At 42.6% G+C, this 57,671-nt stretch carries 56 protein-coding genes (2 of these 56 running past the window's edge); 35 read left to right on the forward strand and 21 right to left on the reverse strand.

What is annotated here, in order from left to right; translation table 11 throughout:
- On the reverse strand, nt 1–1,893 hold the 5' portion of the coding sequence (locus tag HZA77_00570) for an SLBB domain-containing protein (protein ID MBI5373897.1). The gene continues 684 nt to the left of window position 1, outside the view; 1,893 of the gene's 2,577 nt are visible here — the first part of the coding sequence; the start codon lies at nt 1,891–1,893; the stop codon falls past the left edge of the window.
- Nucleotides 1,894–2,058: 165 nt separating this feature from the next.
- Here HZA77_00570 and HZA77_00575 point away from each other — a divergent pair, with 165 nt between their 5' ends.
- From HZA77_00575 to HZA77_00635, 13 genes are all read left to right on the forward strand, one after another.
- A complete protein-coding gene (locus tag HZA77_00575; protein MBI5373898.1) occupies nt 2,059–2,928 on the forward strand; it encodes an ATP phosphoribosyltransferase in 870 nt (289 codons plus the stop codon).
- A gap of 287 nt (nt 2,929–3,215) precedes the next feature.
- Nucleotides 3,216–3,989, forward strand: a complete 774-nt coding sequence (locus HZA77_00580; GenBank protein ID MBI5373899.1) for an ABC transporter permease — start codon at nt 3,216–3,218, stop codon at nt 3,987–3,989.
- Nucleotides 3,986–4,693, forward strand: coding sequence for a hypothetical protein (locus tag HZA77_00585; protein MBI5373900.1), 708 nt, complete (start codon nt 3,986–3,988; stop codon nt 4,691–4,693). The genes HZA77_00580 and HZA77_00585 overlap by 4 nt, the downstream gene beginning before the upstream one ends.
- A 3-nt stretch (nt 4,694–4,696) precedes the next feature.
- Nucleotides 4,697–5,449: an ATP-binding protein gene (locus HZA77_00590; GenBank protein ID MBI5373901.1), complete on the forward strand. Its 753-nt coding sequence runs from the start codon at nt 4,697–4,699 to the stop codon at nt 5,447–5,449.
- A 7-nt stretch (nt 5,450–5,456) separates the two neighbouring features.
- Nucleotides 5,457–6,203: an ABC transporter ATP-binding protein gene (locus HZA77_00595; protein ID MBI5373902.1), complete on the forward strand. Its 747-nt coding sequence runs from the start codon at nt 5,457–5,459 to the stop codon at nt 6,201–6,203.
- 33 nt (nt 6,204–6,236) lie between these two features.
- Nucleotides 6,237–7,220, forward strand: coding sequence for an MCE family protein (locus HZA77_00600; protein MBI5373903.1), 984 nt, complete (start codon nt 6,237–6,239; stop codon nt 7,218–7,220).
- Nucleotides 7,221–7,237: 17 nt separating this feature from the next.
- On the forward strand, nt 7,238–8,554 hold the full coding sequence (locus HZA77_00605; GenBank protein MBI5373904.1) for a hypothetical protein: 1,317 nt from the start codon (nt 7,238–7,240) through the stop codon (nt 8,552–8,554).
- Between the two features lie 28 nt (nt 8,555–8,582).
- Nucleotides 8,583–10,589: an NAD-dependent DNA ligase LigA gene (gene ligA / locus HZA77_00610; protein MBI5373905.1), complete on the forward strand. Its 2,007-nt coding sequence runs from the start codon at nt 8,583–8,585 to the stop codon at nt 10,587–10,589.
- A 1-nt stretch (nt 10,590) separates the two neighbouring features.
- Entirely contained in the window at nt 10,591–11,355 is a 765-nt protein-coding gene (locus HZA77_00615) for an MBL fold metallo-hydrolase (GenBank protein ID MBI5373906.1), read from the forward strand.
- Between the two features lie 456 nt (nt 11,356–11,811).
- Complete coding sequence (locus tag HZA77_00620) at nt 11,812–12,561, forward strand: phosphoadenylyl-sulfate reductase (GenBank protein ID MBI5373907.1); 750 nt, start codon at nt 11,812–11,814, stop codon at nt 12,559–12,561.
- A gap of 58 nt (nt 12,562–12,619) precedes the next feature.
- A complete protein-coding gene (locus HZA77_00625) occupies nt 12,620–14,050 on the forward strand; it encodes a DASS family sodium-coupled anion symporter (GenBank protein MBI5373908.1) in 1,431 nt (476 codons plus the stop codon).
- A 10-nt stretch (nt 14,051–14,060) separates the two neighbouring features.
- Entirely contained in the window at nt 14,061–14,528 is a 468-nt protein-coding gene (locus tag HZA77_00630) for a universal stress protein (GenBank protein ID MBI5373909.1), read from the forward strand.
- Nucleotides 14,529–14,666: 138 nt separating this feature from the next.
- Nucleotides 14,667–14,939 (forward strand): HU family DNA-binding protein, encoded by a 273-nt coding sequence (locus HZA77_00635; protein MBI5373910.1) that lies wholly within the window; start codon nt 14,667–14,669, stop codon nt 14,937–14,939.
- 79 nt (nt 14,940–15,018) lie between these two features.
- On the opposite strand, the gene HZA77_00640 is transcribed toward HZA77_00635, so the two are convergent.
- From HZA77_00640 to HZA77_00675, 8 genes are all read right to left on the reverse strand, one after another.
- Entirely contained in the window at nt 15,019–16,386 is a 1,368-nt protein-coding gene (locus tag HZA77_00640) for a YchF/TatD family DNA exonuclease (protein ID MBI5373911.1), read from the reverse strand.
- 9 nt (nt 16,387–16,395) lie between these two features.
- Nucleotides 16,396–18,321 (reverse strand): methionine--tRNA ligase, encoded by a 1,926-nt coding sequence (gene metG / locus HZA77_00645; protein MBI5373912.1) that lies wholly within the window; start codon nt 18,319–18,321, stop codon nt 16,396–16,398.
- On the reverse strand, nt 18,311–19,579 hold the full coding sequence (locus HZA77_00650; protein ID MBI5373913.1) for a PQQ-binding-like beta-propeller repeat protein: 1,269 nt from the start codon (nt 19,577–19,579) through the stop codon (nt 18,311–18,313). Before HZA77_00650 ends, metG begins: the two co-directional genes overlap by 11 nt.
- Nucleotides 19,557–20,918, reverse strand: coding sequence for a DNA repair protein RadA (gene radA, locus HZA77_00655; protein ID MBI5373914.1), 1,362 nt, complete (start codon nt 20,916–20,918; stop codon nt 19,557–19,559). The genes HZA77_00650 and radA overlap by 23 nt, the downstream gene beginning before the upstream one ends.
- 268 nt (nt 20,919–21,186) lie before the next feature.
- Complete coding sequence (locus HZA77_00660; protein ID MBI5373915.1) at nt 21,187–21,423, reverse strand: type II toxin-antitoxin system HicA family toxin; 237 nt, start codon at nt 21,421–21,423, stop codon at nt 21,187–21,189.
- The gene (locus tag HZA77_00665; protein MBI5373916.1) at nt 21,420–21,653 is read right to left on the reverse strand and encodes a type II toxin-antitoxin system HicB family antitoxin; all 234 of its coding nucleotides are present in this window, start codon (nt 21,651–21,653) and stop codon (nt 21,420–21,422) included. The genes HZA77_00660 and HZA77_00665 overlap by 4 nt, the downstream gene beginning before the upstream one ends.
- A 63-nt stretch (nt 21,654–21,716) precedes the next feature.
- Entirely contained in the window at nt 21,717–22,118 is a 402-nt protein-coding gene (locus HZA77_00670; protein MBI5373917.1) for a type II toxin-antitoxin system VapC family toxin, read from the reverse strand.
- On the reverse strand, nt 22,115–22,345 hold the full coding sequence (locus tag HZA77_00675; protein MBI5373918.1) for an AbrB/MazE/SpoVT family DNA-binding domain-containing protein: 231 nt from the start codon (nt 22,343–22,345) through the stop codon (nt 22,115–22,117). The genes HZA77_00670 and HZA77_00675 overlap by 4 nt, the downstream gene beginning before the upstream one ends.
- Before the next feature lie 189 nt (nt 22,346–22,534).
- On the opposite strand from HZA77_00675, the gene gspE reads away from it, so the two are divergent.
- From gspE to HZA77_00720, 9 genes are all read left to right on the forward strand, one after another.
- The gene (gene gspE, locus HZA77_00680) at nt 22,535–24,253 is read left to right on the forward strand and encodes a type II secretion system ATPase GspE (GenBank protein ID MBI5373919.1); all 1,719 of its coding nucleotides are present in this window, start codon (nt 22,535–22,537) and stop codon (nt 24,251–24,253) included.
- Between the two features lie 5 nt (nt 24,254–24,258).
- Nucleotides 24,259–25,488, forward strand: a complete 1,230-nt coding sequence (gspF, locus tag HZA77_00685) for a type II secretion system inner membrane protein GspF (protein ID MBI5373920.1) — start codon at nt 24,259–24,261, stop codon at nt 25,486–25,488.
- Between the two features lie 146 nt (nt 25,489–25,634).
- Nucleotides 25,635–26,093: a type II secretion system major pseudopilin GspG gene (gene gspG, locus HZA77_00690; GenBank protein ID MBI5373921.1), complete on the forward strand. Its 459-nt coding sequence runs from the start codon at nt 25,635–25,637 to the stop codon at nt 26,091–26,093.
- Nucleotides 26,093–26,590, forward strand: a complete 498-nt coding sequence (locus HZA77_00695; protein ID MBI5373922.1) for a prepilin-type N-terminal cleavage/methylation domain-containing protein — start codon at nt 26,093–26,095, stop codon at nt 26,588–26,590. Before gspG ends, HZA77_00695 begins: the two co-directional genes overlap by 1 nt.
- Nucleotides 26,587–27,003 carry a prepilin-type N-terminal cleavage/methylation domain-containing protein gene (locus HZA77_00700; GenBank protein ID MBI5373923.1) on the forward strand — a complete coding sequence of 139 codons (417 nt, stop codon included), beginning with the start codon at nt 26,587–26,589 and terminating at the stop codon, nt 27,001–27,003. The genes HZA77_00695 and HZA77_00700 overlap by 4 nt, the downstream gene beginning before the upstream one ends.
- Nucleotides 27,000–27,671: a prepilin-type N-terminal cleavage/methylation domain-containing protein gene (locus HZA77_00705; protein MBI5373924.1), complete on the forward strand. Its 672-nt coding sequence runs from the start codon at nt 27,000–27,002 to the stop codon at nt 27,669–27,671. Before HZA77_00700 ends, HZA77_00705 begins: the two co-directional genes overlap by 4 nt.
- The gene (locus HZA77_00710; protein ID MBI5373925.1) at nt 27,659–28,813 is read left to right on the forward strand and encodes a general secretion pathway protein GspK; all 1,155 of its coding nucleotides are present in this window, start codon (nt 27,659–27,661) and stop codon (nt 28,811–28,813) included. Before HZA77_00705 ends, HZA77_00710 begins: the two co-directional genes overlap by 13 nt.
- 226 nt (nt 28,814–29,039) lie before the next feature.
- Nucleotides 29,040–31,460 (forward strand): response regulator, encoded by a 2,421-nt coding sequence (locus HZA77_00715; GenBank protein ID MBI5373926.1) that lies wholly within the window; start codon nt 29,040–29,042, stop codon nt 31,458–31,460.
- A gap of 41 nt (nt 31,461–31,501) precedes the next feature.
- A complete protein-coding gene (locus HZA77_00720) occupies nt 31,502–32,560 on the forward strand; it encodes a response regulator (protein MBI5373927.1) in 1,059 nt (352 codons plus the stop codon).
- Between the two features lie 22 nt (nt 32,561–32,582).
- On the opposite strand, the gene HZA77_00725 is transcribed toward HZA77_00720, so the two are convergent.
- The 6 genes from HZA77_00725 to HZA77_00750 form a co-directional block, all read right to left on the reverse strand.
- The gene (locus tag HZA77_00725) at nt 32,583–35,006 is read right to left on the reverse strand and encodes a response regulator (protein MBI5373928.1); all 2,424 of its coding nucleotides are present in this window, start codon (nt 35,004–35,006) and stop codon (nt 32,583–32,585) included.
- An 11-nt stretch (nt 35,007–35,017) separates the two neighbouring features.
- Complete coding sequence (locus HZA77_00730; GenBank protein MBI5373929.1) at nt 35,018–35,968, reverse strand: ABC transporter substrate-binding protein; 951 nt, start codon at nt 35,966–35,968, stop codon at nt 35,018–35,020.
- A gap of 12 nt (nt 35,969–35,980) precedes the next feature.
- Complete coding sequence (locus HZA77_00735) at nt 35,981–38,029, reverse strand: TonB-dependent receptor (GenBank protein ID MBI5373930.1); 2,049 nt, start codon at nt 38,027–38,029, stop codon at nt 35,981–35,983.
- 103 nt (nt 38,030–38,132) lie between these two features.
- Entirely contained in the window at nt 38,133–38,861 is a 729-nt protein-coding gene (gene bioD / locus HZA77_00740) for a dethiobiotin synthase (GenBank protein MBI5373931.1), read from the reverse strand.
- A complete protein-coding gene (gene larB / locus HZA77_00745) occupies nt 38,854–39,606 on the reverse strand; it encodes a nickel pincer cofactor biosynthesis protein LarB (protein MBI5373932.1) in 753 nt (250 codons plus the stop codon). Before larB ends, bioD begins: the two co-directional genes overlap by 8 nt.
- Nucleotides 39,607–39,623: 17 nt before the next feature.
- Nucleotides 39,624–40,640, reverse strand: a complete 1,017-nt coding sequence (locus tag HZA77_00750) for an NAD(P)-dependent glycerol-3-phosphate dehydrogenase (protein MBI5373933.1) — start codon at nt 40,638–40,640, stop codon at nt 39,624–39,626.
- A gap of 122 nt (nt 40,641–40,762) precedes the next feature.
- On the opposite strand from HZA77_00750, the gene miaB reads away from it, so the two are divergent.
- Nucleotides 40,763–42,067: a tRNA (N6-isopentenyl adenosine(37)-C2)-methylthiotransferase MiaB gene (miaB, locus tag HZA77_00755; protein MBI5373934.1), complete on the forward strand. Its 1,305-nt coding sequence runs from the start codon at nt 40,763–40,765 to the stop codon at nt 42,065–42,067.
- Between the two features lie 15 nt (nt 42,068–42,082).
- On the opposite strand, the gene HZA77_00760 is transcribed toward miaB, so the two are convergent.
- Nucleotides 42,083–42,841, reverse strand: coding sequence for a fumarylacetoacetate hydrolase family protein (locus HZA77_00760; GenBank protein MBI5373935.1), 759 nt, complete (start codon nt 42,839–42,841; stop codon nt 42,083–42,085).
- A 58-nt stretch (nt 42,842–42,899) separates the two neighbouring features.
- Here HZA77_00760 and HZA77_00765 point away from each other — a divergent pair, with 58 nt between their 5' ends.
- On the forward strand, nt 42,900–43,955 hold the full coding sequence (locus HZA77_00765) for a type III polyketide synthase (protein ID MBI5373936.1): 1,056 nt from the start codon (nt 42,900–42,902) through the stop codon (nt 43,953–43,955).
- A gap of 294 nt (nt 43,956–44,249) precedes the next feature.
- The gene (locus HZA77_00770) at nt 44,250–44,849 is read left to right on the forward strand and encodes a hypothetical protein (protein ID MBI5373937.1); all 600 of its coding nucleotides are present in this window, start codon (nt 44,250–44,252) and stop codon (nt 44,847–44,849) included.
- A gap of 135 nt (nt 44,850–44,984) precedes the next feature.
- On the opposite strand, the gene HZA77_00775 is transcribed toward HZA77_00770, so the two are convergent.
- Complete coding sequence (locus HZA77_00775) at nt 44,985–45,284, reverse strand: DUF2442 domain-containing protein (protein ID MBI5373938.1); 300 nt, start codon at nt 45,282–45,284, stop codon at nt 44,985–44,987.
- A gap of 189 nt (nt 45,285–45,473) precedes the next feature.
- On the opposite strand from HZA77_00775, the gene HZA77_00780 reads away from it, so the two are divergent.
- From HZA77_00780 to HZA77_00790, 3 genes are read left to right on the forward strand one after another with little or no spacing between them, the layout of a single operon-like run.
- Complete coding sequence (locus HZA77_00780) at nt 45,474–45,719, forward strand: transposase (protein MBI5373939.1); 246 nt, start codon at nt 45,474–45,476, stop codon at nt 45,717–45,719.
- Nucleotides 45,720–45,743: 24 nt separating this feature from the next.
- Nucleotides 45,744–45,998, forward strand: a complete 255-nt coding sequence (locus HZA77_00785; GenBank protein MBI5373940.1) for a ribbon-helix-helix protein, CopG family — start codon at nt 45,744–45,746, stop codon at nt 45,996–45,998.
- The gene (locus HZA77_00790) at nt 45,998–46,309 is read left to right on the forward strand and encodes a type II toxin-antitoxin system PemK/MazF family toxin (protein MBI5373941.1); all 312 of its coding nucleotides are present in this window, start codon (nt 45,998–46,000) and stop codon (nt 46,307–46,309) included. The genes HZA77_00785 and HZA77_00790 overlap by 1 nt, the downstream gene beginning before the upstream one ends.
- Nucleotides 46,310–46,356: 47 nt before the next feature.
- On the opposite strand, the gene HZA77_00795 is transcribed toward HZA77_00790, so the two are convergent.
- Complete coding sequence (locus tag HZA77_00795) at nt 46,357–48,651, reverse strand: DNA translocase FtsK (protein MBI5373942.1); 2,295 nt, start codon at nt 48,649–48,651, stop codon at nt 46,357–46,359.
- A gap of 223 nt (nt 48,652–48,874) precedes the next feature.
- Between HZA77_00795 and HZA77_00800 the strand changes: the two genes are divergently transcribed.
- From HZA77_00800 to pgsA, 7 genes are all read left to right on the forward strand, one after another.
- On the forward strand, nt 48,875–50,698 hold the full coding sequence (locus tag HZA77_00800; protein MBI5373943.1) for an ATP-dependent metallopeptidase FtsH/Yme1/Tma family protein: 1,824 nt from the start codon (nt 48,875–48,877) through the stop codon (nt 50,696–50,698).
- 65 nt (nt 50,699–50,763) lie between these two features.
- Nucleotides 50,764–51,612 (forward strand): dihydropteroate synthase, encoded by an 849-nt coding sequence (gene folP, locus HZA77_00805; GenBank protein MBI5373944.1) that lies wholly within the window; start codon nt 50,764–50,766, stop codon nt 51,610–51,612.
- Nucleotides 51,613–51,619: 7 nt separating this feature from the next.
- On the forward strand, nt 51,620–52,402 hold the full coding sequence (locus HZA77_00810; GenBank protein ID MBI5373945.1) for a TIGR00159 family protein: 783 nt from the start codon (nt 51,620–51,622) through the stop codon (nt 52,400–52,402).
- Complete coding sequence (locus tag HZA77_00815) at nt 52,399–53,337, forward strand: hypothetical protein (GenBank protein ID MBI5373946.1); 939 nt, start codon at nt 52,399–52,401, stop codon at nt 53,335–53,337. Before HZA77_00810 ends, HZA77_00815 begins: the two co-directional genes overlap by 4 nt.
- Before the next feature lie 6 nt (nt 53,338–53,343).
- Nucleotides 53,344–54,060, forward strand: a complete 717-nt coding sequence (locus HZA77_00820; protein MBI5373947.1) for a pyridoxine 5'-phosphate synthase — start codon at nt 53,344–53,346, stop codon at nt 54,058–54,060.
- A 22-nt stretch (nt 54,061–54,082) separates the two neighbouring features.
- Complete coding sequence (locus tag HZA77_00825; protein ID MBI5373948.1) at nt 54,083–55,090, forward strand: aspartate-semialdehyde dehydrogenase; 1,008 nt, start codon at nt 54,083–54,085, stop codon at nt 55,088–55,090.
- A gap of 102 nt (nt 55,091–55,192) precedes the next feature.
- Nucleotides 55,193–55,735 (forward strand): CDP-diacylglycerol--glycerol-3-phosphate 3-phosphatidyltransferase, encoded by a 543-nt coding sequence (gene pgsA, locus HZA77_00830; GenBank protein ID MBI5373949.1) that lies wholly within the window; start codon nt 55,193–55,195, stop codon nt 55,733–55,735.
- Here the strand turns inward: pgsA and der are convergent.
- The 3 genes from der to HZA77_00845 form a co-directional block, all read right to left on the reverse strand.
- Nucleotides 55,722–57,056 carry a ribosome biogenesis GTPase Der gene (gene der, locus HZA77_00835; protein ID MBI5373950.1) on the reverse strand — a complete coding sequence of 445 codons (1,335 nt, stop codon included), beginning with the start codon at nt 57,054–57,056 and terminating at the stop codon, nt 55,722–55,724. The genes pgsA and der overlap by 14 nt on opposite strands.
- Nucleotides 57,057–57,117: 61 nt before the next feature.
- Nucleotides 57,118–57,426: an integration host factor subunit beta gene (locus HZA77_00840; protein MBI5373951.1), complete on the reverse strand. Its 309-nt coding sequence runs from the start codon at nt 57,424–57,426 to the stop codon at nt 57,118–57,120.
- A gap of 18 nt (nt 57,427–57,444) precedes the next feature.
- Nucleotides 57,445–57,671, reverse strand: the final stretch of a protein-coding gene (locus tag HZA77_00845) for a 30S ribosomal protein S1 (protein MBI5373952.1). It continues 1,504 nt past the right edge of the window; 227 of the gene's 1,731 nt are visible here — the last part of the coding sequence; its start codon lies beyond the right edge, outside the window; the stop codon is at nt 57,445–57,447.

The following is a 57,671-nucleotide window of genomic DNA, read 5'->3' on the forward strand; positions in this document are numbered from 1 at the left end:
GCTGTCAGTGTATCCTCCTGCTCTTTTTATCACAGAGCTGATCTTTTCACCCTTTAAGAAAGCATAAGTTCCGGGGAATTTTACCTCTCCTCCGAGAGTAATGGTCATGCCTGTATTGTCCCAGTCAGGGATGCCGCGGATAAATAACAGGTCATCTGGCTCAAGCGGAATGTTTTGTTCCGGGTTGTTGTTTAAAGCCTCGACAAGATTTATCTGGATGCTTTTCTGAACAATACCTTCCTCGCTTCTTTCAATCCTTACAAGCTCTGCATTAGTTTTATATGCCTTTCGCAGGATATTCCCTGAAAGATACACAAGGTCTGCAATTTTCATATTTTCCACATACTTATACATGCCGGGTTTTTTTACTTCCCCGAAGATCGTGACTTTGAACTTCTCTTTCATATCATTTTTTGAATAGATTGTTATTCTGTCAAGCGGTGAAAGCTCAAGGTTGTCCTCTTCACTCCCGTTTAAAAGTTTCTCGAGATTGAACGAATGCTGCTCTTCATGGTTATCCGGAGGCGCAAGACGTATGAGCCTTCCAAAACTGAAATAAGTTTCAGCGAGCAGGTCACCATAAGATGAAATCAGGTCTTTAAGATGCATGCCGGGCTTAAACTCATAGCCCCCCGGTCTTTTTACATTCCCCTCAAGGTAGACGATGTTTTCTATCTTGCCGAATACCGGATAGATTTTAACAAGGTCTCCGTCGTTTATATTTATGTTCCACTGGCTGTTTTGCAGGAGCTCCCCGGTGTCAGTAATATTAATATCAAGTACTATCCTGTGTTCGTGGGCAACGATTCTTTCCACCTGAATTCTTTTAGTGAAAGAGTAAGGGGTTATCCCTCCTCCGTAATTTAAAAGTTCATAAAGGTCTATCTGGTCTGAGAATTCGTATATAGCAGGGCGTTTTACGATTCCGGCTGTTGCCGCAGTCTTGTTGATAAGAGGAACAAATATAGTGTCCCCTGACTGCAAGGTTTTATCCTGAGTTTTGTCCCCCTTCAGGAGAAAATTATAGAGGTCAACTTTAAATGTCTCATTGTTTCTTATGAGCTTTATATCGCGCATAGAGCCGTTCTTGGTAGGTCCTCCAGCGGCATAAAGCGAATTAAGCACTGTTGAAAGGGATGAGACTGTATATGTGCCGGGTCTTCCTACTTCACCTACGATAAAAACCTTTATGACTCTTATCCTATCCATGACAATATTCATTTCAAAGCCAGTGTAATACTTTGAAAATGTCTCATTGAGGAATTTGCGCATTCCCTCCATTGTCATACCCCAGACCTTGATTGTGCCTATCTTAGGGATGGATATCTCTCCGTTCCTGTCAACAGTGACGGAATACTTTGCCTCGAACCTTCCCCATAAATTGATGGTAAAACTGTCATCAGGACCTATGACATAGTCAGGACCTACAGGGACATCTGTCACAGGTGCAAAGCTTGATGCAGGCTGGCTGAAGAAATCATAACCGAACTGCCTGACCTGTCTGGATATTTCAGTGGGTAACTGTTCGGAATATACTTTTTCAATAATGGAGAGTTCCTTTGTTGTTATAGGTGCTTCTGGGGAAAATGTCTCATTAGCGGGAATCCCTTTTTTCTCAGGGGATATTTCTAATGTTCCTTCCATCTCCTTCTGCTTAAACATTTCCTCAAATGTTTCCTTTTGCTGGCTTGAGAGCTTATCTAAATCTTCTGTTGTGACATCCTTTGTTTTTATTTTATCCTCAATTGCCGTTTTCTGGTCAGCCGGCAGTTTATAGAGGTTGTCAATGGTATCTTGCTGGAATTGTCCGGAAAAAGCGGGGATGCAGATAGTGAGAGATGCGAATAGTGCCGCTATATAAATGATATAAACGATTGGACTCTTTTTTAACATTTTACTCCCTCTCATATTACCTTTTGATTTAATTGGTGAATATACATGCCATCTTTTTGATTTGTCAATTATTTTCGGATGGAGAAAATCATATTGACTTTGCTCATATTTTAAACTTATTAATAGCACAAAATTAAGGGTATATAAAACATTGAGGTAAATGGAATGAAATTAAAACTTGGTCTCCCAAAGGGGAGTTTGCAGGAATCTACATTCAGTATCTTCAAAAAAGCGGGATTTAATATCTCTGTATCTTCACGGTCTTATGTTCCTTATATCGATGACCCTGAGATTGAATGCCTGTTAATCCGTGCGCAGGAGATGGCGCGCTATGTTGAGGACGGTGTCCTTGATGCCGGTATTACGGGGAAAGACTGGATCCTTGAACAGGGGGCAAAGGTCGTTGATGTTGCAGACCTCTATTATGCCAAGGGGGGACTGCGCCCGGTCAGATGGGTTGTGGCTGTGCCCAATGATTCTCCTATCAAAACGATAAAAGACCTTAAGGGGAAGCGTGTTGCCACAGAGCTTTTGAAATTCACAAAGAGTTACTTCAAAAAACATAAAATTGACTGTGATGTCGAATTCTCATGGGGAGCCACAGAGGTGAAACCTCCGAAGCTTGCCGATGCCATAGTTGAGATTACAGAGACCGGTTCGTCTTTGCGGGCGAATAATCTCAGGATCATCGAGACCATCCTTGAATCAACTACAAAGCTTATCGCAAATAAAAGCTCCTGGGAAGTTGCGTCAAAGAGGAAAAAGATTGAAGACCTTACTCTTCTCCTGCAAGGTGCATTGAATGCTGAGGAGAAAGTCGGGCTTAAAATGAATGTTGAAAGAAAAAATCTCACAAAGATAACATCTCTTCTTCCATCGCTTCATGCGCCAACAATATCAGGCCTCCTCGATGATCCGTGGGTTGCGATAGAAGTGATAATCGATGAAAAGATAGTTCGGGACATTGTGCCGAAGTTAAAGAGTGCCGGCGCAACAGGCATCGTAGAATATCCGCTTAACAAGGTGATACCATAAAGAACTATCCGGTCTGCTCGGGGAGCAGACCCTACATATTTTCAGAGACCCTACATCATGTTCACGGGCTCTATATCATTTTTTGTAGGGCACGTTCCCCGAACGTGCCATCTTAATTTTTTAAATCATAACTGCAGTAAATCCAGCTTTGTATACTTTTTATAAATAATAATAAAAAAACTGTGGAAACCATCCCTTCACTTGGGTATAGTTAACCATGAATATTTGCAAATTCACAGACTGAAAAATATTATTTTCAAAGTATACTAAAAGAAGGAATCCATTATATGAAGAATCTTCTTGAATTTATAGGTGACAGCGTAGCTTACCTTCTCGAGGAAGTGGGAAAAGTTGTTATCCTTTTCTGGCGCTTTTTAACCTGGCTTTTCAAGCCTTCTTTTAAATTCCGCAACACCTTCAAGCAGATGGAAGTAATAGGAGTAAACTCCGTGCTGGTAATAATCCTCACAGGTTTTTTCACGGGCTCGGTGTTTGCCCTCCAGACTTACAGAGGATTTCATCAGTTCAGTGCTGAATATCTTGTAGGATATGTAGTAGCCCTTGCCATTACAAGAGAGCTTGGTCCTGTGCTTACAGGACTCATGGTCACAGGAAGGGCAGGCTCGCTGATTGCAGCCGAGCTTGGAACAATGAAAGTTACCGAGCAGATTGATGCAATGGAAGTGATGGCTGTAAACCCTGTCCAGTATCTTATAGTCCCGAGGATCGTTGCAGCAATAATAGTTGTACCTCTTCTTACGATAATCACCGACTTCATAGGCATACTTGGAGGTTATGTGATAGCTGTGAAAATGCTGGGGCAGAGTTCCGTTATTTACTGGACTGGAATCAGGGACAACCTCGAATTCTCGGATCTGATGCAGGGGATCTACAAGGCGATGGTGTTCGGCGGGATATTAGCTCTCATAGGATGTTACAAAGGGTTTTATACTGAAGGCGGAGCAGAAGGTGTTGGCAAAGCCACGACAAGCGCTGTTGTTGTAGCTTCAGTTCTTATACTGATTTCTGACTATATCCTTACTACTGTATTTTTCTCATGACAACACAGGAAAACTGCTATTTCAAAGAGATCGAACAGCATGTCCTCAGGGCAAGAGGCAGGGGGCTGATGCTGGGGGGCGCAGATTACGCTGTTATGGAAAGATGGGAAAAAATGGGTATCCCCGTAGATATCGTAAAAAGGGGAATTGACATTTCCATAGACGGCATAAGGTTTAACGGTAAAGGTAATATTAATGGTGTAGTGCAGCTTTCATCATGCAGCAGAAAGGTCCTGGAACTTTGGAAAGGAAGAAAAGAGTCATTTATTGGGAAAAATGATATTGGAAGAAGTGATGCCGGAAGAAATAATAATGAGGTGGCTGAAGATCAGTTTTATTCAGAAAATAAATTGCCGCATGAGATAAGAAGAATGGCAGAAAAGCTCGCCTCAGGGGATTTATGTTTATGGCTCCCGTCTGCCATAAATGTGGTTAAAGATTCAGAAGAACAACTTGACGGGCTTATGGAAGCAGTAACGGAAAAAAGAATACCTCATGTTCAGGCAGCTGAAATGTTAGAGAAGATAAGGGATGAGTTTTACTGGAATATCCGGATGTTTCTCACAAGAGAGCAGGAAAGTGAACTGCTCGGGAAAAGAGAAAAGATGCTGCAGAATCTCAGAAAAAATATGAGCGCGCAGGAATATGAGAGAACAGTCGAGGAATTGCTTCTTGTCGCTCTTGCGGAAAGAACAGGGATATAAATAATGGCTAAGGGAACAGGGGCTTTAAAGCAAAAAGAAGAATGCAGCTTCTGCCAGGGGACAGGATGGATACCTGATGATCAGGAAGGGTTGAGGCAGGTTCGCCGCTGCTCCTGCTTTACAGATCTTGTCAAAAAAAGGATAAATGAGAGGTGCAATATTCCTTCAAGATATATTGATTGCAGTTTCGACAATTATGAGATGCACGATCCAAGCCACAACAAAGCAAAGAAGATCGCAGAAAAATTTGTCGCCACATACCCCGGTATTGATACAGGCCTTTTTTTTATAGGGAGCTGCGGTGTAGGAAAGACCCATCTTGCAGTTGCCATTCTTAAAAGCCTTATAGACAGGAAGATGGTTGACGGGATCTTCTATGATTCATGGGAGCTGTTAAAAGCCATACAAAATACCTTCAGCAGTGATTCAGCGCTTTCGGAATCTCAGGTTCTTTCTCCTGTTATTGAAAAAGAGCTGGTGGTACTCGATGACCTCGGTGCGCAGAAGGTGACGGACTGGAGACGCGACATACTGATGTACATACTGAACAAGAGGTACAATGACAAGAAACCTACTATCATAACATCTAACTGGAAGCTTGCGCATGGTGATGTCGAGGGGGAGGAATCTCTGGAGGAAAGGGTAGGTGCAAGGCTCCTTTCCAGACTTTATGAGATGTGTGTGATAGTTGAAATTAAAGGTAAAGACTACAGAAAGTCTTTTAAACAAGACGGTTACAGGCAAAATCTGAGGTAAAAAGGGAATGATACAGTTAAAAAATGTTTCGAAGTCCTTTAACGGAAAAAAAGTTTTAAATAACATTAACCTTACTATTGAAAAAGGGAAGACTACAGTCATCATTGGCGGCAGTGGTCAGGGGAAGAGCGTAATCCTGAAACATATAATCGGACTCCTTAAGCCTGATGAAGGCGAGATTCTCTATAATGGGAAAGATATCGGGAAGATGAGTGAGATGGAACTGAAAGAGACTAGAAGGAACTTCGGATTCCTTTTCCAGTTCGCCGCTCTTTTTGACTCTATGACAGTATGGGAGAACGTCGCGTTCCCGTTAAGGGAAAATACGAATATGAAGGACAAAGAGATAAATGAGATAGTCTTGCAGAGGCTGCATGATGTAGGTCTTAAAGACGTTGAAGATAAGATGACTTCAGAGTTGTCAGGAGGAATGAAACGCAGGGTAGGGCTTGCAAGGGCTCTTGCTTTGACCCCTCAAGTTATACTTTATGACGAACCTACGACAGGGCTTGATCCGGTCCTTTCAGATACAATCAATAGCCTTATAGAGGATACGCAGAAAAAGTTCGGGGTTACATCTATCGTAGCAAGCCACGATATCCCGGGATTATACAAGATTGCCCAACATGTGGCGATGATATATGAAACAGAGATAAAGTTTGCCGGGACACCTGAGGAATTAAAGAAAACAGATAATCCTTATGTAGTGCAGTTTTTAAGCGGGTCATCACAAGGTCCAATAAAAATTTTATAGAAACTTTTTTTATACAGAATAAGGAGAGTCAGTATGAAAAACAGAGGATTTAAGGTTGAAACTAAAGTCGGGCTGTTCACTATTGGAGCCCTTGTAATCCTGGTTTGGCTTTCAATGCAGTTCGGCGAGATTAGTTGGCTCAAGCCCCATGGCTATATGCTTACTGCTGACCTTGACAGTGTTGCAGGACTTGAAAAGGAATCACCTGTCAAACTTGCGGGAGTAAGAGTAGGAAGGGTTGAGGACTTGACAATCAAGGACGGAAAAGCCGCAGTCGCAATGAGAATAGACGACGGAGTGCAAATACATAAGGGTTCCAAAGTTGCCGTAAGATCCGACAGCCTGCTGGGGCAGAAGTACCTTGAACTCTCTTATGGAGACCCTTCTCAGGCTATGGTATCGGATGGTGAGTCTCTCGGACATGGCACTAGTCCGGCGGATATTGATGCTCTTGTTGACCAGCTTACAAATGTAGCAAAGGGTCTTGATGAGGTGGTGGCGCAGAACAAGGAAGGTCTAAACAGCATGATAACCAACATCAATGATGCTACAAAATCTTTAAACAGGATTCTTGTAGATAATGAAACGCATATAAACAGCGCCATTGCTAATATTGACAGCTTTTCAGGGAGGCTTAATAATCTTGTGGCAAAAAACGAGAATTCAGTGACCAAGGCCATAAAGAACTTTGAAACACTTTCAACTGACCTTAAAGAAAAAGCCCCGGAAGTAATTGATCAATTCTCTAAGGTTGGAAAAGATCTTAACGGCGTTATCTCGGAAAACAGGGAAAACCTGAAAGAAACGATAGTAAAGGTAAAGGAAACATCAGAGAATCTGAACTCAATCCTTACCAAGGTGAATAAGGGTGAAGGAACTCTTGGAAAGCTTGTGAACGATACAGAGCTTTATGATACAGCCAAGAAATCTTTAAAGGAACTTGGCGATTCTGCTGAGCAGGCAAGCGAACTTTCGCCGATCAGCACTTTCATGGGCTCGCTCTTATTCCTGTTCTAAAGAAGAAAATTTACTTAATGAAAAAAGTAATTTTAATTGGAATTATAGGAATATCTCTGTTCCTAAATCTTATTTCCAGTTCATTTGGCGAAGAAAAGGAAACAAGCTATACCCCTTTTTTCTCATTTAAGAAAAGCGACGTGCACCGGGAATACCGCCTCCTTCCTTTTTTCGGATATGAATCAGATACCGAAAAAGATAAGACTCAGCTCGATATTCTCTGGCCTATAAGCAAATACAGCAGGGAGAAAGACACTGTCAATCTCCGCGTTCTCCCATTCTTATTTTACAAGAATGATATGAATCGTACATGGATGAAAAGAAAATATCTCTATGCTCTGCCTTTATATATCTCCAGTGAGAAAGACAACCAGAAGTCGCAGGTTTTTTTCCCTTTCTACGGAAAGTTTGAAGGATGGTTTGGCAGAGACAGTCTGGACATATATATGTTCCCTCTCTATACAAAGTCAGTTAAAGATGATGAGACATCATATAATTATCTTTGGCCTATCGTACAAAAAGGAAAAGGGGCGGGGAAAGAAAGCTTCAGGGTATGGCCGCTCTATGGAATGGACAAGGTTGAAGGAAAACATGACAAGGTTTTTTACATGTGGCCTTTTTTCAACCGTCAGAAGTTCTATGGAGATGACGGGCAGCTTTCGAAGGACAGATTGCTCTTTCTTCCTTTTTACGGCTATTTGAAGTCAAAGGACCGGCAGATAGACATGTTTATGTTCCCGATTTATATGGGAGAAAAAAGGCCGGGTCAGGATTATATAAGGCGTGATATTGTCTGGCCTATTGTTTCATACACAAGGAGTGAGAAGAGGAATGTAACACAAGCCTTCCCGCTTTTTAGAATCGATAAAAAAGATGATTCAACGCGCAATTTTTTTCTCTGGCCAATAGTCTGGGCGAATGATCTTCAACTTGCTAATACACATGAAAAGATGTGCATGGTACTTCCCATTTACTATGACAAGAAAACTGAGACTAAGAAGAAAAATAAGGAAACGCCTGAGACACCGGAAATAATAAATGAGAGGATAACAAAAGTCTGGCCCCTTGGTTCCTACAGAAGAGATAATGACAAGGCATTGTTCAGGACACTTGATCTTCTTCCATTTGATGAGAAGGGGCTATTCGGTGAGGCTTTTTATAAAAACATAGGAGCTATTTTTTCGCTCTGTGAATATGAAAAAGGGAAGACAGATGGAAGCCTCAGGTTCTCAATATTGAAGGGGCTTTTCGGATATGAAAGAGATTTGGGAAATAAGACATATAAGTTATTTTATTTCCCTGTTTATAAGAAAAAGATAGAAGCCTCCCAGTAAGTTTTACCATGCAATATAATGCCCTACAATGAACGACGAAAAAATCCGGCAACAGATAGAGAAGTTAAGGGAGGATATAAATTATCATAATCACCGCTACTATGTCCTCGATGATCCTGAAATCCCTGATTCAGAATATGACAGGCTTTTCCGCGAGCTTGAAAAACTGGAAGAAGAACATCCTGAATTTGTAACACCCGATTCCCCTACAAGACGGGTAGGTGCAGCACCTCTTAAGGAATTCTCGAAGATAACCCACGCAACCCCTCTGCTAAGTCTTGCCGATGCATTCAGCGAAGAAGAAGTGCGCGAGTTCGATGAACGGGTAAAAAAGCTTTCAGGCACGGGACATCAATTTACCTACATCGTTGAACCTAAGATTGACGGGCTTGCAGTGAACCTCTTATATGAGAACGGAAAGTTTCTGAACGGAGCAACACGCGGAGATGGTTTTACAGGCGAGGATGTGACCCAGAATCTTAAGACTATTAAATCAGTTATTCTCCGGATGATGAAGGGTAGTAAACCACATCCTTCACGGATAGAAATCCGGGGTGAGGTTTATATGTCTAAAAAAGATTTTAATTCATTGAACATGGAAAGAGAAAAAAATGGAGAGCCTGTCTTTGCAAATCCGAGGAACGCGGCGGCAGGTTCAATCAGGCAGCTTGACCCAAAAATAACTGCAAGCAGACCTCTCAATATTTTCCTTTACGGTCTTGGAAGCTCTAAAGGCTTTGAACCTGCAACACAGGAGGAATTCTTCAAAACCATAAAACAATGGGGCTTCAGGACTAACCCGGAAGTTAGGGTCTGTTATTCCATAAGTGACGTAATAAATTATTTCAACAGGCTTGGTGAAAAGAGAAAATCTCTTGATTACGAGATAGACGGGATGGTCGTGAAGGTGAATGAATTTTCTCTTCAAAGGGAGCTCGGAGAAAGGACACGTTCTCCGCGCTGGGCTATAGCTGTGAAGTTTGAACCGGAAGAAGCGGTGACGGTAATAGAAGATATCTCGGTGCAGGTGGGAAGGACCGGGATTTTGACCCCTGTGGCAAAGCTCTCGCCTGTACGGGTTGGAGGTGTTGAGGTGGGAAGGGCTACGCTTCACAACATAGACGAGATAGAGAGAAAAGATGTTCATATAGGAGATACCGTCATTGTAAGAAGAGCAGGGGATGTGATTCCTGAGGTGGTAAAGCCGATCCCGGAGAAGAGAACAGGCGATTTGAGGAAATTCATAATGCCTGAGGAATGTCCTGTTTGTTCAGCCCCTGTCACAAGAGAAGGCGCGTATCACAGGTGTACCAATATTTCCTGCCCTGCCCAGATTAAAGAAGGGATGAAACATTTCGCATCGCGCCTTGCCATGGATATAGAAGGACTTGGAGACAAACTTGTGGACCAGCTTGTTGACAAGGGGATAGTGTCAGACCTCGGAGATATATACAGGCTTGATAATGAAACTTTGTCAGGGCTTGAACGGATGGGGGATAAATCCGCTTCCAATATTATTGAGGCAATTGAAAAAAGCAAACATCCGTCTTTTGAAAGATTTCTTTATGCGCTAGGGATAAGGCTTGTAGGAGAGTATGTCGCGAAGATACTTGCAAAGAGATTCCGTTCAATTGAAAAACTTTCACATGCGGCTGAAGAAGAGCTTCTCTCCATTGAAGGGGTTGGGCCTGAGGTTGCGGCAAGCGTTGTAAAGTTTTTTAAAATAAATGAGAATATGAATGTAGTGCGAAAGCTGTTGTCCGCCGGAATAAAGATTGTTGAACCCGATGAGAATGTCTCTGCTGTACTTGAAGGGAAAACATTTGTTTTTACCGGTGCACTTAAGAAATTTACCAGAGATGAAGCGAAGCGTCTTGCAGAACATTCGGGAGGTCATGTTGCTTCATCGGTGAGCAGCAGGACTGATTTTGTGGTTGCAGGAGAGGATGCCGGTTCGAAAGCTGATAAAGCAAAACAACTTGGCGTAAAAGTCATAAGCGAAGAAGAATTTATAAAAATGGTAGAGAAGGAATAGAATGGAAATAATCTTTCTTGGTACAGGGACGTCGCATGGCATTCCCAAGATTGCGTGCAGATGTGCTGTCTGCCGCTCGGAAAATCCTAAGAACAAAAGAACCCGGGCATCGCTTTATATCTGTTTTGAAAATGATTTCCGGATTCTCATTGATACGTCAACAGACCTTCGTGAACAGGCGCTTCGACACAGCTTAGACAGGATTGATGCCGTGCTTTACACGCACTGCCATGCAGACCATGTGTTTGGTTTGGATGAATTGAGAAGGTTTAACGAAGTATCGGGAAAGGTGATACCAATTTACGGCTCAAAAAAAACGATTGAGGAGATAAAGAGCATTTTTGCCTATGTCTTTGAAGGATATCTGATCCCCGGCGGCGGCATCCCTGCGCTTATTCCTAATGTGATTAACAGCCATATCGAGACCGGCGGTGTTTTATTTGAGCGGCTTGAAGGGAGGCATGGAATATTTGAAGTCTCAGGTTTCAGGACAGGGAACTTTGCCTATTTCACGGATGTTAATTTTATTCATGATAAAACATTGGAGAAGATGAGAGGGCTTGATGTCCTTGTGCTTGGTGCCCTGAGAGACACGCCTCATCCAACTCACTTTACAATTGACGAGGCGCTTTCTGTCATTGAAAAAGTAAATCCGCGAACTACCTACCTTACACACATTTCGCATGAAATTGACCATGATATGACATCCGCAAAACTTCCGTCAGGAGTTTTCCTTGCCTATGACGGCTTGACGATTAAATTGTAGCTCTGCGGAAAAATAAATTATCTCGCAGAGGATGCAAAAAAAGTTGTTCTTTGACTACATCGAAGCGGGAGGTAGTCTGCCTTTCGCTTAAAACTTCATGCGCTCCATGCAGACCGCCCCCGCTCAATCCTTGCTTAAATGCAATTAACAAAGAAGTTTAAATACTATGACACATCCTAACACGTGGAGTATAAACAATGATTAATGGCTTGGCAGCTCCCGCAGAAGGCGCATGTAGTTCTAAGCCTGCGCGGGACTGCCAAGACAATTACTAAATTCAAAATTGTCTAATAGGCTTATTCTATATATTACAATTAATATTATAAATTATTGATATATTTGATAATATAAATAGTATTTATGGGAATATCATTTTAAGTTGACAAAAAGAATAATATATGTTTTTTTATATAATAAGAATCGCGGAGAGAGAAATTTTTTCTGAAGAGGTGAGCTATGGAAGCGACAGTAAAAAATCTGATAGAGGAAGATCCTTACTCGTTACTTGAAGAACTCCCGGCAGAAAAACTGCTCGAATGGGCATTTGCAAATTTTGGGAAAAGAGCGGCTATCGGAACGAGTCTCCAGAATACAGGGATTGTGACAATTGATCTGGCGTCAAAGATCACAGGGGATTTTCGGGTATTTTTTATTGATACTCTGAAACACTTCAAAGAAACCTATGACCTTCTGGATGAGGTTGAAAAGAAATACAACATCAGGATTGAACGTTTCTGTCCTGACCCGAAAGAGCTTGAAGAACTGAGCAGTGATATGGGATCTCATCCCCATTATTCCAAGTTTGGCAGGAGCGCATGCTGTCAGGTACGTAAAGTGAATCCTAACAAAAGAGCGCTTGAAACCCTTGATGTCTGGATAAGCGGAGTAAGGGCTGACCAGTCCGAGTCAAGGAAGGAAAAAGCAAAGAAGGTAGAAGTGATAAGGAGGAAAGACAGAACGATAATCAAGATTAATCCCCTTTTTGACTGGCTTGAATGCCAGGTTGAAAAATATATAAAGGATAATAACCTTCCTTATAACAAGCTCTATGATTTTAAATCTCCCTTTGGGGAAGTTTATAAAGTCATAGGTTGTGAGCCGTGTCATATCCCCATTTTCCCGACAAGACAGAAGAGGGCGGGAAAATTCCCATGGGAATGCGGAGAGAAAGAGTGCGGTATCCATATTGACGGAAGTGGGATTTAATTTACTCCCCACCCTTTCATGTTGAAAGTTGTTTATTGGTCGTGCTAGAATTTTTCAAATGAGTAAATTTACTTCCAATCCTACTTACCTCTGGAGAAAGATTTTCTCTCTCGGTGCAAGACGAGTTCTCCTTCTGACAACAGCGTTTATTTTCTGGTGGCTGCTTACTATGCCGACTCCGGAAGGATTGACATTAATCGGACAGAGAGCGATCGCAGTATTTGCCGTTTGCCTTATACTTTGGGTCTTTGCGCCAATACCTTTACAGATCACAAGCCTGCTTGCCATAATCCTTCTCCCTCTTACGGGGGTAATGGAGAGCGACCAGGCATTTGCACTTTTTGGCAACAAGGCTGTTTTTTTTATACTTGGAGCTTTCATCCTCGCTGCAGGGATGATGAGTTCAGGGCTTTCAACGCGCATAGCTCTCATTGTGCTCGCCAAGTTCGGAAAGACTCCAAGGATGTTACTGCTGGGGCTATTTCTCGCTCCTGCACTTTTCAGTTTCTTCATGTCCGAGCATGCAGTTGCGGCAATGATGTTTCCAATAGTCCTTGAAATCTCGCGGGCAATGCGGCTTAAGCCACTTGAGAGCAGTTATGCGAAGGCGATGATTGTCGCTCCGACATGGGGGGTCATAATAGGAGGAGTAGGCACATTCCTCGGCGGTGCAAGAAACCCTCTTGCTGTTGGAATACTGAACAAGGCGACGGGACAGACAATAGGATTCTTCGAATGGATTTTAGCCGCGCTTCCTATCGTCATCATAGACCTTATTGGTGCCATCATACTTCTATATATCTTTTTCAAGATAGATGTTTCGGATACAAAGGAGGCTGAAAGCGTTCTTATGACAAAGATCAATGAAATGGGTGAGATAACCGGCAGGGAAAAGGTTATAAGCATGATAATGGTGGTTACGATTTTTTTGTGGGTTTTTTACAGCAGCGTTTTTGAGATTGCAAATGTTGCGCTTGGGGCAGTTTTCGTAATGTTCGTCCTGAAACTCGTCCAGTGGAAGGAAGTTGAAGAGCATGTCAACTGGGGAATAATCTTGATGTACGGTGGGGCTATCAGTCTCGGTTTCGGGCTTGAAAAAAGCGGCGCCGCATTGTGGGTCGCAAATAATTTCATTGGAAATTATGTATCAGGCGCTTTCTGGCTTATTGTCGTGATAGCCACAATATCTCTTTATCTTACTGAAGGGATGAGCAATTCAGCGGTAGTTGCCATAATGATGCCCATAGGCATAAGCCTTGCGAAGAGCTACGGCATTGACCCTAAGGTAATCACATTCAGCGTTGCCATTCCGTCAGGGCTTGCCTTCTGTCTTCCAATGAGTACGCCTGCCTGCGCCATTGCATATTCTTCAGGTTACGTTAAGATGAAAGACATGGTTGTTCCGGGATTGATTCTTTCTGTTATTTCTCTTTTTGCCATCATTATCACGTATAAATTTTACTGGCCTCTCATAGGCCTTGTAAATTAGGAGGCTTGACGTGAACAGGATAATGCTTGTTCTTTCCACAACAAGACAGTCAAAAAAAACTATTGAGTACGCAGTAGAGAAAGCAAATCAGGAGAAGGCCCACATAGATCTTCTTTTCATTCTCGATTCCAATATCTCGAATGCGGTTTTTACCAAGATACATGAGATGGATCTTCTCGGCGAAGGGCCTTCCGAGGAGCTTCAGGCTATTATAATGAAGGAATACAGGCAGAGAGGATATGCGCTGATAGAGGAGATTGAAGCAAAATTGAAAGAGAAAGAAGTCTCCTATTCTGTGTACGTTGAACGCGGAGAATTTGCAGATGAAGTTCTTAAGAAGATTTCAACGCTCTCTATTGAACTTGTTATCCTGACAAGGGCAAGAAGATCCAATATCGCGAGGATGATTTTTGGTTCTGCAGTTGACAGGATAATTGATGAAGCTCCCTGTAAAGTTGAAGTCATCGATGAGAATTGAATGGTGTTATCTTCTGTAGTCCCCGTCATTCGTGAAAAAAAATGATATGTCTTCTTAAAATGCTTGACAGGCAAGGGTTTCCACATTATAATTTGCCTAGAATATTCACCCTGACCTATAAATCTTAAAGGAGGTAACATGAACAAAGGGGAATTGGTAGCAGCGATGGCCAAATCGGCCGACATCTCCAAAGCAGCAGCAGAAAAAGCCTTAAACTCTCTCATTGATTCAGTTACAAAGACTTTAAAAGGCGGCAAGAAAGTCACTCTCGTTGGTTTTGGAACATTCGGTACTGCGAAAAGAAAGAAAAGAACTGGTAGAAATCCACGTACAGGTAGCGCAATTGTTATTCCGGCAAGAAGAGTTCCCAAGTTTTCAGCCGGCGCAGCTTTAAAAAGTGCAGTGAAATAATAGTTTCTTAGGGTTGCTGACAACCTTCTAGTCAGGGTGAAAGAAATGAGGGGAGCAGAACAATGCTCCCCTTTTTTATTTAACCCACTTCATTATATTCTCTTATCCTGAATCCAACACCGATTGATTCAGCGATTGCGCGGCATTCCCCGACATCTATGTCGTTGAAATCAACTACAGTAAGAGTGACGTCAGGGATATATTTCTTTGCCTCTGCTGCAAACCTGATTATTTCATCATAAGACATTTTACCGAAATCTGACCGGCATATCTTATGATAGAGTTCCGCATTCTGGGCGTTCAGGCTTATTGAAATCCTGTCCACAAGTCCTTTGAGCTCAGGGAGTATGTTTCTCCCATGTATTATGTTTGCCTGCCCGTTGGTGTTGATGCGGATTTTCACATTCTTCTTTTTTAGAGCACCTGCGACCTCTTTTACAAAATCAAGCCTTATAAGCGGTTCGCCGTATCCGCAAAAAACTATCTCGTCATATTGGGAATACTCTCCGATTGCACTTAACATTTCTCCGGCAGACGGTTCCTTCTCAAGCCTCAAAAGATGTCCCTTCACAAGGGGGCGGGTTCCCCTTGCACAAAATACGCAATGATTTGAGCACTTGTTTGTAACATTGAGATAAAGTGAGTTCCTGATCTTGTAAGCAATTGACGCTGATGGACTTATGACACCGAGCGAGAAAAGCGTTTCAGCATTTAGCGATGTCATCCTTTCAATGTCTTCTTCAGAAAGCCCTCTCAGCTCTGCAATGGCTTTTACCACATGGACGAGAAACGACGGTTCATTCCGTTTTCCACGATATGGCTGCGGCGGAAGATAGGGACAATCTGTTTCAAGAAGCACACTTTCAAGCGGGACTTTTTTTATTATCTCCCTAAGCGGGGATGAGTTAGGATAGGTTATTGTGCCACCGACACCAATGTAAAAACCCATATCCAGTATCTGTCTTGCCGCTTTATAATCTCCCGAGAAACAATGGACGACACCTCCTGCAGCTCTTGCATCTTCAGCTTCTAATATCTCGATAGACCTTTCATAGGAATTACGGCAATGGACTATGAGGGGTTTGCCCGCGCGCTTTGCTATGTCTATCTGTTTTACGAATGAATGTTCCTGAGATTCCTGAGGAGCGTAATTCTTAAAAAAATCGAGCCCTGTCTCTCCTACTGCAACTGCTTTTTCATCTTTAATGAGCTCTTCTATCTTTGCAAAATCCTCGTCTGTATTATTCTCTGTGTCATGTGGATGTATCCCCGGAGCAAAGTATATATTATGACGCGATGAAATTGCGCGGTTGGCTATAGAAGATTGTATGTCAGAAGATACGGTGATTATCACCCCGATGCCTGATTCATTTGCCCTCTCTATGACGGCATCAATGTCATTTTCAAACTCAGGACTGTAAAGATGAGCGTGTGTTTCTATTATCATTTGAGGTTATTATTTTACCGGAGAACCGTTTTTTACTTCCCTGTCTGTTGTAAGTATGGAAAGTGTTTTGTCGTCGCTTGCCGCAAGAAGCATCCCGTTTGATTCCACTCCCATTAGCTTTGCCGGTTTTAAGTTTACGACTATGGTGATGGTCTTTCCGACTATATCTTCAGGTTTGTAGTGGAGTGAGATTCCGGCTACTATGGTTCTTTCCTTTTCTCCGTCATCTACTGTGAGTTTTAATAATTTATCAGACTTTGGCACCTTCTCGGCAGATAGAACTTTGGCTGTCCTTATCTTTATTTTTTTAAAGTCATCTATGCTTAAAAGCTCAGCGTCAGAAGTCATAATTTTCTCTCCGGATTTTTCAACTCCCTTTTCAGGTTTTGCTTCCGCTGTCTCTATCCTTGGAAAAAGAGCTTCAGGTTTATTTACTTCTATTTTGCCGTCTATTGCCCAGAGTTTTGCCAGAGTTATCGGGGCAAGCTCTTCAGGTTTTCCGGCAAGTCCGAGAAGAGCCCACATCTTATGCGCCTTTTCCGGCATGAAAGGAGTTAAAAGTACGGTGCATACCTTGAGGCTCCTGAATATGTTATCAAGCGTCCTGTCAAGTTCGTTATCATCCCCTTTTTTGGCAAGCTGCCATGGGGCTTTCTTGTCTATATATCTGTTCACTTCATTGAGAAGCACCCATATTGAAGCAAGGGCTTTGCTGAATGAAAGCTCTTCTATATATTGTATTACTTCATCAAAAGTTTTTGAGGCTCTTTCGCAAAGGCATTTGTCCGAGAGTTCGCACTGCTCGGAGTCGTCTATTTGAGGGACTTTCCCGTCTCTGTATTTGATTATCATCGTGATTGACCGTGAGAATAAGTTGCCGAGGTCATTTGCAAGATCAGAATTAAAGCGGCCTGTAAGGGCGGTTCTTGAAAAATCGCCGTCAAGTCCGAAGGGCACTTCCCGGAGGAGAAAATATCTGACAGTGTCAACTCCGAATTCATCTATAAGAGCATTCGGCTCAACTACGTTCATGAGCGACTTCGACATTTTTTTCCCGTCCACTGTCCACCAGCCATGCGCGAAAACTTTCTTTGGGGGTTCAATGTCCGCAGAAAGAAGGAATGCAGGCCAGAACACCGCATGAAACCTGAGAATGTCCTTTCCGATTACATGCACATCGCAGGGCCACGTCTTTCTGAAACGGTTCTCATCTGAAGGGAATCCGGTAACAGTGAGATAATTTATCAGCGCATCGAACCAGACATAGATCACATGTTTCTCATCGCCCGGGACAGGTATCCCCCAGTTAAAGGAAGTACGGCTTATACTTAAATCCTTCAATCCTCCTTTGACAAAGCTTATTATCTCGTTTTTGCGGGATTCTGGGGCAATGAAGCCGGGATTCTTTTCATAGAATGAAAGCAAAGGTTCAGCGTATTTGGAAAGCCTGAAAAAATAGCTTTCTTCTTTGAGCTTTTCAGTCTTTCTTCCGCAGTCGGGGCAATTGCCGTCTGCTGCAAGCTGCATCTCTGTCCAGAATGTCTCGCATGGTGTGCAGTACCAGTCTTCGTAAAATCCTTTATAGATGTCTCCCTTTTCCATTATTTTTTTGAAAAGGTTTGTGACCGCATCCTTGTGGCGCGGCTCCGTGGTGCGGATGAAATCATTATGCGTAATATCCAGCTTCTGCCAGAGAGATTTGAAACGCTCCACAACCCTGTCGGCAAGCTCGATAGGTTTTTCCCCTTTTTCGGAGGCAGCTTTCTCAACCTTCTGTCCATGCTCGTCAGTGCCGGTAGAGAAAAGGACTTCTTTGCCCTGAAGTCTTTTGAAACGTGCCATTACATCGCAGGCAATAGAAGTGTAAGCATGCCCGATGTGCGGCACATCGTTTACATAATAGATAGGGGTGGTGATAAAAAATTTATCTGTCATGTTTTTCTTTCCTCTGGAAATTCTTAGAGTGTGTGGAGAGGCAATATACCCTGTCGTCTATGGTTGAGGCAATTATCTCTGCTGTCCCGTCGTTTTCAATGTCCCCGACAGCAGGTCTTGTCCAGAATGGGGCGCGGGCTGTGAATTTCCAAAGCAGTTCTCCCTTTTCACCGTCTAAACAGTAAAGATTCTTGTCATTGGATGTAACCAGTACCTTCATTCCGTTTCCATAAAGATCTGCTATTACAGGGGCGGAGATTATCCCTGCATCTGTTTTGAATTTCCATAACAATGTGCCGTCGCTTCCGCGAAGACAGTAAACATATTTGTCCCATGATGTGAATATTATCTCTGTTCCCGGTTCCTCGCTTATATCTCCTGCTATAGCGGAAGAGCTTATGTTGTCTTCTGCCTTGAATTTCCATACCTCTTTTCCTGTTCTCCCGTTGAGGCAGTACATGTAATTATCACAGGACCCGAATATAATCATCCTGTCTCCATTGGGCTCAAATTCAGTGGCTATCGGGGTTGAGAGCACCTGGTCTCCTGTTTTAAAGTTCCAGAGGTTTTTCCCGTCTTCTCCCCTTATGCAGTAAAGGTTATGATCCTCGCTCCCTATTAGTATTTCACCGACTTCGTCACCGTTGACATCATCTACCAGAGGGGATGAGCTAAAGTTGTATTCAAATCCTATTTTCCATATAAGCCCCCCATCCTTGCCTGAGAGACTGAAAAGCTCATTGCCTGAAGTCCCGATGACGTTCATGTTCCCTTCTCCTGATGCCTGGAGAACAATAGGGCTGGCCAGTATATCGTTTTTTGTCGGATAGCTCCAGATGAGCTTCCTTTTTTCTCCAAGCAGACAGTAGAGCGTGTCGTCGATTGAGCCTGCAAGAATCTCTTTTCCTCCAACCCCGACAACGTCATCAATCGTCGGTGTCGTGGATATGCTGTCCGTTGCCTTGAAGCGCCAGAGAAGCGAACCGTCCCTGCCGTCGAGGCAGTAAACAAATCCCCTGGCATTTCCCACAACCACGTCATAGTACCCGTCATAATTGACGTCGCTTAACTGCGGGGATGGCTGGAGCAGGAAGAATTCGTTTGTTCCATGCAACGGCGCAGTCCAGTTCTTTTCTACCGTGAGTGCATCTGAATAGACTTTAATCTTTGTGCATGAAGGCAGAATGAATAAAAGGAAAGCTAATAAGAACGCTGAAAGAAAAAAAATGTTTTTATTAAATCGCAGCTTCAATGGCATCTTTTATATTTTCCACTCCTATTATCTTAATTGATTTTTTGTCCTGTAACGCTTTAATGTTTCCTGCAGGTACTACAATTTTTTTAAATCCCAGTTTTTCTGCTTCGTTTACTCTGAGTTCAACCCGGCTTACAGACCTGATTTCCCCGGTAAGCCCGACTTCTCCTGTAAAGACAGTTTCCTGTTTTACTGCCTTGTCCCTGAAAGAAGATATTACAGCCATAACTGTACCAAGGTCAACAGAAGGGTCGTCTATCTCTGCTCCGCCGACTACATTTACAAATATATCCTCATGCGACAGCCTCATGCCAAGCTTTTTTTCAAGCACAGCCGTTAAAATCGATACCCGCCTTGCATTGAGTCCTTTTGTTATACGCTGCGGGATCCCGAATGAGGAGCGTGAAACGAGCGCCTGTATTTCTACCAACAGCGGCCTTGTTCCCTCTATACAGCATGTGACTGCCGAACCGGGAGAAGTTTCACGTCTTTCTGACAGGAATATTTCGGAAGGATTTTTGACCTCATTCATCCCTTCCTCCCTCATTTCGAATATCCCTATTTCATTCGTTGAACCGAAGCGGTTTTTTGCTGTCCTTAAAATCCTGTAATAATTCCCGCTGTCACCTTCGAGATACAGCACGGCATCAACTATATGTTCAAGTACCTTGGGTCCTGCAATATTCCCTTCCTTTGTCACATGGCCCGTAATTAGTATTGGAATGCCTCCTGACTTTGCGAGGAACATAAGCAGTCCGGAGACTTCCCTTAACTGAGCCAGACTTCCCGGTGAAGAAGGGAGTTGCCCGGTGTACATGGTCTGGATAGAATCAATGACTATCACAGATGGTTTTAAATTTTCTATATGTTCCTTTATAAGTTCGTAGCAGTTTTCGGAAAGAATATAAAGGTTTTCCGGCGTGAGCCCTAATCGTTCGGCCCTTAGCTTCAACTGTGACGGTGATTCCTCTCCTGATACATAAAGTCCCGATATCCCTGCTTTTGAAAATTTGTCCAGCACCTGAAGCAGTATCGTTGACTTCCCGATGCCCGGCGTGCCTCCGAGAAGAACAGTCGAACCGGCCACAAGTCCTCCGCCAAGAACTCTGTCAAACTCGTCAATGCCGCTTTTTATGCGCGCCGCGTTGTCGTTCTTTATTTCCGAAAGCGAAAGGGGCTTTGATTTTTCCTGAAGCGACGGGAGCTTGAAAGCCGACCGCATCACGGAAACTTCTTTTTCCATGACAAATGCATTCCATTCATTGCAGTCAGGACATTTTCCCAGCCACTTGGGAGACTGGTAGCCGCAGGATTGGCACTGGTAGACTGTTCTTTCTTTCATTTTGCCTAATTGGCGAAGGCAATATTTGGCGTGATGCTTTGTCAGCGTCCGGTCAGCAATCCTCACATACGGAAAAGTATGCTCCGGTATGCTGATCCTCCGCTTCCTCGCCTCACATCCAAATCTCACCTTCGCTTTAAAAAAATTGTTAATATAAAGTAACAATCAGAGATTCGCTTCTATCTGATAAAACAGGTTGTTTTTAGCAAAGGGGTTCAGGCTAAGTCAAGGTAATATAAAAGTATCTCAACAATGAATTTTAAAGCGGTTACTTTTTGAGTTTGATGAACTCATGGATGGTAAGCCCGCTGTCAGAAAGAATTGATTTAAGAGTTTTTCTTTTTAGGATTTTGCCTTTGTGAATTGGAACTACAGTCCTTTTCTTGTCTATTTCTCTATAATAAATTCCGTGGCTGCTGCCAGATTGTCTTTTGAACCTAAAACCTATTTTTTGCAGAACCTTGATAACTTCATCAGATGTAACAGCAGGAAACTTAGGGCTCAAATTGCAACCTTTAAAGTGGTGATTGTTATATCATCTTCAGGGATCAATTCACCTTCTTCTTTGTAATCTGCTATAAATGCATCAATAGCTGCTTTCATTTCTTTGAGTGTTTCTTCGTAGGTTTCTCCTTCTACATGACAGCCGGGAAAAGCGGGGCATGTGGCAAAAAATCCGCCTTCTTCACATGGTTCTATAATAATGGTGAATCTATATTCTTTTTTTCTGCTCATATTTTTTCTTTTACCATATAAGAAAGTTGTCTGTCAAAAAAGTATTATTGGAAATAATTCGTTTCATGGGATCCATTCTATTTTTACTCTGCTGCCGAGCTTCTTGAATTCTTTATCTCCGGTCACGACCGGATAATCAATGTTTATAGCAATTGCAGATGCAATGCAATCTCCGAGAGCAATTGCATGCTTTGCTTTGAGAGTCGCTGCCTGATACATAAGGCTTTGGTCAATATCAATAAGCTTGATTGGAAGCTGTTCTATGATAAGAAGAGATTCCTCTGCTTTGTCCTCTCCCTTGGAACGGTAAATAGAATAATATACTTCTCCCCAGTTTACCATGCTCATTAACAGGTTTACTTTGCCTGATTCCGCCTGCTTCAGAATCTGTTCTACCTTTAGTGCTCCAGGTTCATCTTCAAAGAAAGCAATGAGGGCATAACTGTCAAGAACAAATCCCTTCAATTTTTGGAATCCTCCTTCCTGTCTTCTATAAGAGTTTTTAAAGCTGAAGACCCTTTTTTGAAATAGCCTCTTGCTTCTCTGACAGCTTCTTTTAAAACCGGCTTGAGGATGATTTGTCCATTCTTATCAATGATTATTACCTTTGTCCCTTTAATGATATGATATCTCTTGCGAATCTCCGCAGGTATTACTACTTGTCCCTTTTCTGTTGTCTTAACAATAGGCATGTTATACCTCCAGTCAAATAAGTATTACCTTTAGCTTTTATGTTATAACAACAATAATAATGTGTCAACAGGAAGTAAAATATAGTGGTTATTTCTCTTGCTAATAGGGGTCGTTTTTTTATAGTATAAAAGATGAACAGATACGGGGCCGAGGGAAGATAGAGGAAGATATAAGAGGGGTAAAGTGTAATGTCATTGGTTGAAAGTATAATTTCTGATTTTCTGAAAGAGCGCAATGTCTCTGAAATAAATATTAATGAAATATTGCAGCCCTCTGCTGATTCCGAGAAAAACGGAGGACTTGTGGAAAGAATAGTCCAGTCCGGGATGGCAACTGAAAAGGAGTTTCTCATCGCCCTCAGCGATAAGCTTGCAATTCCATACAAGGAGTTAATTGAAGAAGATGACGTCGACAAGTCTATCCTTTCAAAGGTCCCTCTGAACTATCTTAAAAACAACTTCATCCTTCCCCTGAATAACGTTGACGACACGATCAGGGTCGCAATCTCTGATCCATTTGAGATTCAGGTACTTGATGATATCTCCATGATTTTTGAGCTGCCGACTTCGCCGGTAATATGTCCCAAGGCAGCGATTTTTGACGCCATTAACCAGTACTACCGGATTGATGCTACAGAAACCGAGCAGATGATAAAAGAGCTGGATATGGATTTTGACAGTGATGTCCTTGCCTCGCTCTCATCACTTTCTGATGAACCTAAAGACCTTCTTGATGTTGCGAACGAGGCGCCAATAATAAGGCTTGTCAATACAACCCTTTTTCAGGCTGTGCGCGAGCGTGCGAGCGACATTCACGTTGAGCCATTTGAAAAAGAGCTTCGCATAAGGTACCGCATAGACGGTATCCTGTATAATACTTTATCACTTCCCCGCAAATATCAGGCTGCTGTCATATCAAGAATAAAGATCATGGCTGACCTGGATATAGCTGAGAAAAGGCTCCCGCAGGACGGCAGGATCAAGATAAAAATAGCCGAGCATTTTATGGATCTGCGTGTTTCCGTAATTCCAACCGCCTTCGGGGAAAGAGTTGTTATGAGGCTCCTCGATAAGTCCAGTGTGCTTATAAGGCTTGAGGACCTGGGACTCCTTGGTGATGACCTTGATATGATGTGCGGCTTCATAAAGCGGCCTAACGGGATAATGCTTGTAACCGGACCGACGGGAAGCGGAAAGACAACGACTCTCTATGCGGCGTTGACGCGCGTGAACACACCCGAGAAGAACATCATTACTATTGAAGACCCTATTGAATATCAGCTTTTCGGGATAGGGCAGATACAGGTAAACCCCAAGATAGACCTTACTTTTGCCGGAGGATTAAGATCAATATTAAGGCAGGACCCTGATATAATAATGGTCGGTGAAATCCGGGACCGCGAAACTGCCGAGATATCCATCCAGGCCTCGCTCACAGGACATCTTGTTCTTTCAACTCTTCATACTAATGATTCTGCAGGTGCCATAACAAGAATGCTCGACATGGGTATAGAGCCCTTTCTCGTGGCGTCATCACTCTGCGGCGTTGTTGCGCAGAGGCTTGTCCGCGTTCTCTGTCCTGAATGCAAGGAAAGCTATGAGCCTGATGATGACGAACTGCGTGACATAGGGATAAAAAGGCAGGATTTGCATGACGGCAGGCTTTACCGCACAGCAGGGTGTCCGTCATGCCTTAATATGGGATATAAGGGGCGAATAGGCATATTTGAAATAATGAGAATCGATGATGATATAAAGAAGCTCATACTTGAACGCTACGACTCCAACACTATAAGAAAAACAGCGATGAGCAAGGGAATGATGTTGCTGAAGCATGACGGCGTAAGAAAAATTATTCAGGGACTTACCACTATCGAAGAAGTTCTGAGAGTGTCTCACGAGGATTAACCAATATGGCAGTCTATGAATATCAGGCTATTAATCTCAAGGGGAAGTCCTCATCCGGAATAATTGACGCCGAGTCCATGCAGGATGCGCGCACAAAGGTGCGGAAACTAAATCTTTATCTTACCTCTGTGAAAGAAGTGAGCAGTTCTGCGCAGTCGTCAAAGTCCATGGAATTTCCCAGCTTCAAATCCATACTTAAATGGATAAAACCGCAGGAGATAGCTTTGTTCTCAAGGCAGCTTGCTACGCTCCTTGAAGCAGGCCTTCCTTTGATTGACTCACTGAGTGCCCTTATCGAACAATTTGAGGATTCAGGATTCAGGAGCGTCCTCCTCCATGTGCGCGAGAAGGTGAACGGCGGAGCTACGCTTGCCGATGCGCTCAGCGAACACAAGAGGTTTTTCCCTCCACTTTATATCGGCATGGTGAGGTCCGGAGAAGCAAGCGGTGCCCTTAGCCTTGTTCTTACAAGGCTTGCCGAGTTTCTTGAAAAACAGGCTGAGTTGAAGAATAAAATAAGGAGTGCCCTGGCATATCCTGTCATTATGACGATGGTGGGATTCGGCATAGTCGCATTCCTTTTTACTTACGTTATACCCAAGGTTACTGCAATATTCGAGCAGACAAAACAGGCGCTTCCTCTGCCGACCGTGCTGCTCATAAAGGTAAGTTCGGTGATGCGGGACTTCTGGTATCTAATCATTGTGCTTGCAATCGCAATCTATTTTCTCATCCGTTATGCAATCAACACGGAGAACGGGCGGCTCTGGTTCGACGGATTCAAACTCAGGATTCCTGTGGTGGGGAATCTTATTCACAAGATAGCCTTGTCAAGATTCTCAAGGACTCTGGGCACAATGCTTAAAAGCGGAATACCTATTTTATACTGTATGGACATTGTGAAGAATGTTGTGAACAACAAAGTGCTGAGCCGTGTCATTGAGGAGGCAAAAGATGATATAGCAGAGGGGAAGGAGATAGCTTTGCCGTTAAAGCAGAGCGGGCTTTTCCCTCCGATGGTAACTCATATGATATCTACAGGAGAAAAGAGCGGCCAGCTTGAAGACATGCTGCTCAAAGTCTCTGACAGTCTTGACTCGGAGACAGATTCAACAATAAGGGCTCTCACTTCACTGATCGAGCCAATAATGATATTAATGATGGGAGCTGTTGTAGGCTTTGTAGTTATTGCCATACTGCTTCCCATCTTTGACATGACAAAGGGAATAAAATAATATTGTAATGTGAAGGATTATCGGATTGGCAGTTCCGCTCAGGCTTCAAACTTCAGGCGTCTGACGCGGAAAACTGTCAAGCCAGCTGATTATATTAATAGTAAAAAGTTTTTAATTTCAGGAAAACAAAAGAGGAGAAGGATTGTATGAAAAAAATATCTGCAATAGTGCGTGCTGGGAAAGCGGGTTTTACATTGATTGAAATAATGGTTGTCGTTGTAATAATCGGAATTCTCGCCACACTTATAGGAACAGCCGTAATCGGAAGGATCGATGAGGCAAATATTGTAAAAGCAAAGAGTGATATTTCAACACTTCAGTCAGCTCTCCAGCTCTACAAGATGGATAATGGAGATTATCCTACAACCGAGCAGGGGCTTGAGGCGCTTGTGAGCGAGCCCAAGGGAGGAAAGGCCGCGCCTAACTGGAAAACCGGAGGCTATATCGAAGGAGGCAAAGTTCCCAACGATCCGTGGAGAGCTCCATACAATTATCTTTCTCCCGGTGTTAACAGCAATGATTATGATCTCTGGTCAAACGGCAAGGATGGACAGGCTGACACAGAAGACGATATTCAAAACTGGAATCTAGATAAGGATCGTTGATGCAAAGACCCATCAAAGGGTTTACTCTCATAGAGATTTCTGTAGTGCTCCTGATTATCGGTTTGATAGGGCTTCTGATATTCCCGAAACTTGGAGACAGGCTTTGGGATACAGAATATAAGATATCTCTGAGGAGGCTTGCCGGAAGTGTAAAGGAAGTTTTTAACCTCGCCGCTACAAAAGGAGTGACTTACTATTTTGTCTTCGACCTTGATAAAGAGAAATACTGGGTTGCCATTCCGGACCAGCAGGGGAGACTCTCAGAGGAGGTGGAGGCCCACATGCTTGATCACAAAATGCCTGATGGAACTGACATTGTCGACATAACATTTGGCAGCCGTGTTTTCAGTGAAGGGCAAAATATTATCCTTTTTACTCCGACAGGTCTTGAGGGGAAATATTATATCCACCTTGAGAGGAAGAAAGAGAAACTGACGCTTATTCTATCTCCTCTTACAGGAGGCACGGAAATAAAAGACGGATATATAACTCCATGACAGGACCAAATAAAAACAGAACAGGCTTTACATTCCTCGAAATAATGGTGGCAGTTGCTATCCTTTCAATCTCTCTTATTGCTGCCCTGCGTGCACAATCGCAGAGTATCAGGACTGCAGCAGAGTGTGTTGAGAAGATAAAGCTTGTAAATATGGCAAAGGAAAAAATTGGTGAAATAGAAGCGCAGGGTTTTCCTAATACCGGAGAAAGTGAAGGAGAATTTGAAGATTATCCCGGATATTACTGGAAGGTCACTGTAAAGCCTGTTTCAAGCGACATCCTCGGACTTGATAAGAGCACAGCATCTGTTTCGCTTGGCGATTACCTGCGCGATGTTAAGGTCACTATATACAACGAAAGAAAAGACAGGGAACTTTTTTCAATTGAAACATTTGTTGCAGCTCAGGAATGAAGATAAATAAATCAGGATTCACTCTGCTTGAACTCATTGTAGCCATTACTATCCTTGCAATAATAACTTCATTCATCTACGGAGTTTATACAGGAAGCGTAAAAACTATAGATGAGACAAGAGAGAAAATCGATATCTACGAGAATGGAAGGATGGTCCTTGAGAGGATGTCAAATGAGCTTCGCAGCACCGCGGTTCCCATAGACAAAGGTGTAGCTCCTGATGTAACTTTCTTTTCCGGCATGAACGACGAGATCGGGTCGGTTCATGCTGACGAGGTTCAGTTTATAACAAGATCTAACGCTGCAAATTACAGGCAGAATGGAAGACCTGTCCTGATGGGAGTATATTATTTCCTCAAAACAGAAGAAGATGAAGAGGGGGAGACGAAAAAGAAGGATACTTACACTCTTATGAGGAGCGAGGAGCCCATATTTAGCAGGGATTTTATGGAGGATGTAAAAGAAGAGGAATTCATAGATGGCTGCAGCGGGCTTGACTTTGAGTATTACGGGGAATCAGGATGGGTTGATGAATGGGATGATCAGGATGGCGGTGACCAGGAAGGCAAGGTTCCCGGCGCAGTTAAGATTACGCTTTCAATGAAACCAAAAAATGGGAAGGAAATAACACTTACAACAATAGTTACCATTCCATGCGGAAAATAAAAAAAGATAAAAACAAAAAAGGGACCGAAGGCTTTGCCCTGGCCATAGTTCTTCTTGTCACCACACTTGTCGTGATCCTTGCACTTGAGTTCAACTACGAGATGAGAACCAATGCGAGCATAGCTGCCAATTCTATGGATGATATCAAGGCATATTATGCTGCAAAAGCAGGCATCGCCGCAGGCATATTCGGATTGAGGGCAGACTTTAAAAGTGACAAGGATAAAAACAGCTTTGTAGATTATAAGGGCGAGCTTTGGGCTACACAGAACATAGCTATCCCGGTTGGAGAAGGTGTAACATCCGGAATTATTACTGATGAGGACGGCAAAATCAATCTCAACATATTTCTTGAGGATGAAGGTGAAGATGATGAAGAAGATCAATCGAAGAATAAAAATACAAAGAAACAGGGAGAGGACCGTCTGGAGCAACAGCAAAATGTCGTAAAAAGAATCCTTGATAGCCTGCCGGTTAATTCAAACAATAGCGACGATATAATACATGTTATGAAGGAATGGAGCGGTATATCAGAAGAAGACCCGGCATTGACTTCCTATTACAGCAATCTCACAGTGCCTTACGAAAGCAAAGGCAATTATTTTGATGACATGACTGAACTGCTGCTTTTAAAGGGGATTACCAAAGAGTTCTATTTCCAGATGCCTGAATCAAGTGACGTTCTGCAAGTAGCTGCTCCATCCTCATCTGGCGGGGGAGGAACAGGCAATACGGATGTAGTCACTGCCGGGAAAAGTCTTGATAAACTTTTTACTGTTTTTACACCTTACCTCGATGAAGAGGAAGCCAAGATAAATATCAATACTGCACCACGCGAGGTATTGCGCTCTCTCCATGAAGACATGGATGACAGTGCAGTTGAAGCAATCATCAGCAGACAGGCAAGTTCTGATCCCTTTAAATCCATGGATGATGTTAAGGCAGAGCCTGCACTTCAAAATGTTTATGATGACAAACCCAATGGTCCCCGCGGAATAAGACATTTGCTGGGAATGAGAAGCTATTACTTCAGGATAAAAGCGACCGGACAAGTAAGGAATGCTTCAAAAACAATAGAAGCTGTAGTATTGCGCGATCCTGAAAAGGGCTCAATTGATATAAGGTCCTGGTCAGTGTACTGATATCAGTTTTTTATACCTGCTTTAAAACCATAAACTATATAAAAAAAGCATTTTAAATATTATATCGCTTTAGGTAATTTGAATTATTTTACCGTTTTATGCTTTTATTATATTTATTAATGACAATAGAGCCTGCTTGTGATAAATATAAAAAAATTCTATTTTAGAATCAGCGATCCAGATCATAATATCCCTATTGGTGCATACAACTTACTGAAAGGAAAGTATGGAGCACATCAGAAAATCAGGGATTTCCTATAAAACAACAACGCGAGTTTGTGCTGCAATAGCAATTCTTATATCTTCTATGGGGCTTGCGGGATGGGCAACGGATTCGTCATTCCTTAAGAGCATTCATGCAGATTATATTCCCATAGCACCGCTTACTGCCATACTTTTTATTATATCAGGAGTCATACTTTTCACAGCGGCAGAAAACAAAAGCAGGGGCAGTGCTTCAGGTATCAGAGGGGCTCTATCAATCATTGTCGCAGTGACCGGACTAGCAGTGATTGTCCAGTTTTTTCTTGGGATTGATTATATAGAATCTATTTTTATTTCCGAACCAGCGCTTCTTCGTGGAGCCCCTGTAGGGCGCATGTCGCCTATAACAGGAGCCTGCTTTCTTTTATCCGGTTTTGCGCTCGCTCTCCGTTCACTGCTGCCACACCTTAACAAAAAATATTGTTATGGGTTCTTTACCGTGCTTGTTACTGCAATTAACGCTATAGTCCTGCTCGGTTATGTATACGGCACGCCTCTGCTTTACGGCGGTACAATCATACCTGTGTCACTTCCGACTTCGCTTGCTTTTATATTCCTGGGGCATGGATTGATGTTTGCTGCCGGTCCTGAATGCTGGCCTCTAAGAGCATTTATTGGTACAACTGTCCAATCCCGTTTGATTCGTTTTTTCTTGCCGGTGGTAGTAATTATCGTAGCTTTAGAAAGTATAACTGACCTGTACTTCAAAAATGAGGGAGTTAATCCCGCGCTTTTTAATGCTCTTGATCTGATAACAGGCGTGATTGTTGTAAGCGTTGTTGTTTCATATCTGGCAAAGCTATTAGGAGGAGATATCGACCGCGCTGAAGCTGAGCGTAAACAATATGAGGAAGCTTTAAGAGAGAGTGAAAAAAAGTACAGGGAGCTTTCGCAGCAGTTTAATACTATCCTTGATGTAATCCCCTATATCATTACATTGCAGTCTTCTGATTTGCGAATAATCTGGGCAAACCGTTGGTCTGCCGCAATGTCAGGGAAGGAACCTTCGGAGCTTGTCGGAAAACACTGTTATGAGATGTTACACAACTCTGCTTCACCATGTAAAGATTGTCCGGTAGATGTAATATTCAAGACAGGAGAGCCTGCATGCGAGTCGGTTGTCACTCATTTTGACAGGTCGTTTGATCTAAAGGCAGTTCCAATAAAAAATGAAAAAGGAGAGATAGAGAGTGTGCTGGCTATAGGAGAGGATATCACCGATAATCTGAAACTAGAAGAACAGCTGCGCCATGCGCAGAAAATGGAGACAGTTGGAACGCTTACCGGCGGCATTGCACATGATTTCAACAATATTCTGACTGCCATAATAGGCTACGGACATATTCTCCTTATGAAAATGAAGGAAGATGATCCTTTGAAGGAAAATGTTGAGCATATACTTTTTTCTTCAGAGAGGGCGGCTGAATTAATCCAGAGTCTTCTTACATTCAGCAGGAAAAAACCTATTGATCCTAAACCTGTCGAGCTAAACGACATAGTAAAAAGGATAACAAAATTGCTTTTAAGGCTGATAGGTGAGGATATCGAACTCCGAACTCAGCTCAGTCAAGATAGGTTATCTATACTAGCAGAAGCAGGTCAGATCGAGCAGATTATGATGAACCTTGCAACGAATGCCCGCGATGCTATGAAAGGAAAAGGATTATTAAGTATCACTACCGGTATTGTGGATATAGATGATTCATATATTAAGGCTCATGGATACGGTAAAAAGGGAAAATATGCTTTTTTTTCGTTTGCTGATAACGGGAAAGGGATGGATAAAAAAACAAGGGAAAGAATATTCGAGCCTTTTTTTACCACTAAAGAAGTCGGGAAAGGAACTGGGCTCGGGATGTCCATTGTTTATGGAATAGTGAAACAGCATAGCGGATATATAAATGTTTACAGCGAGCCCGAGAGCGGGACGACCTTTATTGCCTATCTGCCGATTATTGAAACAGATACTGTAAAGGATAATATTAAGGATAATATAATCCCGAGAGGAAAAGGTGAGGTAGTACTTCTTGCAGAGGATTATGATGAGGCAAGAAACCTTATAATGAGTGTACTGGATGAATACAATTACATGGTTATTGATGCTGTTGACGGCGAAGATGCTGTCAATAAATTCATTGCAAATAAAGACCGGATAAATCTAGTTATGCTTGATGTCATAATGCCAAAGAAAAACGGGAAAGAAGTATATTCTGAAATAAAAAAAATAAACCCTGAAATTAAGGTTATTTTTACAAGCGGCTATACCGGTGATATTATAAATAAAGTGGATTTAACAGGAGGTGAATCTGATTTTGTTTCTAAACCTATTTTTCCAAGTGAGCTTCTTAAGAAAGTCAGAGAGGTTCTTGACAGAAGAGATTGATAAAGAGCATCTAATAAATATTAATTATAAGGAGTATCCATATGGGTTCAATACTTGTCGTTGATGACGACGGTTATGTCCTTGACTCCGTTTCTACGCTTCTTGAGATGTCAGGGCTTAATGTTATCGGATGCAGGAGCGCTAATGAAGCTTTAGAGAAATTCAATACCTTTGATATCGATGTTGTGCTGAGCGACATCAACATGCCGGGAACTACCGGCATTCAGCTTCTTGAGCAAATCAACAAAATAAATCCTGAAATACCAGTGATACTGATGACTGCTTTTGCTGAAATGAATATGGCAGTTAACGCGCTTAAGAAAGGGGCTTATGATTTTATCATAAAACCCTATTTGCCGGACCATCTCAAGCACTCCATAGATAAGGCAATTAAATACCGTAAATTCATGCAGTCTGAGAGAAATTACAAGATAATGCTTGAGCAGGAGGTAGAGAAAAAGACGATGGAACTTGCCAAGGCATTGGATGTTACCAAACACATGAGCAGGGAATTGATATATCGTCTTACGGTTGCCGCTGAATACAAGGATGCCTATACAGGGGCTCATATTTCAAGAATAGTCTTTTATTCGAAAAAGCTTGCAGAAGCCATGAAACTCTCAGATGAGTTCATTGAAAGGATAACAGTTGCAAGCGCCATGCATGATATCGGGAAAATAGGAATACCTGACGGAATACTTTTAAAACCCGGTCCTCTAACCAAAGAGGAATTCGAAATTATCAAAACACATACGACAATAGGAGAAAAGATACTTTCAGGCTCGACTAATCCTTTTGTTCAGATGGCAGCTTCGATTTCACTTAATCACCACGAAAGATGGGACGGGACCGGATATCCTAATGGATTGAAGGGAGAAGAAATACCTGTTGAGGGAAGGATTGTAATAATCGCAGACCAGTATGATGCATTAAGAAGCGACAGGCCCTATAAATCCAAATTCTCACATGAGAAGACTTTCAAGATAATTACGGAAGGTGACGGCAGAACCAGTCCGCAGCATTTTGATCCTGCTGTATTAAAAATATTTATTAAGCATTCTTCTGAGTTTGATGAGATATTCAATACTCATCAGGACTGATAATAGGATTGACAGTCCTGATTCAATTTATGGAGTTATTTATCACCTGTCTTAAAGCTTCCCCAAGTTCCTGTGTGTTAAAAGGCTTTGAGAGAACAGCCTTAAAACCGTATTCTTTATAATTTGCCATAACAGGATCTGTTGAATAACCGCTTGCTACTATGGCTTTTACTTCTTTGTCTATTTCAGAGAGTTTTCTTATAGTTTCTTTTCCTCCCATTCCTCCGGGAATGGTAAGGTCCATTATTACAGCGTCAAAGGGTGAGCCCAATTCTGCTTCTTGCAGGTAAATCTGAATGGCTTCTGCTCCATTTCCTGCACAGCATGTATCGTATCCAAGATCTTGAAGCATGTCACTAAGACAGTTTCTTATTATCTCTTCATCATCCATAATAAGAAGCTTACCTTTGCCTTTGGACTGGCATAGTTCCGGATGATCAGCCTGAGTTATCTCATTTGATGATGCAGGAAGATATATATGAAAGACGGTTCCCTCTCCCATCTTTGATTCAACTTTGATGATTCCGTCATGCTTCTTTACGATTGAATAGGAAGATGCAAGTCCGAGACCGCTCCCCTGCTGCTTTGTAGTAAAGTAAGGGTCAAATATTTTCTTTAGATGTTTTTCAGATATACCTGTCCCATGATCTTGAATTGATATCTTAATGTATTTTTCGCTTCCCATATGTCCCATGGGAAGATCTGTTTCTGAGGATGCTTCAATATTCCCTGCAAATACCTTGATTGTGCCTCCTTCAGGCATTGCTTGTACCCCATTGAGAGTAATGTTGTTTATTACCTGGCTTATCTGTCCTATGTCAACGTCAGCAGCAGCAAGCTCTTCTTCAATGGATAGCTCGCACTTGGCGTTTGATCCCCTTATGGCAAAGCGCGTTGCGTCTCTTATAATCTCTTTAATATCTGAAATCTTCTTTACAGGAGTTCCGCCTTTGGCGAAGGTAAGCAATTGCTGGGTTAAGTCCCTTGCCCGCATTGTTGCCTTTTCTGTTTCGTTCAGCCTCTCAAAGATTTTTTCTCTTGATAAGTTCCTTTCGAGTTTTATCTTTGCGCTTGAAACGTTGCCCATTATTGCAGTAAGCAGATTGTTGAAATCATGCGCTATGCCTCCTGCAAGAACTCCGATTGAGTCTAATTTGTTCTGCATTATCTCTTCCTCAGTCTTTTTCAGCTCGGTTACATCACGGAATACTATGATGACACCAATTATATTTCCTGCTCTGTGACGGACAGGTGCGCACCGCAGATCTACAATTCTATGCATGCCGTTTCTTGAGAGAATTTTTATATTCTTGCCAAGGTCTATCTGACCGCCGGATTCAAACACTTTTTTTGCTATACTCCACCAATTATACGCTGTTGAAGGCTGTACGATATGGAATACTTCGGAGAGGTCCTTTCCTTGTGCCTCTTGATAATCCCAGCCAGTAAGCTCTGATGCAGCGTTATTCAGCAAGATTATTTTTCCTTCAATGTCTGTTGTGATTACACCGTCTCCGATACTTCGCAGAGTTATGGCAAGGTTCTCCTTTTCGGATGCGAGTGCTTCTTCTGCTGATTTACGCTCATTGATTTCAACCTGCATGATCTGGTTTATTGCCTGCAGCTCGGAATTACGCCCTTCTGCTTCGCTCCTGTAGTCACGAAGGCGTACAAGCATATGATTGAAGGCGCGGCTGAGATCAGAAATCTCATCATTGGTAGTTATGCTTATTTCCCGGTTTAGATTTCCTTCAGATATATCTTCAGCGACTGATGACAGGTTTCTTATAGGAGATATTATTTTTTTAGTGAGTAATATAGTAAGCAATATGCCTACCATGGTGAACATCGATGTAAAGATAACTGTTGAGAGCAGAAATTTGCGCAGATGATTTTTGATTTTTTCCTGTGTAAGTCCGAGCTGAATATAACCTATTATTTTAGGTTGCGATAACTTCTCTCCCATTTCAAGCATTTCAACGGGATCAGTCTGAGAAACTGTGAGCACAGGCGCAAGGATATCTATGTAGCTGTTTCCGCTCTGTTCTTCTGTGAATTCCTTTATTATAATTCCATTTGCCGGAGCGAGATCCCTGTTTCTCAGTGTCAGGGGAACATTTACATTAGTGTCATTCTTTTTCTGTACAAGGCAGTTTTTTTCCCTGTTGAAGATGTTGATGTACGCAATGTTTGGATCAGCTTCTACGCTTTTTACTATCTGCTGCAGAGACTTGCTGTCTTCTGTGTATATTCCGTATTCGCTATTCTGTACGAGCATGGAGGCAAGGGAACGGCCGTGGTTTATAAGCTCGCTATAGTTGTTCGCAGTCTCGGTGCGTACGACATAAACTGTGATACCGACAGATGTAAGTACGATCAGAGAGATTGTGAGAAGATTAAATTTCGTAAGCAGACTTACTCTTCTCTTTCTTTTTATGGTTTCCATATTTTTTCCCTCTAATAAACCTGTATTGCCCCGTTTATAATATTTTCAGGGATTTCTATTTTTAACTGTTGGGCAGTCTTAAAATTAATAGAGTAAAGTGCTTTCCTGGGAGGTACCGGATTGGTTGCACGTTCTTTCTGGTTGCGAAGAAGACTAAGAGCGAGTTCAGCACACTGGATTCCAATGTCATTGTAATTACGCTCAAGCGAATAGAGAGCCCCCGCTTTTGTCCACGCGCTTGAAAGCCCTATGAACGGAATCCTGTTTCTTAGTGAAAAAAGGAGGATATGTTTTGAAGTTTCCGGAGTAAGCACCATACTGTCAGGTATTCCCCAGAGAACATCCACACTGTTTGCCATGCTTTCAAGCGCTGATGGAAGATCCTGAGGTGTGTTTATCTCCTTTGCGTAAAACTTATAGCCCATAGATTTAGCTATTGCTGCTGCTGTCTCAACGAATTTACCATTCTCTTTTGAGTTGTATATTGTTCCTATGGTAATACCCTTTGGAAGAATTTGCTGCATGCATTTAAGCTGAGTTTCTATAGAGAACTCGAGAACTACTCCTGTGGCATTGGGTGTTTTTTTAATTTTATCATCCTTCAGTATCATTGAAGAGACTATAGGAATGTTTGTTATCTCAGTTAAAGCATTATCAGTTGCAAGGGAGCCCATTGTAAAGACCAGGCTGAAATCTCCACTCTTTATTTGTTGGACTGCTTCCCGAACCTTTATGGGGTCCCCGTTGGCTGAAAATATTTCAAAATCTGCTTCAATCTCTTCTTTTTTAAGGCTCTCCTTGAATCCTGAAAGAGTCTCTTCGAAAGGGGTACTGGCAAAACTCTTAATCACTGCTACCCGCAGGTTTTTCGCATAGGACATTCCCTGAAATGTGTTTGAAAACACGGCTGTCAGTGTAATCAACATAACTATTTCAATTATTTTATTTTTTGATGATTGCATTTCCACTTGTAATTAAAAACTGTAAGTGAGTTTGATCCGGAAATTTATTCCATCCTGGTCTATAACATTCTGGGAGTGCTCTTCTGCTGCAGGAACTCCGAATTTTTTGTCAAACAGGTTATAAATGCTTCCAGATACTTCCAGCCCCTTAAGAATGTTCTGGCTGAAAAGCGTTACATTGGTAATAAAAAAACCGCCTGCTTCGCTGCGGTTAATAGTTTTTCTGGAGCTTGTGTATTGCAGTTCAATGCCTGAAAATAGTTTTTCCTTTATCAATGGGAATATTACGTTGAATTTGGCAAGATGCTTTGGCGAATTTGTAAGTACCTTCCTTGTTCCCTCATCTTCTGTTGACTGGAGTGCATAGCTTACGCGGCTTTCAATGCCGTTTGCAAATTTATCCTCAAGCTCAAGCTCAACTCCCCTGGCATTTATATTGTCGCTGTTATCAAGTACGATCAGGTTGTCATTTGGGTCTATTTTCTGGCTTATCAGATTCTTGATCTTGTAATAATAGGCAGAAGCATTTAAGCTCAAATTGTTATTGATATACTGTTCATAGACGAGTTCGTAGGTTTTTATCGTTTCCGGCTGGAGGTTATGGCTGGGCTTTGCTGTATTTCCGCCGTCATTATAATAGAGCTCATATGCATTGGGAGACCGGAAAGCTTTCCCATAAAGTAGTTTGAACGTAGTTTTATCAACTGGAGAATAAATAATAGCAAACCTTGGGTTTGCAGTTCCACCGAAAAGGTTGTAGTGATCGTACCTTACACCGGCGGTGAAAGTTAGTTTTTTTATTATTTGGTATTCATCCTGTATATAGAGCGCCCAGATTCGCGGATCTCTTTTATCATCAAGAAATACTTCTCGAGGGCTGTCATTAACGTTGCGTTGATCCATTTTGATATTATCCCAGTATTCAGCACCTGCTACTACGTTATGTTTTTCAAAAAGTCTCTTGCTGAGTTTCACTTCCCCTCCCCACCACTCTCCCCGCGAGAAGTCCATATTACGCACGATGCGGTTATATTTACCTGATGGTTTCCGTCCATATCCGTACATATAGTCCCCGTCATATTCGTACATGTCATAGTAAAGTCGCGCCATAAGACCGAGCTGATTTGTAAATGTATGGTCGAATTTTAAAAATAAATATCCCTGCTCATCTATAGTCTGTGTTCGGGAATCATTGAAAACAGTTCCGTATGATCCGGTAGGAATGCTCTTTTTCCTTGTTATGTAGTTCCCCTGAAGCGTGAGATCCTTATAAGTAAGTTTCCCGAAAAAGCTTTGATATTCATCACTGTCAGCATTTTCCGCATATCCGTTATTTGTTGCGGGACTGTCGAACTCTCTGAAGAAAAGTCTCTGTCCTTCACTGTCGTAAACATTCCCCGATAGCAGCATTTCAAGACCGTTGCTGAATTTGTTGCCGAAACTTAACCTTCCCTTGTAAGTGTGAAAGCTTCCTGCCTCGCCGGAAACTTCCGCTCCTTTCAGGTCCCTGCCTCTTTTTGTTATTACATTTATTATCCCAAAAAAAGCGTTTGCTCCGTAAAGGGATGAGCTTGGTCCGCGTATTATTTCTATACGGTCTATAAGATCTACATCAACAGGAGACTCAGTTCCTATGAATGCGGTGTTGTAGATGTTGTCGTTGACCCTGTGCCCATCAATCAAAAGCTGTATTCTGGTATTATAATCTCCGGATCTGTTGAAACCCCGTACTCCTATATAACTGTAATTGCGGTCGTAGGTTGTATAGAAACCTCTTATGCTGTTTAAGATGTCTGCAAGAGTGCGGTAGCCGTATTTTTTTATCTCTGCAGCAGTTACAATGCTTACTGATGAAGGTGCTTCAGTTATTTTCTGCTCGTACTTTGATGCGCTGTAAACTGACGGGATATCCTGAAAGAGGATCATCTCTTCACCTGTTAAAGCTTCAGCTCCGGCTGAATCTATTGTTTCAGCTTTGATACCGGCAGGTGAGAACAGGAGATAAATAGGAATAATCGAGCATAGTAACTTGTACAAGTTTGCTTTTTTCTGGGTTTTCATATGCTTTATTTTTATCCTCGATGTTTGTTGATAACTTATTGTTTTTTAGGCAGAATGATTTCGGTATAGAGGATAAAAATATTAAGATATGAAAATGGAAAAGCTATTTTATCAAAAGATCAGCGAGAGGGGAAAGGACATCACCGGCTTCCTTCCTGATTTCAGAAGGATTTATCCTTTCAATTTTAGGAAAAAGGAATAGCGGTATATCAGGCAGTAGTTCTTTTAAAACATCCGGATTGGTGCGTTCGGCAATGTTTTTGGTTTTGTTGTTAAAGCCGCTTAGTACGATGGCTTTTACTTCTATTTTTTCTTTACGCGCCGCCTCTACTGTAAGCAGAATATGGTTAAGAGTGCCCAGCACCGGTCTTGCAACAATAAGAAGCGGCAGATCCAGTTTTTTTATAAGATCGCGCACACTGTATCCCTTTGATATGGGAACAAGAATACCTCCAAGCCCTTCAACAATGATAAAATCGCTTTCTCTTTGAAGAGAATGAAAACAACTCTCTATCCTTTTGATGTCCACCGGTTTTTTTTCAAGCTTTGCTGCAGGCATAGGCGCAATGGGATTTTTGAAACGTACAGGTGCGATATTGGAAAGCTGTTCATTGCTCCCTGCCGCATATTTTAATTTCATGCCGTCTGAAGGGACAAGTACGTTGGACCTTACAGCACATCCGGTTTCTATGGGCTTCATCACTGAAACTTTATGACCGCAGGAGTTCATGTACGTGGCAAGTGATGAGGCAATCACAGTTTTCCCCACGCCTGTGTCCGTGCCTGTTATGAATATTCCGGAAGGGGATTTTTTCTTTTTTATCTTATTCACCGATGATGTTTATGCTGTGTGCAAGATAGCCTGCACCGAATCCATTATCTATGTTCATTGTCGCGATACCTGAGGCACAACTGTTCAGCATTGTAAGAAGAGCTGCTATACCGTTGAAGCTTGCGCCATAGCCAACGCTTGTGGGGACAGCTATTACCGGTTTATCTACCATCCCTGCCACTACCGATGCAAGAGCTCCTTCCATTCCGGCAACGACAATGATGACCCTTGCCTCATCAAGTCTTTTTGATTCAGAGATTACCCTGTGTATTCCTGCAACTCCTACGTCATAAAGTTTTTCCGTTGTGCTTCCAAGTGTGGATGAAGTGACGTATGCCTCTTCCGCCACCGGTATGTCGGCAGTGCCGGCTGTTACTATCATGATACGTCCTTTGGTGGATTTCACTTTGTTGTTGTTGACAACAATGGTTCTTCCTGCTTCATTGTAGACTGCGCGGCGGTCGACTTTCTTTATTGCTTTATATACTTCTGCTGATGCCCTTGTTGCAAGGAGGGTATGCTCTCGGGAAAGTATGCTTTTGGCAATTTCTGTTATCTGCGTTATTGTCTTCCCTTCGCAGAATATTACTTCGGGAAATCCTTTTCTCAGGTTCCTGTGATGGTCAACTCTGGCAAACCCCAGATTCTCCACTGAGAAGTACTTTATCTTATGGAAAGCTTCTTCAAGAGAGAGCTTTCCGGATTTTGTATCATTAAGAATTGTTTTTAAAAGTTTCTCATCCACTATGATTCCCCGTTTTCCTACATTATCCCTTCCTGGAATTCTTTTTTAAGGTTTCTTTCCATAAGGTCACGGATTGCAACGCGCGGGTCTTTGTTGTTAAAAAGGACTGTATATACTTCATGGCATATAGGCATCTCAACATTCTGTTTTTTGGCAAGCCCTTCAACGGATATTGCAGTCTCGACCCCTTCGGCGACCATCTTCATCCCTCCAAGTATCTCCTGAAGTTTCTTTCCTTCTGCTATCTTCAGTCCCACTTGACGGTTCCGGCTTAAATCACCTGTGCAGGTAAGGATAAGGTCTCCCATTCCCGCAAGTCCTGCGAAGGTGAGAAGTTTAGCTCCCATTGAGATTCCAAGCCTTGATATCTCGGCTATTCCCCTTGTTATGAGTGCAGCAACCGTATTGTGCCCGCAGCCAAGCCCTGTGACAATTCCCGCGGCAATGGCTATGATGTTCTTTATGGCGCCTCCAAGTTCAACGCCTATGACATCATCATTCACATAAGCCCTGAAGTACTGATTGCTGAATATGTTCTGGAAATATCTTGCCGCAGATTCATTCTTTGAAGCAAAGACCATGACTGTGGGAAGTTTCCTTGCGACTTCTGTGGCAAAGGTGGGCCCGCCGAGCGTCACAGTGTTGAGGTCATTCCTTCCGTGAAACACCTCTGAAAAAACCTGCGACATGGTGAGGTATGTATCCTTTTCTATCCCTTTCGAGGCGCTGACTATCATGCATCCGTCATTTATGTACTTTTCAGCTTCACTCATTATCTTTCTTGTATGCTGTGAAGGGACTACGGATATGATTGTTTTTGAGTTCCTGCAAGCCTCTTCAATTGACGCAGTAGGGATTACATTCTGAGAGATTTTGATTCCAGGCAGATATACGCTGTTTTCCCTCTGGAGTGCAATTTCTTCAGCAGTGTTCTTTTCGAAGCACCAGAGCTGAACCCTGTGCCCATTGTCTGAGAGCAGGTTTGCTATTGATGTGCCCCAGCTTCCCGCGCCAAGTACAGATAAAGTTTCCATTTTTCAATCCAATAAAGATGGTATTTTAACGTTGTATCAATAATAACATACTGCGAAGGTTGAATTTTTCAGAAAGCTGTATAAAATGCAAGGGAAAATTGAGTATAGGCTAAGAAGGGACTATGAAATATCATATAGAGACATTCGGCTGTCAGATGAATGACCATGATTCCGAGAGGCTTGCGGGCATGCTTGTAGGCGAAGGACATAGCATGGCGGAAAGCCTTTCCGAGGCGGACATCGTTATCCTCAATACCTGCTGCATAAGGGAAAAAGCAGAGCATAAGGTTTTTTCCGAGATAGGGAAGCTTTCAAAGATGAAGGACAGAGGAAAAAATATGCTCATAGGGGTCTGCGGTTGCATTGCTCAAAAAGAGAAGGGGAGGATAATAAAAAAATTCCCGAATGTTGACATCGTTTTCGGGACAATGAACATCTCCAGCCTTCCGGACATATTAAGGCGCGTAAAGAATGAGAAAAAGGTTGTAGATGTCAGGGAGGAAACGGCTGCTACGGTTACCGAAACACCGCTTCTTCGCTCTGACGGAGTGAAAGCATGGATTACCATAATGGAAGGGTGCAACAACTATTGCAGTTACTGCATTGTCCCATATGTTAGGGGAAGAGAGAGGAGCAGACCTGCGGAACAGATAATTGAAGAGGTGGAACGACTCGCGAAAGAAGGTTACCGGGAGTTCACATTGCTAGGGCAGAATGTTAATTCATATATGTCCCACTCTCAAATTGAATGTGATTTTACAGGCCTCCTTGAGAGGCTCAACAAAATAGATGAAGTGCTCCGCATAAGGTTTGTCACATCCCATCCAAAAGATTTCGGAGAAAGACTGATATATGCAATGAGAGACCTTGAAAAGGTGTGCAGGAATATTCATCTCCCTGTCCAGTGCGGGTCAAGTAAAGTGCTTCAGATGATGAACCGCGGATATACCCGCGAAGAGTACATGGATAATATAAAGTTGTTAAGGGAGATAATTCCTGATGTGGGAATTACTACTGACATCATTGTGGGTTTTTCCGGAGAGACCGAGGCTGATTTCGAAGAGACCGTAAGCATACTTCGCGAGATACGTTATGATTCCATCTTTTCATTTAACTATTCACCGAGAAAACCTGCCGCAAGCGCTAAATTTCTGGATGATGTTTCACCTTCCGAAAAAAGCAGAAGGCTTGACATTGTGCAGACGCTTCAGAAAAAAATAACACTTGAAAAGAACATCGCCCTTGAAGGTGAAGTTGAGTCTGTCCTTGTTGACGGCAAAAGCAAAAGGGCGGATGATGAGTTGATGGGACGCACAGAGCAGAACCGCGTTGTCAATTTTTCAGGAAGTCAATCAATGCTTGGAAGAATTGTTAAAGTAAAAATCCTTCAAGGTCACAGCAATAGCCTGAAGGGGGAAATAGTTTAAGTAGTTTAATAATTGTTACTTTGAATTAATCCTGTTCTCCAATACCCCGATTCCCTCAATCTCGACCTGTACTACATCACTTGGTTTAAGCTCTCCTACTCCGCAGGGGGTACCTGTGATTATCACATCTCCTGGAAGAAGTGTCATTATGCAGGAGATGAAGGATACAAGGAAGTAGGGCTTGAATATCATCTGAGAGGTCGAAGAGCTCTGCACGACATTTCCATTCAGAGTAGTCTTGATTTTTAGGTTGTCAGGTTGAAGGTCAGTTTCAATCCAGGGGCCAATGGGTGCGAATGTATCGAATCCTTTCCCGCGTGTGAACTGTCCGTCTTTCCTTTGAAGGTCCCGCGCTGTAATGTCGTTGGCGCAGGTAAATCCGAGGATATAATTTTTTGCTTCGCCTTCTGAAATATTTTTTGCTGTTTTTTTAATTACAATTGCAAGCTCTCCCTCATAATCAACTTTTTTTGACTGAGGCGGATAAGAAACTATATCCCTATGGCCTATGACAGCGGTTGAAGGCTTCATGAACAACATAGGCTCGTCAGGTATCTTTGAGCCGAACTCTGCTGCATGGTCTTTGTAATTGAGTCCGATTGCGATTATCTTTGACGGCTGGCATGGAGGAAGTATCTTTACATCTGACAGGGGATTTCTTATCCCTGTCATTGTGAAAGTCTCATAGGCAGAACCGAATATCTTTTCTATGCTTTCCCCGACAACAATGCCTTCAAACTGTTTCCCGTTTATTTCAGCCCTTGCGATTTTCATTATGTCTCCTCGAAATCTGTTTCCAAAAAGCATATTACACAGTAGTATGTCAACTATAATGAAGAAGAAAAATACTGATTTTTCCCCCTCCATAATTTCCATTGCTACCGCCAATCCTTCTGCCACATTTACGCAGGAAGAGGCATACAAGCTCTCCGGGTATGATGATAAAAAGATAAAGGCAATATTTTTAAACTCCGGAATCAGGAAAAGACATTTTTTTGTGCGCCCAGCAGATAAGGTGCCAAATGAAAGTGTTAATGAACTTAACGCGAGGTATAAGGAAGGCGCGGTAGAGACCGGCGCAAGAGCGATATCTGAGTGTCTTAAAAATGCGGGAACAAATCATATTGATTTTCTTGCCGTTGCAACGTGTACGGGCTATCTCTGTCCCGGACTGTCATCAATATATGTGAAGAAGCTTGCCCTTAACAAGAGCCTTCAGCGCACTGACATTCAGGGGATGGGATGTGCGGGAGCGCTCCCGGCACTGCAAAGAGGATGGGACCATGTGAGGGCGAATTCCGGTTCAAATGCATTGGTTACTGCTGTTGAGATTTGCTCTGCCGCATATTTTATTGATTCGTCGATTGATTCATCTATGGAAACGATTATCGGGAATGTCATATGCGGAGATGGGGGAGCCGCAGTTCTGCTTGGTGAAAACCATGTATATGGAATGCCTTACATCTTAGGATTTCATACTGAGATATTTTCAGATTACCTTGATTCAGTTGGTTTCAGCTCAATCGAGGGGAAGCTTAAGATCATACTCGGCAAGGAGATCCAGAATATCGCGGGGAAGGCTGCGAGGAAAGCGATTGAAGCCCTTCTAAAAAAACATTCGCTGAAATTCAAGGACATCAAAAGATGGATAATCCATCCTGGCGGCAGGAATGTGATTGTGAATATTGCAGATGAGCTTGGGCTAACGAGAAAGGAGCTTTCTGCTTCATACGAAGTCCTTGAGGAATACGGCAATATGTCATCGCCGACTGTTCTCTTTGTATTGAAAAGAATGATTGATTCAACACCGCCGGCAGAAGGGGAATACGGAATAATGTTAGCGCTTGGGCCGGGGGTTGCGGCGGAGGCTGCGCTCCTACGCTGGTAATGGAGGAGCAGCAAATTCAATTTTTGGTGTTATACTTCGTCACTGGCCAGCTCACAAATCCTCACATACAAAAAAGTATGCTCCGGTATTGCTCGCTGTCCATTTCCTCGTCTTCCACACAAAACTTGAATTTGCAAAAAAAATGAAAGCCATACAGTATTTAACCTATCCAGTATTTTTATAGTGAATCTATTGTAGACTTTTGATAATTATATTTTACTTGTTTAGGCAATTTTCTTGACTTGTTAAATTGAGGTAGAATATAAAATGCTTGGTATTAAATGGGTATAATATATGTTAACTCAAAAAATAATAAATGAATCAGTCGAAACAGATAACGTCTTAAGATCAGAAATAGACTCAGATGAACAACTCATTTGGTCTGGAAAACCTCAGCAAGGCATATTATTTAGAAGTTCAGACATATTTATGATTCCTTTTAGTCTACTGTGGGGAGGGTTTGCGATATTTTGGGAAGTTATGGCCATTACAAGCACAAGAAAGACCCCAAACTCAGTTGATAATGTATTTTCATTATTTGGCATACCATTTGTTTTAGTTGGTTTATATATGATTTTTGGGAGATTTATTGTTGAAGCAATACAAAGAAATAAAACATATTACGGTATTACAAATCAACGAGTTATAATAGTGTCAGACTTAATTGGAAAGAGAGTTAAAAGTCTCAACTTAAGAACTCTATCTGATGTATCACTAATAGAAAAAAGTAACGGTAAAGGAAATATTACTTTTGGACAAGATAGCATATGGTCTACGTGGTTTAATATGGGGGCCATGCCTGGGATAGGTGTTCCACAGACTCCGAGGTTTGAAATGATTGACAACGCTAAGGATGTTTACAATAAACTAAGAGAAGAAATAAAGAAGAGCTAACCATCTCAAGAAAAAAATGTCAGGTCCTGAAAAATGCAATAGGTAACTTCAGCTTTACACTTAATGTAGATCTCTATTTCAAAGGTTCAATCTTGTCGGGCTTCTGATGAGTTAATGTCTTTTCCCAATCCTTTTTTAATTCTTGCTGATGAAGGCTTGCGAAACTGCTTTATCTTTTTTTAGGATTGTAAGCGGGTCAACGCCAAGAACTTTGGCATAGAGAGTGTCCGGGCATAGATCAATACCGCCTTCCCAGGCTATTGTATGGTTTTCTGCATCAACATAAACGGAGTTAAAGAAATTTATATCATTCCACGCTGAAAATACACCTTTACCAACGAGCTCTGACAGGTCGACTATACCTTCAACTCCATCTGAAAATTTTATCCAGACTCTGTATTTTTCCAATGGCTTTACCTGAATAATTCTGTGCATATATTTAATCCCTCTTTGTTCTTCTATATTATTCTATCAATATGATTAAAAATCAAGCAAGAGAAATATATTAATTTTAGAAGGCTTCAACTGCCAGACTTACTCTTCATCGTCTGGATATGAGAGTGAGAGCAAGTCAGGTGTCGGAGCTTTTGTCTGCTGCAAAAACCACCAGACTCCTGTCTGGTGATGAAGTTAAATGTACAAGTTGATCATGTACACATGGTGATTGTGGTACCGCCGAGAGTTGCAGTTGCAGAGGTAGTGCAGTTTATAAAGGTGAGTTCAGCAAAAACCCTTAAAGCGAAAATTCCTTTTTTGAAGAAGACATATTTTGGACAGATGGGCATTTGGTCAAGAGGTTGCTGTGTGCCATCACTGTCAAAACATTTTATATTTGACACTTATTGTGACAGGAATTATAATTTGGTATGAATATAATCATACCGGGAGCAAAACATGGCAAGAGCTGTTAAGATTGCAATAAGCCTTACAGAAGAGGAATTCAAAGAAGTTGAAAAACTCAGGAAGGAAAGAGGTATTAACAGGAGCAAACTCATTGCTGAGGCTGTAAGTCTTTTAAACAAGAAAAGCAGAACTGATGAACTGCTCAGGAAATATGAAGAGGGTTATAAAAAGAAGCCGGAAGACCTTCAGGAATTGAAAGGATTTCAGAAAGCGTCAATGGATGTACTAAATGAAGAGGACTGGTGATGAAAAAAGGTGAGGTTTGGTGGGCAGATCTGCCACCTCCAATCGGGAAACGTCCGGTAGTACTTTTGTCCCGTGATGAAGCATATAGAGTAAGGAACGCAGTTACAGTTGCACCTGTGACAAGAACAATAAGAGATATACCGGTAGAGGTTTTATTGGATATTAATGACGGTTTGCCAAAAAAGTGCGTTGTGAATCTTGATACAGTTATTACGATTCAAAAAAACTTGCTAAAGGAAAGAATCTGTCTGCTCAAGGAGGAAAAAGTCAGACAGATAAATGCTGCCATCAAGTTTGCCCTCGATTTATAATCCAAGTCTTATTTATTCTTCGTGGAAAATAAAATTAAGAGGTTAGCTTATTCTTCCTCGTCGGGATATGAGAACGACAGCATGTCAGGGGTTGAAGGTTTTGGTGCGCGTTTTTGCGTTGGCACGGCAGGTTTGCGTTTTCTCATTAACATATCATCGAGCCCCATTTCATCCATAAGTACTTCACGCGGTTTGATTCCATCCTGTGCTCCGACTATCCCTGATGCCTCCATCTTCTCTATCATGCGGGCGGCTCGGTTATAGCCTACGCGGAATTTCCTCTGCACCATTGATATTGAGACCTGCTTGGTTTTTACGATCCAGCGGAGCACTTCCTCATATTTCTCGTCATCCTCTTCCGCACCTTCCTCTTCGCCTTCTTCTATATCAGGGGTGATCACTGAAAGGTCAGGGATGGATTTTCTCTGCTTCTTTATAAACTCAACTATCGATGTCACCTCTGAATCGGAAACAAAGGCGCCGTGGACTCTGGTGAGTTTGTTGTATCCGGGAGACATAAGAAGCATGTCACCTTTGCCTAAAAGCTGTTCAGCGCCGTTTACATCGAGGATTGTACGGGAGTCAATCTTTGTCGAGACCTGAAGTGCGACACGCCATGAGAAGTTTGCCTTTATCACACCTGTTATTACATCAACAGATGGTCTTTGTGTCGCAATAATAAGATGAATGCCTGCGGCACGCGCCATCTGCGAGAGCCTCTGGATTGAGTCTTCAACTGACTTTGATGCAACCATCATCAGGTCTGCTAGCTCGTCTATGAATATCACTATGTATGGAAGAGGGCTTTCCTGTATCGCGTTTTCCTCGAGGAACTTGTTGTAGGCGGTTATGTTCCTTACGCCTTTATCCTTCATCAGCTCGTAGCGGCGGCTCATCTCGCGCACAGCCCATTGCAAGGCATAAGATGCCTCCTTGGGGTTTGTGACGACAGGAATCAGAAGGTGCGGTATCTCCTGATATATGGAAAGTTCAAGCATCTTGGGGTCAACCATTATCATCTTAACCTCTTCAGGCGTTGTCCTGTAAAGGAGTGAGAGTATCATCATGTTGACTGCAACGCTTTTTCCTGAGCCTGTTGTTCCCGCAATCAGAAGATGCGGCATCTTTGCAAGGTCTGCTAAAAATGGGTTGCCGAGAAAATCCTTGCCCATGGCTATGCAGAGCTTTGAGGGATGTTCCATGAATGATTCTGACTGGAGTATCTCTTTAAGGTAAACGCTTTCGCGCTGCGTGTTGGGAATCTCAATCCCCACTGTGCCTTTTCCTGGAAGCGGCGCCACGATCCTCACATTTATCGCCTTCATGGCAAGTGAAAGGTCATCTGCAAGGGAAACTATCTTGTTTATCTTGACACCCGGCGCAGGTTCAAACTCATACATGGTGATTACAGGGCCAGGGCGCACTTCTGTGACTTTCCCTTCTATGCCGAAATCGCGAAGCTTCTTTTCAAGTATGCGGGAATTAAGAAGAATATCCTGTTTGGTCATCTTTGATTCGCTCTTTGACTGGTCCCGTAGAAGGTCGAGAGTGGGAAGAGTATAATCATCCATGAACTTGAATGCCTGCTGGACAGGCTCCGGAATTATTTCTTCTTCCTCTATCTCTTCTATCTGCTCTATCACTGGCTCAGGTTTCAGTTTTTCAATTTCGATTTTTGGCTTTATCTCGGCTGAGTGTTTTTTCCTATGCCTCCAGCTATAGTAGCTGTCCATCACTGCTCTCATTTTTATTCGCATCCACGAAGCTGCTTTGCCAGCCCCCTGTGCAGTACTTATTGTTCCTTTTATTATGGAAAATTCCGTGAGAAGAAAGAGTGAGACAAAAAGGATGATGGCGAGAAGTATGTAGCTTCCAGCAGCGCCAAGCAATGATTCGGCAATGCCTGTAAAGAATGAACCGATCATCCCTCCGGGCATAATGCCGTTTGAAATGCTGCTGACAGATTCACCTCTGAATGGGAACTGGAGAATAGTGCAGATACTGAGAAAAAAAGTTATGAGCCCCAGTGTTCTTAAGATTTTCTTTTCAATTGTTTTCTGTCTTATGAGAGAGAAGCTGAATACAAAAAGAAAAAGCGGTATGAAAAGGGATGCATAACCGAATATCTCGAACATGAGACCCGAGCATTCTGCCCCGAAGATTCCCGTGAGGTTCTTATAGCCTTCTTCATTTGCCTGCTCCGAGCTTGCAAAAAACCATGTGGAGTCATTCTTATTATAGGAGATGAGACTGATAGCGAGGAATACGGTAAACCCCAGCAGGAATAGGGCAAACATGTCCCGCCTGATATTGCGTTTCCCCGATGATTCGCCTTTTCCCATTAGTCTCCCTGCTTTTCTTTAGGATGTAAGATTTAATTATAAGTGAAAAAATCGCACCATACAAGGGGAATATTAATCATGGAAAATGGTGAAAGCCGTGAAACTCCTTGACACTACAGGCAGCTTTTTGTATTTTCTTTTAGCGTGAGATTAAATTATTTGCGCATATCTCTTACTTTAAATGAAAGAAAAAGGCAGGTAACTTATGGCAGCCGGCGACAAAATGAATCAGTTCTACAAGAATGTGATGCTATGGGTAATACTCATTGTATTTACCATAATACTGTTCAATGCATTTAACACCCCTAAGGAAACCCAGAAGGAGCTTGACTATTCCTCCTTTCTTCAGCAGGTGAAAGACGGCAAAGTCTCGCAGGTGTCAATACAGGGAAACGACGTTGAAGGGACGCTTTCTGATGGAAGCAAGTTCAAGACCTATACTCCTGATGACCCGGAACTTATCAAGACACTGACAGAGAAGAATGTCCATGTGAAGGCTCTGGCGCCGCCCACAAGCCCCTGGTACATAGTATTCCTTTCATCATGGTTCCCTTTGATAGTCCTCCTTGGGATATGGGTGTTTTTCATGCGGCAGATGCAGATAGGCGGCAACAAAGCGCTTTCCTTCGGCAAAAGCAAGGCACGACTTCTCAATGAAAGCCAGAACAAGGTTACTTTCGATGATGTGGCAGGTGTTGATGAAGCAAAGCAGGAAGTTGAAGAGATAATCGAATTCTTAAAAGATCCCCAGAAATTTCAGAAGCTGGGTGGAAAAATACCAAAGGGAGTTCTGCTGATCGGTTCTCCGGGTACAGGGAAGACTTTGCTTGCCCGCGCCATCGCAGGTGAGGCTGAGGTGCCTTTCTTTACAATCTCCGGGTCCGATTTCGTCGAGATGTTTGTAGGTGTCGGAGCATCAAGGGTGCGCGACCTCTTCGAACAGGGAAAGAAAAGTGCGCCATGCATAATATTCATAGATGAGATTGATGCTGTCGGCCGTCACCGCGGAGCAGGCCTTGGCGGCGGGCACGATGAGAGAGAACAGACTTTAAACCAGCTCCTTGTTGAGATGGACGGCTTTGAATCCAACGAAGGTGTTATATTAATTGCTGCAACGAACCGCCCTGATGTCCTTGACCCGGCGCTGCTGCGCCCCGGCCGTTTTGACAGGCAGGTAGTAGTTGCGCGCCCTGATCTTAAGGGTAGGGTAGGTATTCTCAAGGTCCATACCAAGAAGCTTCCTCTTGACCCTGATGTTGACCTGGAAATTGTTGCAAGGGGAACGCCCGGTTTCTCCGGAGCAGACCTTGCCAATCTGGCAAATGAAGCTGCCCTTTATGCAGCACGGTTCAACAAGGAAAAGGTTGAGATGTCTGACTTTGAACAGGCAAAAGACAAGGTACTCATGGGAGTTGAGAGAAAGAGCATGATAATCAGCGATGAAGAGAAGAAGATTACCGCCTACCATGAAGCCGGACATACTCTCGTCGCAAAGCTTCTGCCCGGCACAGACCCTATACACAAGGTTACAATAATCCCCCGCGGTATGGCTTTGGGACTTACACAGCAGCTTCCAATAGATGAAAGACACACCTATGCCCTGGAATATCTGAAGAACAATATATGTGTTCTTATGGGAGGAAGGCTTGCAGAGGAGCTTATTCTTCAGCAGCCTACAACCGGAGCTGGAAACGATATAGAGAAAGCCAGCGAGCTTGCAAGGAAAATGGTTTGTGAGTGGGGGATGAGCAAGGAGCTTGGCCCTCTGACTTTCGGGAAAAAAGAAGAAGAGATTTTCCTCGGACGCGAGATATCAAAGCACAGGGATTACAGCGAAGGTACTGCAATGTCTATTGACAGGGAAGTAAAAAGGGTGGTCATGGACTGCTACAACCAGGCAAAGTCTCTGCTCATGTCGAGACTCGAAACTCTTCATGCCCTTGCGAATGCACTGCTTGAAAAGGAAGTGCTCGGAAGCGAAGAGATTGAGGCAATCGTGAAAGGGATAAAGCCGGAGATTGTTGCAGAATCAGGTACAGCCGTTTAACAGCATTACTCTGTCAGCAGAACAAGAGTTTCCCTAATTTAGTTAATCAGCAGTTTAAAAACTTTATGACGAGCGAATCCCGCATTTTCTCAGCAGGTAATGTTTCTCTAAATCTTGGTTCCGGCGCGCTGGTTATGGGAGTGCTCAATCTTACCCCTGATTCATTTTATGACGGAGGAAAATACTCTTCAATTGAAGAAGCGGTTTTCGCGGCGCTTAAGATGGAAGATGAAGGGGCGGCAATCATAGATATCGGAGGTGAATCAACACGCCCGGGTAGCGAAAGCGTGCCGGCAGATGTGGAGCTCGCCCGCATAATACCTGTGCTTAAAGAAATAAAAAAAAGAATAAAAATTCCTGTTTCAGTTGACACATACAAATCAAAAGTCGTAGAAGAAGCACTTATGAACGGTGCCGACATGATAAATGATATAAGCGGGTTTACACTGGATCCCAACATGGTTCATATAGCTGCAAAAGCGGGGTGTCCTGTTGTGATAGGGCATATAAAAGGGACACCCAAATCAATGCAGGAAGATGTTTCCTATGATGATGTAGTCGCTGACGTGGTGAGCTCTCTTGAGGAAAAAATTGACCTTGCCGCACAATCAGGAGTAAACAGAGCGTCGCTGATTGTTGATCCCGGGATAGGCTTCGGTAAACGTCTTGAAGATAACTTGCAGATCATAAAAAGGCTTAGGGAATTCAAAAAGCTTGGCTGTCCTGTCCTCGTTGGTTTTTCACAAAAATCATTCATAGGCCGTGTCCTTGATCTTCCGCCTTCAGAAAGGCTTGAGGGAAGCCTTGCTTCAGCCTGTGTTGCGGTCTTAAATGGTGCGGACATAATCCGTGCCCATCATGTTAAAGAGACTGTGAGAGCAGTAAAAATGGTAAAAGCAATAATGGAGTCATAGGGATATCATGGAGCTTCCATTCGGTCTTAGCTATATAGATCTGCTTAAGAACAGCCTCGATATATTCATCGTGGCTTTCATCATCTACAGACTCATGTTGTTTATCAAGGGGACACGAGCCATCCAGATGATCATAGGGTTGATTCTGTTTGGTTTTGTCTATCTCATGTCTTATTATTTCGAGCTTACGACAACGGGCTGGATAATGGAGCATTTCTGGTCTGTGCTCCTTATTGCCCTGATAATAATATTCCAGCCTGAGATAAGACATATGCTCGCCGAGATGGGACAGCGCCCGATTCTTTCTTCTTTTTTCAAATATGAAGAAACGCAGGTGATGGGGGAAATTATCAAGGCGGCGCTCGCACTTTCGAAAACAAGTACAGGAGCGCTCATAGTCATGGAGCGCGAAAAGAGGCTCCGTCCTTACGTAGAAGTAGGCGCGATTCTGACGAGCCGCGTGACTGAAAGATTACTCATTAGTCTGTTTTATCCCGGGTCGCCTCTGCACGATGGTGCTGTGATAATAGGCGGGAACAGGATTTTCGCCGCAGGGTGTTATCTTCCCCTTTCTCTTAATATCAATATCTCGAAGCATCTCGGTACACGTCACCGTGCTGCCGTCGGTATAACTGAAGAAACCGATGCAGTTGTTTTGGTCGTATCTGAGGAGACAGGGAATATTTCCCTTGCAGTCGACGGCAAACTAAACACAAATTTGAGTGAAGAAGCCATCAGGGAGCATATGCAGACTCTTTTCAAGATTGCAAAGAAGGAAGAGAAAAAATGAGAAAATTGCTTTTCGATAATTTTGGACTAAAGGTTTTTTCTTTTCTCCTTGCCTTGACGCTTTGGTTTTATCTTACAATCGAGAAAGGGGCTGAGCTCAATTTCCCTGTGAAGGTGCAGGTAGTGAATCTTCCTGAATCAATGGTAATAGCAGAAGGCGCTGTAAACAATGCTACGATCTGGGTAGGCGGGTTGAGGAGGTCACTTCTTAACCTTACACCCGAAAACATGGTGATCAGGGTTGATCTCAGGGATGCAAGCGAGGGGACTGTTGTATATCCCTTAAAGGCAGATTCTATAAGCCTGCCGCAAAATGTAAATGTTAAGATGATTGTCCCGCAGTTTCTTAATCTCAAGGTTGAGAAGCTGATAAAAAAGAAACTTAAGGTAAGGCCAAAGATAGTTGGGTCTCCTCCACAGGGGTATGAGATTGCAAGTGTCTCTGAATCTCCTGAATATGTAGAGGTAATGGGGAAAAGGAGCGTTATTGAGAAGATGCAGGAAATATTCACATACCCTATAGATGTTTCAGAGCTTAACCAGGCTCTTAATTTTGAAGTACCTGTTGATGTGGATTCTACCGGGCTGAAGATGGCAGGCTCCGGAAGGATGATAAAAGTAAAAATTGTTTTAAAGCAGAAAATTATTTCCAGAGAATTGAGCGAATTGCCTGTAATCCCCGGAAACAAACCCGGAAATAAAAATGAGGAGTCAAGCCTTGATATCGAGCCTTTAACTGTTGCGGTGGAAGTCAGGGGACCAGAAATTTTGGTTGAAAATTTAAAGCGTGAAGATATACAAGTGATTTTCAAAACTGAAAATCTCAGGGAAGGTAAGATATACAGAAAAAAGCCTGATGTCGTTCTTCCCGATGGGATAGAACTGATTGGAATCGTACCTGAGTATTTTAATGTGAAGATGAACAGGAAAGGGTAGGTTAAGATGAAGCTCGGTGTTAATGTTGACCATATAGCAACTTTAAGGCAGGCCAGGAAGGCTCGCGTCCCTGACCCTGTAGAAGCTGCCTTGTCTGCAGAACTTGCCGGGGCAGACGGCATAACAGTGCATTTAAGAAGCGACCGCCGCCACATACAGGAAAGGGATTTTCATTTGCTGCGGCAGATAATAAAAACAAAGCTGAATCTTGAAATGGCAGTAACCCCTGAGATGACTAAGGTCGCTGCCGAGATAAAGCCTGACATGATAACTCTTGTTCCGGAGCGCCCTGAGGAATTGACAACTGAAGGCGGGCTTAATATAGTTTCAAGCTTTAGTGATGTCAAAACACTTCTGTCCGCCCTTGCAGGTAAAGGGATAAAGATCGGAGCTTTTATTGATACCGGAAAAGAGCAGGTTGATGCTGCTTACGAACTCAAGCTTTCCCATGTTGAGATAAATACCGGAAAATATGCTGATGCGATTAATGAAGATGAAAGGCTATCGGAGCTTGAAAAGATAAAGGCCATAGTTAATTATGCTGTGAAAAAAGGGATTACTGTAAATGGCGGACATGGGCTGGATTATAAAAATGTCTGTTCAATAGCCGGGATACATGATATTTATGAGCTGAATATAGGGCATAGTATTATTGCCCGGTCGGTTATTGTGGGAATGTATGAGGCAGTAGCAGAGATGCTGCTTGCAATTAACGATCGTTAAACTTCATCGGAGGTAAACTAAAATGAGTGGTAGTTACAATGTTGCTGTTGCCGGTGCAACGGGAGCTGTAGGCAATGAGATGATAGCAGTACTGGAACAAAGAAATTTTCCCGTAAAAAGCCTTAAACTTCTCGCGTCAGAGAGATCTGTCGGAAAGAAACTGAAGTTTAAAGGAGAAGATATAAAGGTTGAGGTTCTGACCAAAGATTCCTTCAAGGGAATAGACTTTGCCCTTTTCTCCGCCGGAGCTACAAGAAGCAAGGAGTTTTGCCCTGCTGCTGCGGCAAGCGGAGCTGTCGTGATAGATAACAGCAGCGCCTTCAGAATGGATAAGGACATCCCTCTTGTAGTACCGGAGGTGAATCCTGATGCTGCCTTCAGACACAAAGGGATTATTGCCAACCCGAACTGTTCCACTATACAGATGGTCGTGGCATTGAAACCGCTTCATGATTATGCAAAAATCAAGAGGGTTGTTGTAACAACATTCCAGTCTGTTTCAGGTGCCGGCAAAAAGGCAATGGAGGAACTTGCGGAACAGTCAAGAGCAATCCTCAACATGAAGGAGATAAAGAAGAATGTTTTCCCGCACCAGATAGCATTCAACTGTCTTCCTCACATAGATGCATTCCTTGAGAATGGTTATACCAAGGAAGAAATGAAGATGGTCAATGAAACAACGAAAATAATGGAAGACGATTCTATAAAAGTTTCCGCTACGACCGTAAGGGTCCCGGTTTTTGTCGGACATTCGGAATGCGTGAATGTGGAATTTGTAAGGGAGATTTCGCCTCAAAAGGCAAAAGAGCTTCTCAAGAATTTCCCGGGCATAGTTCTTCTTGATGATGTTTCTAAGTTTGAATATCCACTGGCAATAAACATTGCAGGGACAGATCCGGTCTATGTGGGAAGGGTGAGAGGAGATAACTCCGTTCTCTATGGCATTAATATGTGGGTAGTTGCTGACAACCTGAGAAAAGGTGCTGCAACCAATGCCGTGCAGATCGCGGAACTGTTTATAAAACATTAAGCAAGTGAAAAAAGAACAAATCAAAAATTCCCTTTTACTTCCCCATTTCTCAGGGGAAGGGAGGGGAATTTGGTGAGGATACCAAGAGAGTTAACTATAACAATGAACCTTGCCAACTGGATTACTATATTCAGGATACTGCTTGTCCCTTGTTTTGTTATTCTTTTGCTATACGGAAGAGAGTTTGCAGCGCTTGGTGTATTTTGTGTTGCAGGAATTACAGATGGGATAGACGGATATATAGCGAGATCAATGGGGCTCAAAACAAAGCTTGGTTCTTATCTTGACCCTCTGGCTGACAAACTGCTCCTCGTCTCATCATTTGTTGTATTCTCAATAAAATATCCAAAGATAGTCCCTGTATGGCTCACTGTTTTAGTCTTAAGCAGGGACCTTCTCATAATAATAGGAGTTGTGATACTTCAATTCGTGATTGCCAGTCCAAGGATTGAGCCTTCCTTCCTCGGGAAAACAACTACAGCGGTTCAGATATTGATGATCTTCTTCTCTCTTCTTTTAGGGACTATCAATGCAGACGCACTTCCTCTGGTAATCGGCTTTTTCATAGGTCTTACGGCTCTTTTTACGATTGTTTCAGGGCTTCAGTATGTCTTGATTGGAACACGCCAGATCAATGGCGGATAAAGGGATTATCTCCCTTTCTGAATTTGAATTTTAAAGGCACTCCCTTTAGGTTATATGCATTCCGCAGTTTCTTCTCTATATACCTCACATAGTTTTTTTCTACTTCTGCAGGTTGGTTTGAGAATATCTGAAATATCGGGGAGTTTGCTGGAAGCTGATGGATGTATTTGAGTTTCACCGGCTTGCCGGTTGCCATGGGATGAGGATGCTCTATGCCGACTTTTTTTAAAATGGAATTCAAATCCGGTGTTGAAAATTCTGTTTTCATCCTCTTGGCGAGAGCATGCACTTCTGGAAATATCTTTTCAGTCCCTTTGCCTGTCATGGCTGACACGTTCAGTATTATGGCATAATCAAGATTGCCGAGCCTGAATTTTATTTCTTTTTTGTATTCATCTGCAGATGTCTTTTGATTTCCTACAAGGTCCCATTTGTTGCACAGCACTATAAATCCGCGCCCCTCGTCGTGTATGAGGTTTGCTATCTTTAAGTCCTGATCTGTTATTCCCTCGGAAGCATCTATGACAAGAAGCGCTATATCGCTCCTTCTTATACTTTTTATGGCAGTAAGAGAACTCTCTTTTTCCAGGTCTGTTGATATTCTCATCCTCTTTCTTATGCCGGGTGTGTCAACTATTATGAAATCCTTTTTTCCGAATGATGCGTGGACGTCTATGTTGTCTATCGTTGTCCCGGGTATTTCGCTTACTATCACTCTTTCCCATCCCAGAAGCCTGTTGGTGAGAGAGGATTTGCCGACATTGGGGCGTCCCACAAATGACATTTTAACTTCTGAGGAAAGATCAGAAATGGGCTGCTCGGTGTGTTCTTCGAGAAGTTCTTCTATGCGGTAAATGAGCTCATATATCCCGTCGCGGTGCTCGGCAGATAAGAAAAGAAAATTATCGAAGCCAATATTATAAAACTCGTTCTTGATGAGATTGCTTATTTTTAAATCAGATTTGTTCACGACAGGCACTATTGGTTTCCCTGACTTTCTTATGAGATCTGCAAGCTCTCTGTCCATGGGAAGGAGTCCGTCTCTTCCATCTATAAGAAAGATAAGAATATCAGAATCATCTATTGCCTTTAGGGTCTGCTCGCGTACAAGCGATTTCATGCGGGAATTGCCTTCATCAAATCCTCCGGTATCAACAAGAAGGAATTGCTTTGATACGGTCTTAACCACCGCTTCAATTCGGTCCCTTGTAGTGCCGGGCGTTTTGCTCGTTATTGCCTTACGGAAACCTGCAATAACATTAAAAAGCGTGGATTTGCCGACATTGGGGCGGCCTATTATTGATATTCTTTTTAGTTTCATAAAAATAAAAAAGCAGGGGATTTTACCCCTGCTTTCAATTTAAATTTTATTTACAGCTATCTTATGATTGTGTTTGCTCTGTTTTCTCACCGGCTGCATCAACCATCTTTTTAAGCTCTTTGCCAGCCCTGAAGAAAGGAACCCTCTTTGGCGGGACATGAACTTTATCTCCTGTCAGAGGATTTCTCCCGTCACGCGTATTGCGGTTGCGGACGGTGAAAGAACCAAACCCTCTTATCTCAACCTTATCATTACTCACAAGAGATTGTTTGATGTTTTCAAGCATGCAGTTTACAACTCTTTCAGTCTGTTTCTTGTTAAGAAATGTGAGCTTTTCAGAAACAGCCTCGATAAGTTCTGCCTTAGTCATAAAGATTTCCTCCTGGCATTATTTATCTGATTTCAAATCATTGTTGTTGATGAGCGACTCAAGCTTGGGTGCAAATTTTTCCTGTCCCTGAAGATAATCACTGACTTCCTGTCTTTCCGCGTCTTCAGAAAGCGCCCTGATGCTCAATCCTATCTTTTTCTCATCACTGTCTATCCTGATAATCTTTGCTTCAATCTCTTCGCCTATTGAGACAACTTCTTCCGGTCTGGAGATATTCTTGACGC

The sequence above is a fragment of the Candidatus Schekmanbacteria bacterium genome (genome assembly GCA_016219965.1).
Lineage (GTDB): Bacteria > Schekmanbacteria > GWA2-38-11 > GWA2-38-11 > J061 > JACRJM01.

Excerpts from the sequence above, each read along its gene's own strand:
- HZA77_00575 (MBI5373898.1), top strand. The coding sequence starts at position 2,059 with ATGAAATTAAAACTTGGTCTCCCAAAGGGGAGTTTGCAGGAATCTACA.
- HZA77_00580 (MBI5373899.1), top strand. The coding sequence starts at position 3,216 with ATGAAGAATCTTCTTGAATTTATAGGTGACAGCGTAGCTTACCTTCTC.
- HZA77_00585 (MBI5373900.1), top strand. The coding sequence starts at position 3,986 with ATGACAACACAGGAAAACTGCTATTTCAAAGAGATCGAACAGCATGTC.
- HZA77_00590 (MBI5373901.1), top strand. The coding sequence starts at position 4,697 with ATGGCTAAGGGAACAGGGGCTTTAAAGCAAAAAGAAGAATGCAGCTTC.
- HZA77_00595 (MBI5373902.1), top strand. The coding sequence starts at position 5,457 with ATGATACAGTTAAAAAATGTTTCGAAGTCCTTTAACGGAAAAAAAGTT.
- HZA77_00600 (MBI5373903.1), top strand. The coding sequence starts at position 6,237 with ATGAAAAACAGAGGATTTAAGGTTGAAACTAAAGTCGGGCTGTTCACT.
- HZA77_00605 (MBI5373904.1), top strand. The coding sequence starts at position 7,238 with ATGAAAAAAGTAATTTTAATTGGAATTATAGGAATATCTCTGTTCCTA.
- ligA (MBI5373905.1), top strand. The coding sequence starts at position 8,583 with ATGAACGACGAAAAAATCCGGCAACAGATAGAGAAGTTAAGGGAGGAT.
- HZA77_00615 (MBI5373906.1), top strand. The coding sequence starts at position 10,591 with ATGGAAATAATCTTTCTTGGTACAGGGACGTCGCATGGCATTCCCAAG.
- HZA77_00620 (MBI5373907.1), top strand. The coding sequence starts at position 11,812 with ATGGAAGCGACAGTAAAAAATCTGATAGAGGAAGATCCTTACTCGTTA.
- HZA77_00625 (MBI5373908.1), top strand. The coding sequence starts at position 12,620 with ATGAGTAAATTTACTTCCAATCCTACTTACCTCTGGAGAAAGATTTTC.
- HZA77_00635 (MBI5373910.1), top strand. The coding sequence starts at position 14,667 with ATGAACAAAGGGGAATTGGTAGCAGCGATGGCCAAATCGGCCGACATC.
- HZA77_00640 (MBI5373911.1), bottom strand. The coding sequence starts at position 16,386 with ATGATAATAGAAACACACGCTCATCTTTACAGTCCTGAGTTTGAAAAT.
- metG (MBI5373912.1), bottom strand. The coding sequence starts at position 18,321 with ATGACAGATAAATTTTTTATCACCACCCCTATCTATTATGTAAACGAT.
- HZA77_00650 (MBI5373913.1), bottom strand. The coding sequence starts at position 19,579 with ATGCCATTGAAGCTGCGATTTAATAAAAACATTTTTTTTCTTTCAGCG.
- radA (MBI5373914.1), bottom strand. The coding sequence starts at position 20,918 with ATGAAAGAAAGAACAGTCTACCAGTGCCAATCCTGCGGCTACCAGTCT.
- HZA77_00665 (MBI5373916.1), bottom strand. The coding sequence starts at position 21,653 with ATGAGCAGAAAAAAAGAATATAGATTCACCATTATTATAGAACCATGT.
- HZA77_00675 (MBI5373918.1), bottom strand. The coding sequence starts at position 22,345 with ATGCCTATTGTTAAGACAACAGAAAAGGGACAAGTAGTAATACCTGCG.
- gspE (MBI5373919.1), top strand. The coding sequence starts at position 22,535 with ATGTCATTGGTTGAAAGTATAATTTCTGATTTTCTGAAAGAGCGCAAT.
- gspF (MBI5373920.1), top strand. The coding sequence starts at position 24,259 with ATGGCAGTCTATGAATATCAGGCTATTAATCTCAAGGGGAAGTCCTCA.
- gspG (MBI5373921.1), top strand. The coding sequence starts at position 25,635 with ATGAAAAAAATATCTGCAATAGTGCGTGCTGGGAAAGCGGGTTTTACA.
- HZA77_00695 (MBI5373922.1), top strand. The coding sequence starts at position 26,093 with ATGCAAAGACCCATCAAAGGGTTTACTCTCATAGAGATTTCTGTAGTG.
- HZA77_00700 (MBI5373923.1), top strand. The coding sequence starts at position 26,587 with ATGACAGGACCAAATAAAAACAGAACAGGCTTTACATTCCTCGAAATA.
- HZA77_00705 (MBI5373924.1), top strand. The coding sequence starts at position 27,000 with ATGAAGATAAATAAATCAGGATTCACTCTGCTTGAACTCATTGTAGCC.
- HZA77_00710 (MBI5373925.1), top strand. The coding sequence starts at position 27,659 with ATGCGGAAAATAAAAAAAGATAAAAACAAAAAAGGGACCGAAGGCTTT.
- HZA77_00715 (MBI5373926.1), top strand. The coding sequence starts at position 29,040 with ATGGAGCACATCAGAAAATCAGGGATTTCCTATAAAACAACAACGCGA.
- HZA77_00720 (MBI5373927.1), top strand. The coding sequence starts at position 31,502 with ATGGGTTCAATACTTGTCGTTGATGACGACGGTTATGTCCTTGACTCC.
- HZA77_00725 (MBI5373928.1), bottom strand. The coding sequence starts at position 35,006 with ATGGAAACCATAAAAAGAAAGAGAAGAGTAAGTCTGCTTACGAAATTT.
- HZA77_00730 (MBI5373929.1), bottom strand. The coding sequence starts at position 35,968 with ATGCAATCATCAAAAAATAAAATAATTGAAATAGTTATGTTGATTACA.
- HZA77_00735 (MBI5373930.1), bottom strand. The coding sequence starts at position 38,029 with ATGAAAACCCAGAAAAAAGCAAACTTGTACAAGTTACTATGCTCGATT.
- HZA77_00750 (MBI5373933.1), bottom strand. The coding sequence starts at position 40,640 with ATGGAAACTTTATCTGTACTTGGCGCGGGAAGCTGGGGCACATCAATA.
- miaB (MBI5373934.1), top strand. The coding sequence starts at position 40,763 with ATGAAATATCATATAGAGACATTCGGCTGTCAGATGAATGACCATGAT.
- HZA77_00760 (MBI5373935.1), bottom strand. The coding sequence starts at position 42,841 with ATGAAAATCGCAAGGGCTGAAATAAACGGGAAACAGTTTGAAGGCATT.
- HZA77_00765 (MBI5373936.1), top strand. The coding sequence starts at position 42,900 with ATGAAGAAGAAAAATACTGATTTTTCCCCCTCCATAATTTCCATTGCT.
- HZA77_00770 (MBI5373937.1), top strand. The coding sequence starts at position 44,250 with ATGTTAACTCAAAAAATAATAAATGAATCAGTCGAAACAGATAACGTC.
- HZA77_00775 (MBI5373938.1), bottom strand. The coding sequence starts at position 45,284 with ATGCACAGAATTATTCAGGTAAAGCCATTGGAAAAATACAGAGTCTGG.
- HZA77_00780 (MBI5373939.1), top strand. The coding sequence starts at position 45,474 with ATGAAGTTAAATGTACAAGTTGATCATGTACACATGGTGATTGTGGTA.
- HZA77_00785 (MBI5373940.1), top strand. The coding sequence starts at position 45,744 with ATGGCAAGAGCTGTTAAGATTGCAATAAGCCTTACAGAAGAGGAATTC.
- HZA77_00790 (MBI5373941.1), top strand. The coding sequence starts at position 45,998 with ATGAAAAAAGGTGAGGTTTGGTGGGCAGATCTGCCACCTCCAATCGGG.
- HZA77_00795 (MBI5373942.1), bottom strand. The coding sequence starts at position 48,651 with ATGGGAAAAGGCGAATCATCGGGGAAACGCAATATCAGGCGGGACATG.
- HZA77_00800 (MBI5373943.1), top strand. The coding sequence starts at position 48,875 with ATGAATCAGTTCTACAAGAATGTGATGCTATGGGTAATACTCATTGTA.
- folP (MBI5373944.1), top strand. The coding sequence starts at position 50,764 with ATGACGAGCGAATCCCGCATTTTCTCAGCAGGTAATGTTTCTCTAAAT.
- HZA77_00810 (MBI5373945.1), top strand. The coding sequence starts at position 51,620 with ATGGAGCTTCCATTCGGTCTTAGCTATATAGATCTGCTTAAGAACAGC.
- HZA77_00815 (MBI5373946.1), top strand. The coding sequence starts at position 52,399 with ATGAGAAAATTGCTTTTCGATAATTTTGGACTAAAGGTTTTTTCTTTT.
- HZA77_00820 (MBI5373947.1), top strand. The coding sequence starts at position 53,344 with ATGAAGCTCGGTGTTAATGTTGACCATATAGCAACTTTAAGGCAGGCC.
- HZA77_00825 (MBI5373948.1), top strand. The coding sequence starts at position 54,083 with ATGAGTGGTAGTTACAATGTTGCTGTTGCCGGTGCAACGGGAGCTGTA.
- pgsA (MBI5373949.1), top strand. The coding sequence starts at position 55,193 with ATGAACCTTGCCAACTGGATTACTATATTCAGGATACTGCTTGTCCCT.
- der (MBI5373950.1), bottom strand. The coding sequence starts at position 57,056 with ATGAAACTAAAAAGAATATCAATAATAGGCCGCCCCAATGTCGGCAAA.
- HZA77_00840 (MBI5373951.1), bottom strand. The coding sequence starts at position 57,426 with ATGACTAAGGCAGAACTTATCGAGGCTGTTTCTGAAAAGCTCACATTT.